The sequence below is a fragment of the Arthrobacter sp. R4 genome, from assembly GCF_051365025.1.
Taxonomy (GTDB): Bacteria; Actinomycetota; Actinomycetes; order Actinomycetales; family Micrococcaceae; genus Arthrobacter.
Genome location: NZ_JBLWIJ010000015.1, coordinates 1 through 55,746, shown reverse-complemented (window position 1 = coordinate 55,746; position 55,746 = coordinate 1). Strand labels below are relative to the sequence as shown.

Below are 55,746 nucleotides of genomic sequence, written 5' to 3'. Positions count from 1 at the left end.
GGCGGAACAGTCCGTTCGACGGTCAACCCGGAATTCGATGGGCATGGGCGAAACTGACATCCTCGCCCTCCGCTTCCTCCTGCGGGCGCAGGCTTCCGGCGAGACCGTGGTGCCAAAGGATCTGAGCCGGATTCTGGGCATCACCAGCGCTTCCACCACCTCGCTCATCGATCGGTTGGTTGCAAGCGGCCATGTCCGCCGCAAGGCGCACCCGTCGGACCGCCGTTCGGTGATCGTCGTCCCCACCACGGAATCGGATCAGGAGGTGAGGCTCACGCTCGGGGCCATGCATCGCCGAATGATGTCTGTTGCCGAAGGCCTGAGCGCAGAGGAGGCCCGCATTGTGGTGCAGTTCCTCAACAGTATGACCTCCGCTGTTCACGAGGACACGGCCCCTGAGATTAGCTAGCCTGACTAGTTATATGTATGCTTACGATCAGTCCTGGGGTTGTGAGTGTGAAGGAGGCGTGTGCGTTGGTAAGTATTGCCGGAGTTTGCGAACCGGAATCCATGCTTTGCGAAGACGAATATCCCGCCGAGGGCCCGGACGCTCCGGTCCATTGCGGAAGCCTGATGGAACTGGGGACGCCGACAACGGGGCTGCTGGCGACCGGCTACAGCTTCGAACCTCCTGCCGAGCCTGTGCGCCTGCCGCCCGTATGGCGCTGCAGTTGCGGCTTCCAGTTGGATGCCTGGGGCGCCGGACCGTTCTTTGAAAGTTCACTGGCCAGCCATCCCGTTTCTGCTTCAAGGCCATGACAGCCCTGGCCATCCCGGTTCAAGCTCCCCGCAATGGGGGACAGGCGGCCGCCGGGGGCCTCCTCCTCGGCCGCTACCAGCTTCGTGAGCGGCTGGGCCGGGGCTCGCTGGCCGAGGTATACCGCGCAGTGGACCTTGCCGGCGGACGCGACGTTGCGGTCAAGATCGCTGCGGATTCCACTACCAAGCAGCAGGCAAGGATCCACAATGAGGCCAGGATATTGGCCGGGTTGGACCACCCCGCCATTATCGGCTTCGTGGCGGAGGGACTTGTGCCTGACGGCTCCCCGCAGGCGGGGAGGCCATTCATTGTCGAGGAACTTGCTTTTGGCACCAGCCTTTCGGAAAGGCTGAGGGTCGCGGACCCCAGCTGGACAGACGTCGCCGCGTGGGCCGTGGACCTCTTCGACGGAGTCAGCCACCTCCATGCGCGGGGCTTGGTCCATCGCGACATCAAACCTGCAAACCTGATGCTGAGCGGGCTACGGCGTACCCTCGTGAAGATAGTAGATTTTGGCATTGCCGCCCGCGCCGGGACCCTGCCCGAGCCGGGCATTTCCTCCGGAACGGCGCATTACATGAGTCCGGAGCAGGCAGCAGGGGAGGCATCCCAGCCGTCCTGGGATGTCTACGCGCTCGGGCTTGTCCTGCTTGAGTTGCTGACCGGTACAAAAGCCTTTCCCGGGACACCCCTGGAATCGCTCGTGGCCCGTACCCTGCGCAGCCCCGAGATCCCCCACAGCCTGGGCCGCGGGTGGCACGAGTTGCTGGCCGCCGCCACTGCCATGGACGCAGCCGACAGGCCGACAGCCGCCGAAGCTTCGGCCCTGGCCTCCCGCCTCATTCCCCGCGGGCGCCCGCGGTATGCGAACCTGGTGTCCTTGTGCGCGGCGCGCCAGGTCCGCTTCGGGAAGCCCGCGTCAGCGGACTGACGCCTAGGCGGTCCCGCCGGTGGGATCCTCGGCGGTGGGATCGGCCAGGCCAAGGCCACCCACCGGGCTCCCGTCCCAATGTATGAGCTTCCAGCCTGCGTCCGGATCACCTTCCAACGCCACGATGCCTGTATTGGACAAGACATGGCGGGCCGCGAACTCATGGTCGGCGTCCGCAGCGCGGAGGCCCGCCCAAGTACGGATGGCGGCGCCGTGGCTGACCACGGCAGCAGCGGCAGAATTCCCGTTGCTGGCGGCGCGCTGGGCAATCCGGGTGATGGCGGCGTCGTACCTTTCGAAGAATTCATGACCGTCCGGACCGGCCGGCATGCGGCGGCCGAGGTCACCGGCTGCCCACGCGAACACCGTGCTCATGTACCGCATGTGTGATTCGTGGTCGGTCAGTTTCTCAAGAGCACCGGCCTCAATCTCGTGGAGCCCGTCCAGCACCTCGACGTCGAGGCCATGCAGGCGTGCCAGGGGTGCCGCCGTGATCTGGGTGCGGAGCAGTGTTGAGGCGTAGAGGGCCGCGATCGGTTCATCGGCGAGTGACCGGGCCATGGCCTCTGCCTGCCGCTTTCCCAGCTCCGTCAGCCCAGGCCCCGGATGGGCCGTGTCCAGCTGGCCGAGTACGTTACCGGGGGTCTGTCCGTGGCGGATGAGCAGCAACTTCATGCTCCCAGTTTCGCATCTTGCGGCAAGACCGGGGCGCCTGCGTGACCGTCCGGCGTCGTTCGTTCCTTCCCGGTTCCTGATGCCACAGGGCGGCAAGACACGGCGTGTCACTGCGACACGCGCGAAGCCGGGACCAGCAACTGGGCGGGAACGAACGAAGGCGCCGGGCCCTCGAGGAGCCCGGCGCCGTCGTACTTCTATTGGCTGTTAGGCCGTCCTACTTGAGGTGGTCCACCAACTGGTCCGCGATGCCGGTGTACTTGCCGGGCGTCAGCGCGAGCAGGCGCGCCTCGGCCTCGGCGGAGAGGCCCAGGCTCTGGACGAATTCCTGCATCCGCGCGGCATCCACACGCTGTCCGCGGGTGAGGTCCTTCAGGCGCTCGTACGGGTTTTCCATCCCTTCGACGCCGGCAATCGCCTCGGCCCGCATGACCATTTGGATGGCCTCGCCCAGGACTTCCCAGTTGGTGTCCAGGTCACCGGCGAGGACGTCTTCGGCTACGTCGAGCCGGTCCAGGCCCTTGGCGACGTTGGAGATGGCCAGCAGGGAGTGGCCGAATGCCACGCCGATGTTGCGCTGGCTGGAGGAGTCCGTGAGGTCGCGCTGCCAGCGGGACGTGACCAGCGTGGAGCCCAGCACGTCCAGGAGGCCCGAGGAAATTTCGAGGTTGGCCTCGGCGTTTTCGAACCGGATCGGGTTGACCTTGTGCGGCATCGTCGAGGATCCGGTGGCGCCGGCCACGGGGATCTGGGCAAAGTAACCGATGGAGATGTAGCTCCAAATGTCCGTGCAGACGTTGTGCAGAATCCGGTTGAAGCGCGCGACGTCGGCGTACAGCTCCGCCTGCCAGTCGTGGCTTTCAATCTGGGTGGTCAGCGGGTTCCAGGTCAGGCCCAGCCCCTCCACGAAGGACTTGGAAACCTGCTGCCAGTCGGCTTCGGGAACTGAAGCCACGTGGGCTGCGTAGGTGCCGGTGGCGCCGTTGATCTTGCCGAGGTATTCGGTCTTGGCGATGCGGTCCAACTGGCGGGTCAACCGGTGCGCGATGACAGCAAGTTCCTTGCCCAGCGTGGTGGGTGTGGCGGGCTGGCCGTGCGTGCGGGACAGCATGGGAACTGCGCGGTTGTCCTCGGCCATCTTGCTGATCTGCGCCACAAGGGCACGGGCGGCAGGCAGCCACACGTCCTCCACAGCACCCTTGACGCCCAGTGCGTAGGAGAGGTTGTTGATGTCTTCTGAGGTGCAGCCGAAGTGGACCATGGCGGTGAGGTGCTCGATGCCGATGGCGGGCAGGCGGCGGCCGATGTAGTACTCCACGGCCTTCACGTCGTGGACGGTGACGGCCTCGATTTCGGCGAGTTCGGAGACCGACGCGGAATCGAATTCAGTGACGATGCCGCGGAGCTTCTCCTGCTGTTCCGCTGTGAGCGGGCCGGCGCCGGGAAGAACGTTGTTGCTGGTCAGGTGAATGAGCCATTCGACTTCGACGGCCACACGGTCGCGGTTGAGGGCCGCCTCGGACAGGTAGTCAACAAGGGGTGCGACGGCGGACTGGTAGCGGCCGTCCAGCGGGCCCAGGGCGATCTGGTCCGGTGACGCGGCAAGGGCCAGGCGTCCGGAGGGCGTGCGGGTATCAGCTGTGGCGGCAGTTTCAGGCATGTGCTGATTCTTTCACGAACTGCCCACCCCCCGCTTAAGCGGCTGCTGGGTGTGACTTGTCCACATAGCCGACGGCGGTGCTTCCGTGGCCGGGCGCCGTTCCGTAGCGTCAGGTCCAGACAGCGGCGGCTAAGGGATCAGGCATCCCGACCTGCAGGAGGATTTGGACATGGGCAGTGATGTGGCGGCAGCCGACATGGCGGCATGCACGTCCCGCAGCTACGAGGTTCAGGTGTTGGCGGCCCGGGTAGACGCGTGCCTTGGGCGGGTGGAAAAGGTCCTCGCGAGTTTCCGCGAGATCCAGCTCCTGGACTGGCAGTCACCGGCGGGCCGGGCATACCGGAATTCAGTCGCACTCCAGGAGGTGTCGCTGGGCAGGGCGCGTGGGAGGCTCGAGGACGCAGTGGCATCCGTGAGGCACCACGCCCAGGCGGTGGGAGCCTTGGCCGGCAGCCCGGCGGGGAACTTCTGATGGCAGAGGTAACCCCGTCCGGCAGCGGCGGACCCATCCAGCTGACCGGACCGGCAGTGGACGGTCCCCTGGAGATCCGCGGGGGCTTGGGCGGCATCAGTTTTCAGCTGGAGGAACTTGCCGGGGGCGCTGAGAAGCTTGACGCAGCCGCGCAGGAGTTGGCTGCCGTGGAAGTGGAGGTTCGCCGCATCTGGGAAGACCTCTGCCTTTACGGGAATGAATCGCGCCCCACCGGCACGGCTGCCCTGATGGACATCGGGGAGGCCCAGTGGAGCATCCAGGCAGTCCGGACGGAGCTGCAGCACATCAGCCAGCAGGTACGCGACTGCAAGAGAGACTACGAAGTGGCCGAGGCAGTGATGTCTTTCAGGCGGGAGCACGCTTTGACGGGGCTGGGGACTTGCCTGAAACAGATCCGGGATGCCGAGTTGACAGGTTCCTTCAATAGGGACGCCGCTGAGCTTGCATTGGGAAATATCCCGGCCTTACTCGGCCTCATGTACGGGCCGCAGGCATATCTGGCTGGAAAGATTGCGGCCGATGCCTCGGCCGCCGCGCACGTAGAGGCCGCCACCCCCATGATCAGGAGCTTGGCCGAACTTCGTCCCCGCATGTTGGAGCCACGCCCTGTTGCTGCCCGCGAGGTGGAGTCCTATCCCGTGGAGCTGGACGCATCACCGGCAGGCCTGCTGGAACGCGCACGGCTCATTGATGAACGGGGAGACGGCTACATCGAGGTCCTCAAAGTGGATAACGGCGGTCAGAAAGCCTTCGTGGTCATTGTTCCCGGCACGCAGCCCGCAGGCGGGGAGATGGGCGGCGACAATCCTTTCGACGAAGCCGGCATCGCGGAGGGGCTGGGTTACGGCTCTGCCGAGGTCAATGCGGCCGTGTTGAAGGCACTGCGGGCCGCCGGTGCGGAACAGGGGGGGTCCGTGGTCACCGTCGGCTACAGCCAAGGCGGGATCCATGCCATGAACATGGCGGCCGATGCGCAGTTCCGTGCCGAGTACGACGTCAAGTACGTGCTGACGGCAGGGTCTCCAGTGGGCAGCATTGAACCGGACCCAGCCATCAGCACCCTGCATCTGGAGCATAGGCAGGACTGGGTGCCCGGATCCGATGGCGCTGCCAGTCCTGACACCCGCAATCGTGTCACCGTGACGCTGACCAACGACGTCCGAACCGCCGATGGTGAGGACCCCGGGTTGGGTCCAGGCCATAAGCTCACTAACTACCAGGAAGGCGCCCGGCTCGTTGCCGTGAGCGATGATCCTTCCCTTGTGGCCTCAACCGCCGTCCTCGGAGGTGTGCTTGGAGTCGGTGGCACGGCAACGGCTACCCGCTTCGCACTGACCCGTTCGAAGCCACCCGAACTGCCGCTCGCGGCTGTACCGAAACCAATGCCCCCTCCGCGTCCGTCTGAAATAGATCGGGCGCGGTGAGCTGTCCTTCAGCGCCGCCGTGCGCCGGGGAGCCGCCCTGCCACCACCGAGATGACACTGATGATGATTGCCGCGAGAACCGCAGTCCAGAAGAAGGAATCGATGGTGAAACGCACCGGCGTGTATCCGCTGATCCAGGACGTCAGATACAGCATGGCTGCATTAATGACGATGGTGAAAAGGCCCAGCGTGAGGATGGTGATGGGCAATGAGAGGAAGCTGACCAGCGGCCGGACGAACGCGTTGACAACGCCGAAAATCAGGCCGACGAAAAGATAGGCCAGGGTGACCCCGATGGCATCCGTGCCCTGGGTGACACCGGTTTCGGCAACGGCGTTCGTGGTGGCGGCAGTGGAAATATCCAGGCCTGGCAGGATCCAACTGGCAATCCAGAGAGCCAAGCCGTTGATCAGGACCCGCATGATGAAAGAGCGCATGTGCCCATGCTGTCACACCGCCCGAACACCAGGGCAGGGGAGAAGTAGGCTAGTTGGCATGACCTCACCAGAGACCCTTGCAGGGGGAATCAAGCCGCGTCCAGTGGTGGGCCGGCTTCCCCGCTACGCAGCCGGCAAGCCACCCGTCGCTGTTGATGGACTGGCCAGCTACAAACTGTCCTCCAACGAGAACCCGCTGCCCCCGCTGCCCGCCGTTGTGGAGGCCATCGCACGCCAGACCGACTTCAACCGCTATCCGGACCCCCTCAGCAGCAAGCTCCGCGCGGCGCTCGCCGAGTTCCTCGACGTCCCGGCGGAGGACATCGTCACCGGGGCGGGAAGCCTCGGCGCCCTCAACCAGTTGCTGACCACCTTCGCCGGCCAGAACGACGACGGCAAGGCGGACGAAGTGATCTATGCCTGGCGCTCTTTCGAGGCGTATCCCATCAGCGTTGGCCTGTCGGGGGCGGAAAGCGTCCGCATTCCCCTGACCGCGGACGGGCGCCACGACCTCGAGGCCATGGCGGCGGCGGTCACCGTCCGGACCAAGGTAATCCTCCTGTGCACCCCCAACAACCCCACCGGTCCCGTTCTGACCACCTCGGAAACAGAGCGCTTCATCCAGGCCATCCCGTCCGACGTCGTGTTGGTCATCGATGAGGCCTACCAGGAGTTCGTGCGGGCCGAGGACGCAGTTGACGGCATCGCCATGTACCGCAAGTACCCCAACGTGGTGGTCCTCCGGACCTTCTCCAAGGCCCACGGCCTCGCAGGGCTGCGGGTGGGTTACAGTGTGTCGAATCCGGGGCTCACGCAGCACCTCCGCGTCGCAGCCACACCCTTTGCGGTGTCCCAAATCGCCGAGCAGGCAGCAATTGTCTCGCTGCAGAACTACCCCCAGGTTGTAGAAAGGGTACAAAGCATCGTGGATGAACGGGACCGGGTTACGGCTGAACTGCGCGAACTGGGCTGGTTCGTCCCCGAGGCGCAGGGCAATTTCGTCTGGCTTGATCTGGGTGCCAACAGTACGGAATTTGCCGAACTGGCGGGGGCCCAGGCCCTCTCGGTCCGGGCTTTCGGTACCGAGGGTGTCCGGGTGAGTATTGGCGAGGTGGAAGCGAACACCCGTTTCCTGCGGTTGTGTGCAGACTATACAAAGCCGCCACGCCGTTCCTAGCGCTTAACATGTAGCCCGCGCGCTACCTACTGAAGATAAAGTTAGGATCAGTAAGCCAATATATATGCCCGCTGCGGAATGCATTCCTCCAGCGGCATATATCCCAGCGACATTGCAACGCATCCGCATGCGGCAAGCAAGGAGACGGTATGGGCGCCACACATTTGCCCTCCACCGAGTTCGACGGAACAGCGGTAGACGACCAGCTTGAGGCTGATGCCGAGGCTGCCATGGGCGAGCCCCCGGCGCCGATGGTCCAGTTGCTGGGACCAGACGGAAAGCTTGGCACTGATCCCGTCTATGGCCAGTACGCCGAGAAGCTCGATCCGGAGAAGCTGCGCGGGCTGTACGCCGACATGGCCGCAATCCGCCGCTTTGACGTGGAGGCCACGGCCCTGCAGCGCCAGGGTCAGCTTGCCCTCTGGGTTCCGTTGACCGGCCAGGAAGCTGCGCAGATTGGCTCCGGCCGTGCCAGCAAGCCCCAGGACTACATCTTCCCCACTTACCGCGAGCACGGCGTTGCCCTCACCCGCGACGTCGACCTCGCCGAACTGCTGCGCCAGTTCCGTGGGGTGTCCAACGGCGGGTGGAACCCCAAGGACACCAACTTCCACCTCTACACTCTGGTCCTTGCCGCCCAGACGCTCCACGCCGTGGGTTACGCCATGGGCATCCAGCGGGACCAGAAGTCCGCTGCGGCTTCGGACCCCGTGGGTACGGAACCGCAGGCAGCGGTCATGGCCTACTTCGGCGACGGCGCCAGCTCCGAAGGCGACGTCCACGAATCCATGGTGTTCGCCGCCTCCTACAACGCTCCGGTGGTCTTCTTCTGCCAGAACAATCACTGGGCCATTTCCGTGCCCAGCACTGTGCAGACCCGCATTCCGCTCTCCCACCGGGCCAAGGGCTACGGGTTCCCCGGCATCCGCGTGGATGGCAACGACGTCATTGCCGTGCACGCGGTCACCGAGTGGGCCCTTGACCATGCGCGCCAAGGCAAGGGGCCGGTGCTGATCGAGGCTTTCACCTACCGCGTCGGTGCCCACACCACTGCTGATGACCCCACCAAGTACCGGCTGTCGGCGGAGGAAGATGCGTGGCGGGCCAAGGATCCCCTGCTCCGGCTGGAAAAGTACCTGCGGGCTGAGGGCATGGCAGACGACGCCTTCTTTGCCAAGGTGAAGGCTGACGGCGACGACCTTGCGGCCTACGTCCGGCGAACTACCCACGACCTTGAGACCCCTGACATCCGTACGGCCTTCGCGAACACCTACGTCGAAGCCCACCCGCTGGTTGCGGAGGAGCTTGCCTGGTTCGAGGAGTACAGCGCAGGGTTTGCCGGCGAGGAACCCGCCGGACAGGCAGAAACAGAGGCAGGCCACTGATGACCACCATGACAATCGCCAAGGCCATCAACGAAGGCCTGCGCTCAGCCCTGACCAACAACCCCAAGTCCCTGCTGATGGGCGAGGACATCGGTCCCCTCGGCGGCGTCTACCGCGTTACCGACGGGCTGATCGCGGAGTTCGGCCCCGACCGCGTGGTGGATACACCGCTGGCGGAATCCGGCATCATCGGCACGGCAATTGGCCTTGCCCTGCGGGGCTACAGCCCCATCTGCGAGATCCAGTTCGACGGGTTTGTGTTCCCAGGCTTTAACCAGATCACCACCCAGCTGGCCAAGATGCATGCCCGCAGCAACGGCAACCTTACGGTGCCCGTAGTCATCCGCATCCCGTACGGCGGCGGTATCGGTTCGGTAGAGCACCACTCCGAGTCCCCCGAGGCCTTGTTCGCGCACACCGCAGGGCTGCGCATCATCACCCCGTCCAACCCGCATGACGCGTACTGGATGATCCAGCAGGCGGTCGAATGCCAAGATCCCGTCATCGTCTTTGAGCCCAAGCGCCGCTACTGGCTCAAGGGCGAGGTGGACACTGAGGCCGCCGGCGAAGCGGAGGATCCCTTCAAGGCACACGTACTCCGGGAGGGGACGGATGCCACCATCGTGGCGTACGGCCCCCTGGTGCCCGTCGCACTGGCCGCCGCGAACGCCGCGGCCGAGGACGGGCGCAGCGTGGAAGTTATCGACCTCCGCTCCATCTCACCGATCGATTTCGACACGGTGGAGGCGTCGGTGAAGAAGACCGGACGCCTGGTGGTTGCCCACGAGGCACCCACCTTCGGCGGCATCGGCGGCGAAATCGCGGCCAGGATCAGCGAACGCGCCTTCCTGTCCCTCGAAGCCCCCGTCATCCGTGTTGGCGGGTTCCACATGCCGTACCCGGTCGCCAAGGTCGAGGAAGACTACCTTCCGGACATCGACAGGATCCTTGAGGCGCTGGACCGGGCCCTGGCCTACTAGCCCGGTCCGCCTATCCCCACTCAGACTTGCCGCCCCGTCTCCTGGCCCGGAGCGCGGACTTGAGCTTTTCGAAACCGAGGACATCATGACTGTGAACAAGTTCAACCTTCCCGACGTGGGCGAAGGCCTCACCGAGGCGGAAATCGTCTCCTGGAAGGTCAAGCCGGGCGACACCGTCGCCATCAATGACGTCCTGTGCGAGATTGAAACGGCTAAGTCCTTGGTGGAGTTGCCGTCACCTTTCGCCGGGACAGTCACCGAGCTGCTGGTCCCTGAGGGGATCACCATCGAAGTCGGAACCGCCATCATCAGTGTCACTGACGCTGTATCCGGCGACCCCACTCCGGCCGATGTCCCGGCTCCCGCCACTCCGGTCCAGCCCCTGTACGGTAAGCTCCCAGCGTCCGACGCCGGCACAACGGACAGTGCCCTGGCCGGCGGTCCGCTGGTGGGATCCGGTCCCAAGGCCGACGCCGTCAAGCGCCGCGCGCGCAAAACCGCGCCTGCCGTGGCTGCCGGGTCAGCCCCGGTCCCGGAGGTTGCGCCTGTTGTTGCCCGGGTCCCGGCGGCCAAGCCTGTCGAGACCCCGGCTGTGGATGACCGGCCCACCCTCGGTGACACGATCACCGGCCTGGTGAACCGGGTCCTGGCCAAGCCTCCCGTGCGCAAGATTGCCCGCGACCTGGGAATCGACCTGGCGGACGTTGTGGCTACGGGCTCCCGCGGCGAGGTCACGCGTGAGGATCTGGTGAGCTACCAGGCCCAGCGCGACGCCGAGTTGGACAAGGCCGACGGATTCTGGGGCAAGGCCAATAAGCCGCAGGACCAGCGGATTGAGCGTGTTCCCGTCAAGGGCGTCCGGAAGGCGACCGCGAAGGCCATGGTGGAGTCCGCCTTTGCCGCACCCCACGTCAGCATCTTCGTGGACGTGGATGCCAGCCGCACCATGGAGTTCGTGAAGCGGCTGAAGGCCTCGCGTGACTTCGAAGGAATCAAGGTCTCACCGCTGCTGATCCTGGCCAAGGCCGTCATCTGGGCGGCCGCCCGGAACCCGAGCGTCAACGCCACGTGGGTGGATAACGCCGATGGCACCGACTCCGCCGAGATCCACGTCAAGCACTACATGAACCTGGGCATTGCAGCTGCCACGCCCCGTGGCCTGATGGTGCCCAACATCAAGGATGCCCAGGATCTCTCACTGAAGGAACTTGCACTGGCGCTGAACAACCTGGCCACGACGGCCCGGGCCGGCAAGACCCAACCCGCCGAAATGCAGGGCGGCACGCTCACCATCACCAATATCGGCGCGCTGGGAATCGATACCGGGACGCCCATCATTAACCCCGGAGAGGTGGCGATCGTCGCCTTCGGAACCATCAAGCAGAAGCCTTGGGTCCTGGACGGGGAAGTGATCCCGCGCTGGATCACCACCCTGGGCGGTTCGTTCGACCACCGCGTGGTGGACGGTGACCTGTCTGCCCGCTTTATGGCTGACGTCGCAGCCATCCTTGAGGAGCCGGCGCTCCTGCTGGACTAGGTTCACCCCACAGACACAGGCCCCGTAGGCGACCAAGCCCGGAAGATCGGAAGACGAGGCACTTTGACTGATTCAGCCCTCCGCGCCCAAAACCGGTCAGCACGATGGCTGACGGAGGTTTTCCAGCCGCCGGTGGTAGTCACGCTTCAGCTGCTGATCAGCCCCCTCACCGAGCCTGGATTCCCGGGAACCATTGGCTACGGGGCCCTTGCTGCGCTGTTCGTCTGCGTCCTGCCAGTGCTGCTGCTGTTGGGCCTCGTGCGGCTGGGCAAGGTCACGGACCACCATGTCAGCAACCGCGAGCAGAGGGCGCCGGTGTTGCTGATGGCCCTGGCCTCGGTGGTGGCAGGGCTGCTGGTGCTCATTGCTGTCGGCGCGCCGCCAAGCGTTGTGGTGATGGTTTTGACCATTGTGGGCGGCATTGTGGTGACTGGGGCGGTGAGTCCCTTCTGGAAGATCAGCGGACACGCCGCGGCCATATCGTCGTCGGCCGTTATCACTGTGATGATGCTGGGTCCGGCCTGGCTGCCGCTGCTGGTACTGATTCCCGCAGTCGGCTGGTCCCGTGTGGTGCTGCGCGCCCATACGGCGGGCCAGGTGGTGGCCGGGGCGCTCGTTGGCGGGCTGGCGATGTCGGGCTTCTGGTGGCTGCTCCAGGGCTGGCTGGCCTAGCCGACGCCGGCTGGCATCCTGTCGGCCGAACCGGCAGCACGCCCCCTAGAAGGATGCGTACGTGGACATGATCTGGGTGGCCTCAGCGCCCATTGCCGGGCCTCCAAGTGTCCAGGCAGCTGCCATCATGAGGCCTCCGACGGCGGTTGCAATCGCTGAGAGTGCTGCGAAGAACTTCCAGTCCTCGCGCAGGACACTTTCAAAGGTTTCCGGCAGCTGCAGTCCGGGGGAGATGAGGTTGGGGGCACTGTCCACGGAACCGTCGTCCAGCAGTGCCACTACCCTGCCGTTGCCGCGGTCCACCCGCATGGAGCAGATGTGGTTGCCGTGCCTGGCGAGGAGGATATCGTGGCCAACGAGCTGACGGCGCTGGAGTGTGATCAAGGGGGCCCCTTTGGTTGTGCGGCTGGTTGTTGTCCGCTCCTTCGGGGGCACTCCAATTTTATCGTTGGTCACGCAACGAAAATGGCGTTCTGGGGTGAGAAGCGACACCACGCACCGCCCGGTACAGGCGGTGCGCAGTGCCGCGATTCAGTGCTGGCGGGTCAGTCGGCGTCGTAGGTGTTGGCGATGTAGACATCGCACGTGGCGTTGTGGGCCACGCTGTTGGCCACGCTGCCCAGAACCCGGCCAATGCCGCGCATCCGCCGGTTGCCCACCACGATCATCCGGGCACTGAGACGTTCGGCTTCCTTGATGAGTGCCTCCGCAGGCTTGCCGCGGGCGGCGGAATACGTCACCTTGACCTCGCCGGTGAGGGAGTCCGCCACCGTCTTGGCCACGTGCTCCGCGCCATCAGCATCAGAGACGATCCATTGATCGCTGCCGCTGCCGAATACCTCGGTGCGGTCACTGTCGAACGCTGAGACGACATGAAGTGACGCACCCACGGCGGCCGCCAGGTCCCTCGCGGCCTCGGCGGCCTTCTTGGCCGTTCCGCTGCCGTCTACCCCAACAACAATAATTCCGCTCATCTTTGCTCCTTCGCTTTGGTAAGTGGCCTGATCCAGTGTGGCAAGGCTACAGCCCGGTGATGGCTTCCCGCAGTACAGGGGCCAAACGCCGGACACCTTCGGTGATGGCCTCGGGAGGCACGGCGCTAAACGCCAGCCGCAGCTTGTTGGACGGTTCGTCCGAGGGCGAGAAGGCAGCGCCGGGGATAAAAACCACACCGGCATCGATGGCCTTCTTCAAGAGGGGATAAGTGTCCACCCCTTCAGGTAGGGTCACCCAGACGAAGAAGCCGCCCTCAGGGCTGGTCCAGCTTGCGCCGACGGGCATGTACTCCTCAAGCGCGGCCAGCATCGCGTGGCACCGCTCAGCGTAGAGTCCGCGGTAGGTCTCGATCTGGCCCTTCCAGTCGTAGTCGCGGAGGTACGCGGACACCAGCATCTGGTTGAGCGTCGGCGGGCACAGGGTGACCGCTTCCGACGCGAGGTAGTAGCGGCGCTGCAAGTGCTCCGGAACAAGGGCCCACCCAATGCGAAGGCCCGGCGCGAAGATTTTGGAGAAGGAGCCCATGTAGATGACGTCGGCCGGGTTGGCCGCGCGCAGCGGGGCCAGGGGTTTCCCATCGAACCGCAGGAGGCCGTATGGATTGTCTTCCAATACCAAAATATTCGCGTTTCGGCATATATCGACGATCTTTTGCCTGCGGTCCTGCGCGAGCGTGATACCGGAGGGGTTGTTGAAGTTCGGGATGGTGTAGAGGAACTTGACGTTCTTCCCCGCGGTCTGGAGTGCTGCAATCCTGGCCTCCAGCAGTTCGGGGACCAGCCCGTCGTCGTCCATCTCCACGGTTTCCACCTGGACCTGGTAGGCCTCGAAGGTGTTCAATGCGCCGACGTACGTGGGATTCTCCACCAGCACCACGTCGCCTGGATTGCAGAACACCTTGGTGGCCACGTCCTGGGCAGACTGCGAGCCCGCCGTGATCACCACGTTCTCGGGCACGGCATCGAGAATGCCTTCGGCCGCCATCACCTCGCAAATCTGCGCACGCAGCTCTTCCGTTCCTTGGCCGCCGCCATATTGCAGGGCGGTGAGGCCGTCGTCGGCGATGATGGTGGCAGCTGTCTGGGCCAGCCGCTCCAGCGGGAGGGACTGCAGGTAGGGACTTCCTCCGGCGAGCGAGACCAGTCCGGGCCTCATGGAGATGTCGAAAACGTCGCGTACGGCGGATTGCCTGATATTGGCGGCGCGCTCCGAGAACAGGTCCTCGTGGCGGTGTGCGGACGTGGCCGCGCGTTCGATAGCGTCAATGGCTTCTGCTGGCAGCAGCCCTGCTGCGGCATCAAGTGTTTCGTGGGTCACACCCTCAGGATACAGCCGACAGTTGCTGATAAGGCAACACTTGTTGATCACTGAAGCACATCGGCGTGCCGGCAGCTTTACGTGAAGGGGCGGACGGGCTGGAATAGACCCATGATGACGCCCCCGCAGTCCACGCAGCTAGCCGCAGCATTCAGGTCCCTCCACCGTTCCGGGGCGCCGCTGCTCCTGGTCAATGTCTGGGACGCGGCCTCCGCCCGGCTCGTGGAAGAAGCCGGTGCCACGGCGATTGCCACCTCCAGCTCCGCCATTTCCTGGAGCATGGGTTTCCCGGACGGCAACAGGCTTCCGGCCGGGTTGGCCATGTCCGCACTGGCGAGGATCGTTGCGGCCACTTCGCTTCCAGTCACGGCTGACATCGAAACGGGCTATGCCGGCAGTGGCGACGGCTTCGACGATAAGAAGCTGCGCAACACCGTCCTGGCAGTGCTGGAGGCAGGGGCCGTAGGCATCAACTTCGAGGACTCCGGAGACGGCCCCCTCACGGGCACCAGCGAGCAGTGCCGCCGTCTGGACCTGGTCCGGGAGACCGCGTCCGCCGCCGGCGTCGACCTCTTCATCAATGCCCGCACTGACACATACCTGTCCGGGGATTATCCGGAGCTGGCCTTCGAAGAGACCTTGACGAGGGCCGAAGCCTATCTTGCGGCCGGCGCAAGCGGGATTTTTGTGCCGGGGGTAACCGACCTGCACGTGCTCCATGAGCTGTCCCGCCGGATCGACGCGCCGCTGAACGCACTAGCAGGCGTCGGTGCGCCCTCCGTAGGTGAACTGCACGACGCCGGTGTGCAGCGGATCAGCATCGGCGGCAATACCGCCAAGGCGGCATATGCAACGGTCTCCCGGGTGGCCGAGGAGGTGCTGGGCGACGGCAACTGGTCCGAGCTTGCCGGGGCACGCAGCCACGCCGCCATGGACGCCCTGTTCGGGGGATAAGCGGGGGCCTACTTAACGCTCAGGGCCTCGGCGAGTCCTGCGCCATTGACGTAGATCTCGGCCCGGATGGCGCCCACCGCCGATACCGCGGTCTGGGTCAGCTGGGCCTCAATCCGCGGAATGTCGCATACTCCGCCCGGACGTATGGTGCCTGCCAGGTAAACCGTGACGGTGGTGCCGTCAAAGCTTCCGGACAGGAAGTCCAGGGTAGAGCCGGAGAGCGAGTTGTAGACATCGGCTATCGGCGGCTCTGATCCGTCCAGCAGGGCGGTGATGGCCGCCGGCAGGGGTTCGGCGGATTCCGTGTGGGAACGCTTGACGCCCACCAGGCTGTCGTTGCAGCCGAAGCGCACACCGCTGCTGCCGCCGTCGTCCAGGAGGACGTAGTACGCCGTGACGGACTGCGCTCCGGCGGCATTGCCGATAGGCGGCTCGTCGGGACTGCGGGTCTGGGCGGGCTGCGGTTCCGCAGCAGGTGCCGTTCCCGCTACCCCGGTCTGGGCCTGCCCCGGGTTACCGGCGCTGCCGGCCCCTGTGCCGGAGCCGGGAGCTGCGGCTGCTGGTGGTGGTTCGCCCGTCTGGATCGCAGTACCATCCGCCGGCGCGCTGTCGGGTGTGTCCCCGGAAGGTACCGGACTCGCCGCCGGGCTGTCAGCCCCCAAGGACCCGGCGGGTGGTGCGGCCTGGGGCTGGGGAACCGGGGTCAGGGGTTCCGCAGGCGGGACAGCCTGTTCGCTGGCAGCCGTGCCGGCGGGTATTTCGGCCACGGCAGCGCAGGACCCCAGCCACAGCGGAAGCACCAGGGCCACTGCCGCTGCCGCCGCCCGTTTCGTGGCACTACGCCTGCTCGCCATCCCGCACCGCAATTCCGTCCGGTACATTTCCGTGCATTTAACGTTACGGCCGCCACGCAGGCCAGGGAATGCCGCTCCGGTACCGGTTGGGACAAGAGTTGGTCACGCCGGAGGCCCCTTTGGCCCGGCGATTCACGGAGCCATAACGAATGCCCCGGATACCTTGCGGTAGCCGGGGCATTTGGTATCTGTGGGGCTTAGGCGGCGGGGCGTGCAGCGGCGAGGGCATCAAAAACACCCTTGATCTGCTCGACAACCTCGGCGTCATCCTTCGGGTGCAGTTCTGCGAAGCGGACCATCGAACCGGGAACTGCCAGCTTGACGTCCTCAAGCACCTGTGCGCCGGCGATGCCGACAGCCTTGCGTGCCTCATCCTGGGCCCATACCCCGCCGAACTGGCCAAAGGCGGTACCGACGACGGCGGTGGGCTTGCCTGCCAGGGCACCGGCACCGAACGGGCGGGACAGCCAGTCGATGGCATTCTTGAGCGATGCCGGCACGGTTCCGTTGTGCTCGGGCGTGACCAGCAGGAGGGTGTCGGCTTCGTTGGCGGCGGCGCGCAGGGCTGCAGCTGCGGCGGGAACCTGGCCTTCGACGTCGATGTCCTCGTTGTAGAACGGAATGTTGCCGAGGCTGTCGTGGATGACCACGTCAACCTGCTCGGGTGCGTTCAGCCGGATGGCCTCGGCGAGCTTCTGGTTGGTGGATTCGGCGCGGAGGCTGCCGACGAGGGTAAGGACGGTGCTCTTTGACATGGGGACTCCTGGGTCGGGGCTGCGGCGGGTCCGCAGGCTGGCTGGAAAACTCAGGCTGTTGGGGCCTTCACGATCTAAACGGACTACGGTCCGGATAATATTCCCGGGGTCTAGAATGTGGGATGTGAGCTTCATCCCATTGCGTCCCGGATCGTTGTCCGGACCGGTCGCCGAGCGCAGCGACGCTGCCCGGAACCGTGAGCGCCTGCTGGGAGCCGCCCGCGAACTCATCGATGAATGCGGTGCGGACGGACTCACCATGGACAGGCTGGCCGAGCGCGCCGGCGTGGGCAAGGGAACCGTGTTCCGCCGGTTCGGCAGCAGGGCCGGCCTGATGATGACGCTTCTCAGTGACGCCGAAGCTGAATTCCAGGCCCGCTTTATGTTCGGGCCGCCGCCCCTGGGTCCCGGCGCCCCCGGCCTGGAGCGGCTCATAGCCTTCGGTTCGGCCCGCATCGCCTATGTGCTGGAATACGGGGAGCTTGCCCGCGCTGCCGATGAATCCGCCTACAACCGCTTCGACGTCCCGGCCGCCGTCCTCTGGCACAGGCACATCGAACTGCTCCTCCGTGAGGAGGGCATGGACGCGGACCCCCGCCTGATGGCCATGGCCCTCAGTGCCACGCTGGACCCGGAGCGGCTGTTGCACGCGGTCCGGGTCCATGGCATTGAGCCCGAGCGGCTCGCCGAGTCCTGGCGTGAGCTCGTCACCCGTGTAGTGCGTGGGGCGTAACCCGCCCGGCCCGATTGATGCGTCTGTCAAATCAGTTCCACTGAATTATTCATAACGATTCGATACGGCGTGGGGCATTCCCGTCCGTTTGGTCGCTTTTTGACAGGATCTGTGTGGTAATTTCCTGTGGAATGTGACCCGCAACATAGTCCACCAGGACCAAGCCGGCAACGGCTGCGGGAAGCCAGCTACCCGCTGGTGAGGAACCCGGAAGTGGCGGCGCATCCCCTGCCTGGCCGGGGACGACGGAAGGATCTAGCTCGTGATAGCAGTTACGGCCAACGCCCCGGAGCCAGCGCGCCGGAGTTCCCTGATGCAACAGGTCGAGCAACCGGTAGCGGCGATACAGAAGTAGCTGGCACATGCTCCGGTACCTCGCCAAGCGCGGAATCACCTATGTTTTTATGATCTTCCTGACCACTTCGGCCGGGTATTTCCTTGCGGTCAGCTCCCTCAAACCCGCGCTGCTGGAGCAGGAAAGAATCCCGCGCCCCACTCCAGAGCAGGTCGCCAACTCCATGCGCCTCAAGGGCCTGGACCCGGACCTTAGCCCCTGGGAGCGTTACGTTGAGTGGCTGACGGGTATCGTGACCCGCTGGGACTGGGGCCGCAGTCCCAACGGCGCGTACATCAACGCCGAGTTCGGCGATCGCGTGTGGATCTCCACACGGCTCTTCCTCGCCTCCATCGTCCTGACGCTCGTGATCGGCGTCGCCCTCGGTGTGTACTCGGCGGCCCGCCAGTACAAGTTCCAAGATCGCGTCATCACCTCGTACAGCTACCTTGCCTACATCGTGCCGGCGCCCATTGCCTACTTCCTCGTTCAGCTCGGTGCGATCAACATCAACGAAACTGTCGGTAAGCGGATCTTCTTCGTCACCGGCATCTCGACGCCAGGCATGGAACAGGGCTGGGCGCAGTTCGTGGACATGGTGGCCCACTACGCGGTGCCCACCGTCGCCATCACGCTCGTGGGGTGGGGCTCGTACCAGATCGCCCAGCGGCAATACCTGCTGGATAACGTCAACGCCGACTTCGTCCGCACGGCCCGCGCCAAGGGCCTGACCCGCAACCAGGCCATCTCACGGCACGCCCTCCGGGTCTCCTTCATCCCAGTCGCGCAGAGCATTGCCTTCACTATCCCGGCCATCTTCGCGGGCGGCTTCTTCGCCGAGAAAATCTTCGCTTGGCCGGGCGTCGGCTCCTGGAGCATCGACGCCATCTCCCTCCAGGACGTAAACGCCGCCACGGCAACGCTTGCCTATGGCTCAGTCATTTTCGCCCTCGGCGCCATCCTGGCGGACTTCGCCACCACGCTTGTTGACCCGAGAGTGAGGGTGCAGTAGCCGTGACCAACCTCAACGCCGTCGACCCGGCAGCAGTCGCGCAGGACGCTCACCTGGAAAGTGCCGACGCGGTCATCGGCAAATCCACCATCATCTTCCGGCGCTTCATGCGGAACCGGACCGCCGTGGCAGGCCTCGTCATTTTCCTTGGCCTCACGCTCTTCTCCTTCGTCGGCGGGTACTTCACACCCTGGGACAAGGAGACCATCGATCCCTTCAACATTGGCATGCCACCCTCCGGGGACCACTTCCTGGGCACGTCCCAGGCCGGAATCGACCTCTACGCCATGACTGTGGAGGGCACCCGCATCTCCATCATGATTGGCTTGATTGTTGGGCTGGTGTCCGTCCTGGTCGCCGCCGTCTACGGCTGCACGATGGCCTACTTTGGCGGAAAAGTGGACAAGGTGATGCTCTTTGTCCTTGAGGCGCTCATCATGATGCCTGCCCTGCTGGTGGTGGCGGTGGCCACGAGCGGCGGAGGGGATGGGTTGAAAAAGAACCTGCCCAGCTGGCTCCTCCTGATCATCGTGCTCCTGGTCTTCAGCTGGATGGGTACCGCCCGGCTTATCCGGTCCCTGTCCATGTCGCTGATGCAGCGGGACTTCGTCAAGGCCGCCCAGTACATGGGCGTCCCGCCCCGCAGGATCGTGTGGCGCCACCTGGTTCCCAACATCGGCTCCTTGCTGGTCCTGGACATCACCCGCGGTGTCACAGGTGCCATCCTGGCCGAAGTTGCGTTTTCCTTCATCGGCATAGGCATCAAGGTCCCCGATGTAAGCCTGGGAGTATTGATCGGCGGCGCTACGTCCCAGGTCCAGACCTTCCCCTGGATGTTCTGGGTCCCGCTGACGGTGATGTTCCTGCTGACAGGCTCCCTTGCCATGATGAACGACGGCCTGCGGGACGCCTTCGACCCCAGCTCCAGTTCCGTCGGCAAGGCCACGAAGAACAGGACCCCCAAGGACAACGCGAAGAACAGCGTCAAGGAGCCGGCGAAATGAGCAGCGAAACGTACCTCGAACCGGCCGATCCCACACAATCCGCCGCCGAACGCCTCCAGGTCGCCGGCCTGTATTCGCCGTCGGACGCTGTCCTGTCGGTTCGGGACCTGAACGTCCGGTTCAACTCCGAGAACGGGGTGGTGCACGCGGTCCGCGGCGTCGACTTCGACCTGATGCCGGGCAAGACCCTGGGGATCGTGGGCGAATCCGGTTCTGGTAAATCCGTCACGTCGCTGGCCATCATGGGCCTCCTGCCTCCCACGGCTCAAATCGCCGGGTCCGTGCGGCTGATGGGCAAGGAACTGCTGGGCCTCAGCGACAAGGCGATGTGCGCCTACCGCGGCAATGACATCGCCATGGTGTTCCAGGATCCGCTCTCCTCCCTGACTCCGGTCTTTACGGTGGGCACCCAGATCATCGAGGCCCTCACCATCCACAGCCCGACGATGAGCAAACAGGCCAAAGAAGCCCGCGCCGTCGAACTTTTGGCCATGGTGGGGATCCCGAGCCCCAAGGACAGGCTCAAAGCCTTCCCGCACGAGTTCTCCGGCGGCATGCGCCAGCGCGTGATGATCGCCATCGCGATCGCCAACAACCCCCGGGTGCTGATCGCGGATGAGCCGACGACGGCGCTGGACGTCACCATCCAGGCCCAGGTGCTGGAGGTGCTTCATACGGCGCAGGAGGAGACGGGTGCCGCCGTCGTGATGATCACCCACGATCTGGGTGTGGTGGCGGGCATCGCCGACGACATCATGGTGATGTATGCCGGCCGGCCCGTCGAGACCGGGCAGGTGGATGATATCTACTACGACCCGAGGATGCCTTACACCATGGGCCTCCTCGGGGCCGTGCCGCGGGTGGACGTGGCCGAGAAGACGTCGCTGGTCCCTATCGAGGGCATCCCGCCCAACCTCATCCACACGCCCACCGGCTGCTCGTTCGCCCCTCGGTGTCCGCTGGTCACAGATGCCTGCAGGGCCGGGGAACCGGAACTGCTCCCTGCTGCGGGCCACGCCGGACACAAAGCTGCCTGCATCAAATCCGATGCCTTGGGTGGGGACACCGACGTCCTGGAAATCTTCTCGGCACCACCGGTGCCCGTGTCCCGCTTCGATGCCATTCCCCGTGCGGAACGGGCAACGGTGCTGGAACTCAAGGACGTGCGCAAGCACTTCCCGCTCACCAAGGGTGCCCTGCTGAAGCGGCGCATCGGCACCGTCAAGGCCGTGGATGGCCTGAGCTTTGATATCCGCGAGGGCGAGTGTTTCTCCATCGTGGGGGAGTCCGGCTCCGGAAAAACCACCACGCTCCTGGAAATCATGGAGTTCCACAAGGATCAGGACGGCGAGGTGGTGATCGGCGGCCTCAGCAATAAGGAAGCCACCACCGGCAAGGCCAAGAGCGCCATGCGCCGCGAACTGCAGATGGTGTTCCAGGATCCTACCGGGGCCCTGGATCCGCGGTTCACGGTCTATGAGGTCCTGGCCGAACCGCTCCAGAACGCGGGCTTGGACAAGCGGGCCATCAAGAAGCGGATCATGGAGCTGATGAAGCTGGTGGGGCTGCAGCCCGACCACGTCAACCGGTTCCCCAACCAGTTTTCCGGCGGCCAGCGGCAGCGTGTGGGCATAGCCCGCGCCCTGGCCGTGAACCCGAAGCTTGTGGTCCTCGACGAGCCCGTATCCGCTCTGGACGTCTCCGTCCAGGCTGGCGTCATCAACCTGCTGGACCAACTGCGCGCCGAGTTGGGCCTCAGCTACCTGATGGTTGCCCACGACCTCTCCGTGGTCCGGCACATCTCCAACCGGGTGGCCGTCATGTACCTGGGCAAGATCGTGGAGATCGGCGAGGTGGACCGCGTCTTTGACAACCCCCGCCATCCGTACACGCGGGCGCTGCTGTCCGCCATTCCGGTCCCGGATCCCCAGCTGGAGCGCACCCGGGAGCGCATCATCCTCCAGGGCGACCTCCCCTCGCCCCTCGATGCGCCCAAGGGCTGCAACTTCGCAACCCGCTGCCCCGTCTTCGCGGCGCTTCCCGCGGCGAAGCAGGAGAAATGCCTCACGCTCGAACCGCCGCTGGAAGCTGTTCCGGCTTCGGCCGCGGCACAGGCGCTGGAGGCTGGCTGGCTGCCTCCGGCGGACCAGCAGTTTGCCTGCTTCTTCCCGGACGGTGAGCTGGACGAGGACATGCTGGTGGTCCACGAAACGGCGGAACCCCATGCACCCTAGATTTTTTCGACCCATCACAAGCACCACCACTCGCACCAATGAAGGGAACACCATGAAGAATCTGACCAGGATTGGGGGAGCGGCGGCTGTAGCTGCCGCTCTGGCGCTCACGGCCTGCGGGGGCGGTGGCACACCCACGGGACCGGAAACGGCAAAGGGGCAGGAGGCTGGCAGCGACCTCTCCAAGCTCATCAGCATCAACGAGAAGCCTGCCGCGGATCTTGAGCCGGGCGGTAAGGTCACCTTGCCGCTGGGCAGCATCGGGCCGGACTTCAACGGGTTCTCCAACAACGGCAACAGCGGGGACAATACGGCTTTGCACCGTCCGATTGACGGTGCGGGTACATTGGGCTGCTGGACCATTGACTTTGTAGGGAAAGTGACGCCCAACAAGGACTTCTGCGAAGAGGTCAAGAACGAAGTCACGGACGGCAAGCAGACCATCACTATCAAGGTCAACGACAAGGCTACCTACAATGACGGCACCCCAATTGACGTCAAAGCTTTCCAGAACACGTGGAACATCCTCAAGAGCCCGGACGCGGGGTACGACATCGTCAGCCAGGGTAACTATGGCTTTGTGGAGTCCGTCGAGGCCGGCAGCAGCGACAAAGAAGTCGTTGTTAAGACGTCCCAGCCGGTCTACCCGCTTGACTCCCTCTTTACCGGTCTCATTCACCCTGCCGTGAATACGCCTCAGATCTTTAACGAGGGTTTCAATGGTGAGATGCACCCCGAGTGGATGGCGGGCCCGTTCAAGCTGGACCAGTATGACGCAGCCGCCAAGACCGTCACCTTGGTTCCCAACGAGAAGTGGTGGGGAAGCAAGCCGGTCCTGGAAAACGTCGTCTTCCGCCAGCTTGAAACCAGTGCCCAGATCGCAGCCTTCAAGAATGGTGAAATCGACGCTATGTCGGCCAATACCATTGCGCTGTACAAGCAGCTCGAAGGAACCAAGGACTCCGAGGTCCGCCGGGGCCAGCGGCTCTTCGCCGGCGGCATGAACATCAACGCCCAGAAAATCACCGACGTCGCCGTCCGCAAGGCCATCTTCGCCGCCGTCGACCGCGAGGCCATCCGCAAGGTGCGCTTCAACGGGCTGAACTGGGAAGAGCCCAGCTCCGGTTCCATGATGCTGCTGCCGTTCTCCGAGTACTACCAGGACAACTACCCCGTGAAGGAAACGGGTCCGGATGCTGCCAAGAAGGTCCTCACCGACGCCGGCTACACTCCCAACGCTGCCGGCATCATGGAGAAAGACGGCGTTCCCATTTCCTTCAAGGTCGCCAACTTCGGTGACGATACAACCACCTTGGCCACCGCCACGACACTGGTGGATCAGCTCAAAAAAGCTGGCATGGATGTGGGGATTGCCCAGCACGGATCAGCTGAATTCGGAAAGATCATTGGAACGCGTGAATTCGATCTCAGCCTCTCGGGCTACACAGTCAGCGCGGACGCAACCGAAGCCGTGAAGCAGTTCTACGATTCTGCGACTAACACGAATGGGCTGGGCGACGCCGAGCTGGATAAGAAGATCGCCGACCTGGCCTCCATCGAGGACAACGCAGAGCGTAACAAGGCAGCCATGGAGGTCGAGAAGGAGCATATGGCCAAGTACTTCTCCATGGGTGTCCTCTTCAACGGTCCGCAGATTTCCTTCGTTCGCACGGGACTGGCCAACTACGGTCCGTCCCTCTTCCAGAGCCTGTCCCAGGTTCCTGACTGGACCACGCTGGGCTGGGAAAAGAAGTAACAACCTCTGCGACGCTCTCTCACTTCTGGCCGGTCCCCGGCTGGAAGTGAGAGAGCGTTCGGTTTTAACGCACAGGAAGTGAGAGAGGGTGTGCGGGGTAGCGTAGGCCTATGACCGGGACTGAAGATGAACGCACTGTCCGTACCGCCGTCGTCGGCTATGGATTATCAGGGAGCGTCTTCCACGCGCCGCTGATCGCGGCGGACCGCCGCTACTCGCTGGATATCGTTGCAACATCCGACGCCGGGCGGCAGGCTGCCGCAGTGGAGCGGTATCCAGGCGTCAAAACAGTGCCCGACGGCGACGCTGTGCTTGCGCTGGCCGGGAACCTTGACCTGGTGGTGCTGGGGACCCCTCCCGCCACGCACTTTCCGCTGGCGAAGGCCGCCCTGGAAGCCGGACTCGACGTGGTGGTGGACAAGCCTTTCGCTGTCCGATCGTCCGAAGGGCAGGAACTGATCGCCTTGGCGGAGCGGCTGGGACGGGTTCTCACGGTCTTCCAGAACCGGCGCTGGGACGGGGATTTCCTCACAGTGCGCGAGTTGGTGGCCGGCGAAGCGCTGGGAAGTGTGACCCGTTTCGAGTCCAGCTTTGAACGCTGGTCCCCGGACATCTCAAAAGCGTGGAAGGCCAACGCCACGGCAGCCGATGGCGGCGGTGTGCTCTTTGACCTCGGCACGCATCTCATCGACCAGGCCCTCCTGCTGTTCGGGCCGGCCACGGTGGCCCACGCGGAGCTGCATGCGCGGCGGCCCCACGAGAAAGTGGACGATGACGTCTTCCTTGTCCTCAATCACGAATCCGGGGTGACCAGCCACCTGAGGATGAACATGCTTTGCGCGCAGCAGGGCCCACGGTTCCGCATCCTCGGATCCACGGGAGCATTCACCAAGCACGGGGTCGACCCGCAGGAACCGTATATCGTGGCCGGCGGCAGCCCGCTGGACGAGGAATTCGGGCTGGAAGCGCCGGAATGGGCCGGCGCCCTGGGCCGCGACGGACATCTGGACGCGCTGCCCACCGAACGCGGCGCCTACCCCGAGTTCTACAGGATCCTCGCCGACAAGATCCTCGACGGCGGCACAGCCTCAGCCCGCCCCCTCCCAGTAGACCCCACCGGCCCAGTAGAGGTCCTAAAAATTATAGAAAAAGCACGCGAACTGGCTTCGCGCAAGGCTGGTTAACGGCCAAAAAGGGAGGCCATCCGGAAGCGTGCGTCAGAGCGACGAAGGAGCAGCACGCGGGGATGGCCTCCCTTTTTGGACAGCACCCGAGGACTTACGCGGAGACCAGTTCGTGCCAGTCCGCCACGAGGGGCAGGTTGTGGGCTTCTGACACGGAGTGGTGCGCCACGTGGCCGGCGGCGATGTTGAGGCCAGCGGCGAGGGCGGGGTCGCGGTCGAAGGCGGCCTTGACGCCCAGGTTGGCCAGTGCCACGGCGTACCGGAGGGTGACGTTGGTCAGGGCATAGGTGGACGTGTTCGGGACGGCGCCGGGCATGTTGGCCACGCAGTAGAAGATCGTGTTGTGGACCTTGTACGTGGGTTCCTGGTGAGTGGTGGGGTGGGTGTCTTCGAAGCATCCGCCCTGGTCCACGGCGATGTCCACCAGTACGGAGCCGGGCTTCATCCGGGCGACGAGTTCGTTGCTGACCAGCTTGGGTGCCTTGGCGCCGGGGATCAGGACGGATCCGATGACGAGGTCGGCGTCGACCACGGACTTTTCGATCTCGTACTTGTTGGACGCCACGGTCTTCAGGCGGCCCTGGTACTGGGCGTCCAGTTCGCGGAGCCGGTTGATGTTGATGTCCAGGATGGTGACGTCAGCGCCCAGGCCCAAGGCCATGGCTGCTGCGTTGGTTCCGGCAACACCAGCGCCGAGCACAACCACCTTGGCAGGGCGGACACCCGGGACACCGCCCAGGAGCACGCCCTTGCCGCCTGCCGGTGCCATCAGGGACGTGGCGCCCACCTGCACGGAGAGCCGGCCGGCGACCTCCGACATCGGGGCCAGCAGCGGCAGGGTCCGGCCTTCCTGGACGGTTTCGTAGGCGATGGCGGTGACGCCGGAGTTGATCAGCTCCCGGGTCAGTTCGGGCTCTGCGGCGAGGTGGAGGTACGTAAAGAGGATCAGGCCCTTGCGGAAGCGGTGGTATTCCGCGGCGATGGGTTCCTTGACCTTCATGACCATGTCGGCGCGGGCCCAGACGTCGTCGGCGGAGGCTACGATTTCGGCCCCGGCGATGGCGTATTCCTCATCGGTGATGCCGGAGCCAACGCCTGCACCGCGCTCCACCAGCACCGTGTGCCCGTGTGTACGGAATTCGTTGACGCCGGCCGCTGTGATGGCCACGCGGAATTCGTTGTTCTTGATCTCTTTGGGGACACCGATGATCATTGTGGGCTCCATTTTCAGGGCCCGAAGGCCCTTGTATTGCGGGGGAAGTTGTTGATTCCAGAATAAATCCGGTTGTGAGGCTGGTGACACGAATCCGGGGAGCAGGACCTGTGGCAGCCGCGTCGTTCCGCGGATTCTTGGAAACACTGCTCGACATTTGTCCAGCCCGCAAGCGTCAGGTGTCGCCTCGTGTCCGTTCGCGGCAACACCCGTCCCGGCAGTACTGTTGGCCCATGCAGCAGCAGGATGTCGAACAGCTCGTGGAGCGCATCGCGCAGAAGCTCGGGCGGGGGCTTTCGTTGGAGGACCTGGACGGGCTGCTGCTCGCGTACAGCTCCAACCAGTCCCACGCCGACCGCGTACGGGTCAACTTCCTGCTGAGCAAACGCGTCCCCGTGGACGTCAGCGCCTGGCAGCTTTCGCACGGTATTTCGACGGCGGTCCGCCCCGTTGTGATCCCCGCCAACCCCGAGCTGGGCATGCTGGGCCGGGTCTGTGTGCCGTTGATGGTGCGCGGTTTCCGGGTGGGCTACTTGTGGGTCCAGCAGGATTCGGAGGATGAAAACCCGACGGCGATCCTCACCCAGCTGCCGGAAGTGAACCACGAGATCGAGATGCTCTCCGGCCTGCTGCTGGATTCGAACACGGCTGAATCCGAGTTCCGCCGCGGCCGCGAACGGGAATTCCTGGCTGCCTGTTCCGGCGAGGCGAACGCTGTGGCGGCTGTTGCGGGATGGAAGGAGATTCAGGGCAAGGGGCCGTGGCAGATGGTCACGGTCCTTGACTCCGACGGCTGGGCCGGAGGGCCGGACCCCATCGCTTCCACCCTGATCCACCGGTCGGCGGCACTTCAGGCCACCATCGGGGTGGACGTGGCCCTGTTCAGCGCGGGCACGGAAACGCATTCCGTGGTGCTGTTCAGGGAGTCCACGGGCCGCGCCAACCATGCCCAGGTGCTGGTCCACTATCAGCTGGAACTGGCCAAGCGCTCCGGCCGCCCGGTGCACCGCATCATCCTGGGTATCAGCGAGGGATTCGCCCGGCCGAGGGATTTCGCAGAGGCGTACCGGCAATCCAAGCTGGCCGCGCAGGCAGCAGCGGTGGATGCGCAGCTGGGTGAGCTGGTGGACTGCCGGGCCACCGGGGTCTACCAGCTGCTGGCATCGGCTGGCGGCGGGGCGGGCGCCTGGACGGATTCCGGGTCGATCTACTTTCGAATGCTGGAGGACCACGACCGAAATGGTGAACTGATCCCTGTCCTGGAGCTGCTGTACGACAACGACGGAGCAGTGCAGGACGTGGCCGATAAACTCCATTTGCACCGCAGCAGCATCTACAACAGGCTGGGCCGTATCCGCGCCCTGCTCGGGGTGGACCCGCTCAAGGGCCTGCCCAGGCTGGAATTGCATGCTGCCCTGAAGATGCGCCGGTGGGCGGCGCGGCCCAGGATTTAGGCTGCGTTTCCTTCGTGTTTGGAGGGTTCGTCAGGTGCCATCGATTGGTCCTGGACGGCGCGCTGCGGAATATCCTGGCGGGTGGCAGGAGCAGCTTCACGGCCGGGTTCCAGGGACGTTGCCTGGTCCAGGGAAGCTGCCTGCTGCAGGGTCAGGGTTTCTTGCATTCCCATTGCTGCGCGGCGGCGCTTGGAGATTGCGCTGTCAGCCCACATGGCCACGGCGACGAAAACTACGCAACTGGACATCACCACAGCAGTGTTGTTCAACCTCATGGCGGATCCCAGCATGGCAGCAACCAGCATGGCGGCAATGCCCGCCACCACGTGCAACCCTCTGAAATTCGCCACAAATCAAGCCTAACCCCGGCAGTCAGCCTCTTTTAAGGCCTCGCCAAGATCGTTGCTTGATCCTTATCACTCCGTCATTCTGGGGCGCTCACTCCGTCATTCTGGGGCGCGCGGGCCGTCATTTTCGGTGGCCTGCCGCTTCGCCTGGTCCGTCTTCTTCTGTTCTTCCAGCCAGGCTACGATGGCCGCCCGCCGGATCCTGCGGTGCGTGCCCCGGTATTCCACGGGTATTTCGCCGCGGTCGGTCATATTGCGCAGATATGTGTGGGAGATGCCGGCCAGTTCCGCCGCCTGGGAGGTGGTAAGCATTTCCTCCACGCTGCTGACGGCCACTGCCTCACCCCGGCTAAAGCGGCTGAGAAGGTCAACGACGGCGTCCCGCGCCTGGGGCGGCAGCCGGTGGACAGTGCCGTCCACAAAGACCGTGATGTCGTGGCTTCCCGCCAGTGCCCGTTGCAATTTCTCAGCGTCCTCGACCGGGAGGCCGGCGGTCATCCGGGGAGCTATCAATGCCATGGGCAACAGCCTAACCCGCTGCTGCGGACCCGGTGGCGGTATGCTCGCCTGATGAAACTAGGTGATGGCCGGGAGGTCACGTCGGGCGGCCTCACCGGCCGGCTGTACGCTTCGGCAACGCGACACGCCAGCGGACCCGCCACCGAAAATGGAAGAGGGAACAGGCCCACCTACGTGCTGCTGCACGGCATCGGTGTTTCCCACCGCTACTTTGCACGTCTACACCGTGAGCTGGCCCTGGTGGCTGATGTTTACACCTTGGACCTCCCCGGCTTCGGTGCCGCGCCCAGGCCCGGCCGCCAGGTGCCCGTAGGGGAATATGCTGCGTTTGTCAGCAGTGTGCTGGCTGGCGCCGGGGTCCGGTCCTGCATGCTGGTAGGGCACTCCATGGGCACGCAATACGCGGTGGAGCTTGCCCTCCAGGACCCCGGACTGGTCGCTGGCCTGGTGCTGATGGGCCCGGTGGTGGACAGCACCAGGAAATCGGTGCCTCTCCAGGCGTTGGCCCTCACACGTGATGCGGTGTTCGGCGAATCCGTTTCCTCGAATGTCATTGTCTTTGGGGACTACTTCCGGACCGGCCTCCGCTGGTACCTCACACAGCTGCCGGTAATGATGGACTATCCGCTCGAATCCAGGATCCAGGGTGTCAGCCAGCCTGTGCTGGTGATGCGCGGAGCGAAAGACCCCGTGGCCCGGCGCGGGTGGTGCGAACGGCTCGCCGCCCAGGCGCCACAAGGCAGCCTGGCGGAGATACCCGGGGTGGGGCACGTCCTTCAGCACACGGCGCCGGGAGCCACGGCCGCCGCGATCAGCAGCTGGGTCCGGGCAGTCGACGGATTCGGTGTTACCGCCTGAGCACTACTCGGCGTCGAGATCCGTTTCCAGGAGCTTGACCAAGGAATCGAGTGCGGCATCCGCCCCGTCACCTTCGGCCCGGAGCACCACGACGTCGCCCTTGGCCGCACCGAGCGTCATCAGCGACAGGATGCTGGAAGCGTCCAGCGCCTCATCCGCCGGCTCACCCTGCATGGCGATGGTGACCTCCACTCCCACGTCGCCGGCGGCCTCGGCAAAGAGAGCGGCCGGACGGGCATGCAGGCCTGAGCGGCTGGCAATGGTGGCGATGCGTTCGGGCATTTTCATTCCTCCTGGTAGTTGAAAGTTCACGCGGGCACCGGCGTTAGAGCCCAAGTTCGTCGAGGACGGGCAGCTTTTCGCGGACCCAGGCCCGGGCTTCGGTGGCACTGGGTGCGGACAGTGCGAGCTTGGCGAGCTCCTGGGCCTCGGCGAGCGTCACGGTCTTCAGGACCGCTGCGACGGCGGCCAGGGAGCGCGCAGTCATGGACAGCGTTGCCACACCCAGGCCGGTAAGAACGACGGCGAGGGCGGGGTCGGCTGCGGCCTCACCGCAGACACCTACAGGTTTGTTATTGCCCTCGGCGCGGGAGCCTTCCACAGTCAGCCCCACCAGGCGGAGGACTGCGGGCTGCCAGGGCGTATTCAGGTTGGCGAGCGGGCCCAGCTGGCGGTCCGCGGCCATGGCGTACTGGGTGAGGTCGTTCGTGCCCAGGCTCGCGAAGCCCACCTCGCGCAGGATCGCTTCGGCAGTGAGGGCGGCGGAAGGAACTTCCACCATGACCCCGGGCGTCCGGATGCCGGCGTCGGCGCACATTGAAGCGAAACGGGCCGCTTCTTCCGCCGTCGAAATCATCGGAGCCATGACCCACACGTCCGCTTCGGACTGCTTCTCAGCCAGGGCAATGGCTTCCAGCTGGCGGTCGAGGACCCCGGGCGTAGTGAAGTCCGTGCGATAGCCGCGGACCCCCAGGGCCGGGTTGGGTTCCGTGGAGTCGGTCAGGAACGGAAGGGGCTTGTCAGCGCCGGCGTCGAGCGTACGAAGCACCACCTTCTTCCCCGGGAAGGCATCAAAGACGCTCTTGTAGGCTGCGGCCTGTTCCTCGACGGTGGGCTCGGAGTCGCGTTCCAGGAAGCAGAACTCGGTGCGGAACAGGCCCACGCCCTGGGCGCCGAGCTTGGCGGCCGCCTCGGCGTCCTTGCCGCCGCCCACGTTGGCGAGCAGCGGCACCAGGTGGCCATCCGCCGTCGTGCCCGTGCCGCTGAACTCAGCCAGCAGGGAAGCCGTGGCCGCCCACGCATCGGCCGCGGCACGCAGCGAGTCGTCAGGATCTACGGTGATGCTGCCTGCGGCGCCGTCAACATAGACTTCAGTGCCATCCGCGAGCTCGTCTACTCCCACAGCAGCCACCACGGCCGGCAGGCCAAGCGAACGGGCAATGATGGCGGTGTGGGACTGCGGTCCGCCGCCTGCTGTCACGAGGGCCAGGACCTTGTTCGGGTCAAGGGTCGCGGTGTCGGCCGGTGCCAGGTCCTCCGCCACGAGCACAAACGGTGTGCTGGAGCTGGGGATGCCGGGCGCAGGAACGCCGCGCAGTTCGGCAACGATCCGGGCGCGGACGTCCAGGACGTCCGTGGCGCGTTCGGCCATGTACCCGCCCAGGTTGTGGAGCATTTCCGAGACCGAGGAACCGGATTCCCAGATGGCGCGTTCGCTCGAGAGGCCGCGGGCAACAAGCTTGGCCGCGCCCTTGATCAGCATGGTGTCCTTGGCCATCAGTGCCGTGGCCTCCAGGACAGCCTTGCCGTCCCCGGTGGCGTGGGCGGCACGGGCCTTGAGTTCGTCGTGGACGGCCTGCGAGGCTGCCTTGAGTGCTGCGGTTGCATCCTCAGGCGTGACACCGGCGGCCAGCTGTTCGCCCGCAGGCGGTTCGCTGATCGGTTTGGGCATCTGCCGGACGGTGCCGATGATGCGGCCTGGGCTGACGCCAACTCCTGGGAAGTTCTGCACTGAAGGTCCTCATTCTCTGCCGGTAGCCAGGCCCGCCAAGGTTCCCGGCGCCATGCCGGGGCGCCGTGACTGCTACGTCAGGTGGCGCGAAACGTGCCTGAAAAAATTGTATGTGATTCAGTTCATATAGCAATGCTATAGGTGATAGGGTAGCGGTTATGAGTTTGGATGGCCAGCTTCCCCCCAAAATGCGGCTGCTGCGTGCGGCGGCCGAATTGCTGGCAAAATCCGCGGGGGCACCCGTCTCCACCCGCCAGATCACGCAGCTGGCAGGGGTTACGGCACCTACTCTGTATCACCACTTCGGTGACAAGGAAGGTCTGTTTGACGCCGTCGTCGCCGCGGGATTTGAGGAATATGTCGCGGGGGAAAGGGATTTCGCCCCGTCCGGACACCCGCTGGAGGACATCCGGCGGATGTGGGATAACCACGTCCAGTTCGGGCTCAACCAGCCGGAACTGTACTTGGTGATGTTCGGCAATATCCGTCCTGAAAGCCGTCCCGCCATCGTTGCCGATGCCGAGGCCCTGATGGAGGAGATGCTGAACAAAGCAGCGGTGGCAGGCCAGCTGAACGTCCAGCCGCGGGAAGCAGCCAGATCCATCCTGGCCGCCAACGTAGGGGTGACCCTCATGCTGATTGCGGAGCCTGCCGCTGAACGGAACCTTGAATTGTCCACCATGACGCGGGACGCCATGATTTTTGCGGTGTCCGCGGACCAGTCTGCCGGTGGCAGCCCGGATGACTCCGGGAAGTCCTCGGTAGTGGTGGCAGCGATTGCCCTGAATGCCGCACTTCAGGCCTCGCACTCAGACCAGCTCTCCAGCTCGGAACTCAAACTCTTCCTCGAGTGGCTTCACCGGATCTCGACCAGCAGCTAGCCGGTCCCAGGCCGCACAACAGCACTTTTGCACAGGCAGTACCGTCGTCGAAATATCGGACCATCCTGCGGAGCAGCAGGAATCACGGTTAGGAAATCACATGGCAACAGAGACAGTTGCAAAACCCCGTACCAGCGTGCGCGTTGGCGTCCAAAAGTTCGGGACGTTCCTGTCCGGAATGATCATGCCCAACATCGGGGCGTTCATCGCCTGGGGACTCATCACCGCCCTCTTTATCGAAAAGGGCTGGATCCCCGTTCCCCAACTGGGCGGCTTTGGTACCAATGCCGAAGGTGTGGCGAATGTTGGCCTGGTCGGTCCCATGATCACCTACCTCCTGCCGCTCCTGATTGCCTACACCGGCGGCCGCATGGTCTACGACGTCCGCGGCGGCGTGGTGGGTGCTATCGGCACCATGGGCGTCATCGTCGGCGCTGGCATCCCGATGTTCATTGGCGCCATGATCATGGGGCCCCTGGGCGGCTGGACCATGAAGAAGATCGACTCGCTCTGGGACGGCAGGATCCGCCCTGGCTTCGAGATGCTGGTGAACAATTTCTCCGCGGGCATCTGGGGCGGCCTGCTGGCCATGCTGGGCTTCTACGGGATCTCCCCACTGGTCACGGCCTTCAGCACGGCCGCCGGCAATGTGGTCCAGTTCCTGGTCAGCAACGGCCTGCTGCCCCTGACCAGCATCTTCATCGAGCCAGCCAAGGTGCTGTTCCTGAACAACGCGATCAACCACGGGGTACTTACCCCTCTGGGCATCCAGCAGTCTCTGGAGCAGGGCAAGTCCATACTGTTCCTGCTTGAGGCCAACCCCGGCCCCGGCTTCGGCATCCTGCTCGCCTACATGTTCTTCGGCCGTGGTGCAGCGAAGGCGTCCGCCCCGGGCGCTGCCATCATCCACTTCCTCGGCGGCATCCACGAAATCTACTTCCCGTACGTCCTGATGCGCCCGTTGCTGATCCTGGCTGCGATCGCTGGCGGCATGACGGGTATTGCCACGCTGTCCATCACCAACTCGGGCCTCGTGGCGCCGTCCGCTCCCGGCTCCATCATCGCGGTGCTGGCCCAGACCGCCCGGGACAGCTACCTGGGCGTGATCCTTGCAGTCCTGCTCGCCACGGCAGTTTCCTTCGTCGTCGCCTCGGTGATCCTGAAGACCACCAAGCACAGCGATGAAACGGACCTGACCGAGGCCACCAGCCGCATGGAAGCCATGAAGGGCAAGAAGAGTTCCGTCGCTTCCACGCTGACCGGCGCGGGTGCCGGCGGAGGGGTAGGGACGGCTGTCCTGGCCGGACCGGTCAGGAACATCGTCTTCGCGTGCGACGCCGGCATGGGCTCCAGTGCCATGGGCGCGTCGGTGCTGCGGAACAAGATCAAGGCCGCCGGCTTCCCGGAGGTCAAGGTCACCAACGCGGCCATCGCCAACCTGAGCGACACCTACGATGTGGTGATCACCCACCAGGACCTGACGGAACGGGCCAAGCCTGCAACCTCCAGCGCCGTCCATTACTCCGTGGACAACTTCATGAGCAGCCCGCGCTACGACGAAATTGTTGAGCTGGTCAAGAACAGCAACGCTCCGGAAACGCCTGACGCCGGTGCTGCCGCCGGCCATGGCGCCCACGCTGCGGATACTCCGGTGGACTCAGTCCCGGGTGCCACCGCTCCCGGTGACGCGGGGACAACCGCACCAGCCGCCGTCGTACCTTCCGGGATTTTAGTAGCGGACAGCGTCATCCTTAACGGCACCGCCACTACCCGCGATGCCGCGATCGATGAAGCCGGCCGGCTCCTGCTGGCCCGCGGTGCCGTGGACGAGGGCTACATCGCTGCGATGCACGAACGTGAAGAGTCGGTGTCCACGTACATGGGCAGCTACCTGGCCATCCCGCACGGCACCAACGCGGCGAAGGACCACATCAGGAAGTCCGCTGTGTCCGTGATCCGGTATCCGGAGGGCATCGACTGGAACGGCAAGGAGGTCAAGTTCGTCGTGGGCGTGGCCGGCATCAATAACGAACACCTCCACATCCTGTCCTCCATCGCGAAGGTCTTCACCAACAAGGCCCAGGTTGCCCAGCTGGAGGCCGCCACATCGGTGGACGAAGTGCTGGAGCTGTTCGGAAAGGTCAACGCATAGTGAAGGCAGTACATTTCGGGGCGGGAAACATCGGCCGTGGCTTTGTCGGGCTGCTGCTGCACCAGGCCGGGTATGAGGTGGTGTTCGCGGACGTCGCCGAGGACCTCATCAACCAGTTGGCGGCAGCTGACAGCTACAACGTCCACGAGGTAGGGGAGAACCCTACCGTCCGGACGGTCGACAACTTCCGGGCGCTGAACTCCGGCACGCACGATGCGGAGCTGGTCCGGGAAATCGCGACGGCGGACATCGTCACCACCGCCGTCGGTCCGCACATCCTGAAGTTCGTGGCGCCCGCCATCACCCGGGGCATCGCGGCGCGGGAGGCCGGACTGGCGCCCCTGCAGGTCATGGCCTGCGAGAACGCCATCAACGCCACGGACATCCTGCGCGGCGAAGTCGCCGGGCTCTGGGACGAAGCCGCCGGTTCACTTGACTCCGCGGCAGTGTTCGCAAACACAGCAGTGGACCGGATCGTGCCCAACCAGGAGCCCGGACAGGGGCTGGATGTCACGGTGGAGACGTTCTACGAATGGGTCATCGACCGGACGCCGTTTGGCGGCGTACCGCCGGTGATTCCTGGAGCCACTTTCGTGGACGAGCTCGCACCGTACATCGAACGGAAGCTCTTCACCGTGAACACGGGGCACGCTTCCGCGGCGTACTTCGGTTTTGAGGCCGGGCTGGAGAAGATTTCCGAAGCCATGGCCGACCAGGACGTTGCCGAGGATGTCCGCGCGGTCCTGGAGGAAACCAAGCAGCTCCTGGTTGCCAAGCATGGGTTCAGCAACGACGAGCAGGAAGCCTACGTTCAGAAGATCCTGGTCAGGTTCTCCAACCCGCACCTGCCGGACACCGTGAACCGGGTGGGCCGCGCCCCGCTGCGGAAACTCAGCCGGCACGAGCGGTTCATCGGCCCGGCCGCGGAGCTGGCGGAACGCGGGATCGTGCCCGAAGCGCTCCTGGGTGCGATCGCCGCAGCCCTGCGCTTCAACGACCCCGCCGACGCCGAGGCCACCGAGCTCGCGGAGATCCTGGCTTCCTCATCACCGGCCGACGCCACTGCCCGGATCACCGGGCTGGCGCCGGAGCATCCATTGTTCGAGGCCGTGTCCACCCTGGTGGAGGAACGCCAGGCGGAAGGTGCAAAGGCCCCGGCCTAGACCCTCTCTCACCACACGACGCCGGCACTCACCTCGAGTGCCGGCGTCGTGCCTTGTTGTCTCCCGGCCCTGACGCTCTGATCAGGCATGTGCAAAATCCTTCGAGTGGTCCGCCGAATGGGTGATGGCGGTTACAAAATCGGCTTTTCCACCGTACACGCGCGCCCGCAGGGCTGTGGAATGCTGGTGGGGTGACCCGGAACCCAGCTGCCCTGCCCGCTTTGTTGACTGCCGACGTCGACGGCGGGACCTTCCGCCTCCGCCACGCCTTGCCCGCCGACCTGCCCGCCATTGTGGCGCTGCTTGCCGATGATTCCCTCGGTGCCGGCCGCGAACGGGCCGAGGACATGGCCCCTTACGAGCAGGCCTTTGAAGCGATCGAGGCCGACCGGTCCCACCTTCTGGCTGTTGGTGACCTGGTGCCGCCCGGGTCCGAGGAGGGGCCCGTGGTTGCCACCTTCCAGCTGAGCTTCCTGCCTGGTATTTCGCGGCAGGGGTCCTGGCGCTCGCAGATCGAGGGTGTGCGCGTTGCGGGCAGCCTCAGGGGGCAGGGCATCGGCAACCTCATGGTGCAGTGGGCGATCGAGGAGTCCCGGCGCCGTGGTTGTTCGATGATGCAGCTAACTACTCACAAGTCCCGTACGGCCGCCCACCGGTTCTACGAGCGGCTGGGGTTCGACGCCAGCCATGAGGGCATGAAGCTGACCCTCTGAATTCCCCAACTAAGTGGCAGCAGATGCTCTTTTGAGGGCTCAAAACGACATGTGCTGCTACTTAGTTGGGCCACGCGAGGGGGGTTAGGCGGCTGCGCCCTTGCGTACAAACAGTGTCTCGGCCTGTTCCAGGGACATGCCGTTGGTCTCCGGCACTTTGAGCATCACAAAGAAGAACGACGCCGCGGCGAAGAGCGCGTACATGGCATACGTCAGCGGCAGCGAGCCGGCGGCCATGACGGGAAAGCTGAGCGTGATGGCGAAGTTGGCCACCCACTGTGCGGCGGCGGCGAGGCCCAGGGCACGGGCGCGGATCCGGGATGGGAAGATCTCGCCGAGGAGCACCCAGACCAGCGGGCCCCAGGACGCGCCAAAGCTGACCACAAAGATGTTGGCGGCCACCAGGGCTACCGGGCCCCAGGCGCCCGGCAGGGAGATGTCCGAACCTGAGCCCACGGCGGTGGAGAATGCCACGGCCATCGTGCCCAGCGACACCGCCATGCCGATGGAGCCGGCCAGCAGGATGGGGCGGCGGCCGATCCGGTCCACCAGGGCGATGGCGACGAGGGTCACCAGGATATTGGTGACCGAGGTGGCAACGGAGATGGTGAGCGAGTCCTTCTCCTGGAATCCGACAGCCTTCCACAGGGTGGTGGAGTAGTAGAAGATCACGTTGATGCCCACGAACTGCTGCAGGACGGAGAGGATGATGCCAATCCAGACGACGGCCTGCAGCCCGAAGGTTTTGCCTCGGAGGGAGCCTTTCTGGCCGGCCAGTTTGTCCTCTTCGATCGCGTCCTGGATCTCGCGGATGTGCCGGTCGGTGTCCTCGGCCGGGGCGATGGAGTCGAACACCTTGCGGGCTTCGTCTTCCTTGCCCTGGAACACCAGGAACCGTGGGGATTCCGGCAGGGTGTAAGCGATCCAGCCGTAGACTACGGCCGGAACGGCTGCGGCAAGGAACATCCAGCGCCAAGCCTCGATGCCCAGCCAGTAGGCCTGGTCCGCACCTCCGGCGTTGGTGGCGAAGAGGGCATCTGACAGGAGCGCGGCGAAGATACCGGTGGTAATGGCCAGTTGCTGCAGCGATGCCAGCCGCCCCCGGACCTGCCGTGGCGAAATCTCCGAAATGTAGGCCGGCGCGATGACCGAGGCCAGGCCGATTCCCAGGCCGCCCACGAGGCGCCAGAAGATCAGGTCCCAGACACCGAACGCAAAGCCGGTGCCCACGGCACTGACCAGGAACAGCAGGGCACCGAGCTTCATGGCCGGAATGCGGCCGTAGCGGTCGGCCACCTTGCCGGCGAGGAAAGCGCCGGCGGCGCAGCCCAGCAGGGCGATGGCCACGGCGAAGCCGGTGACGGCCTCCGAGAGCGCGAACTCGTCCTTGATGGCATCGACTGCGCCGTTCACCACGGAGGAGTCGAAACCAAACAGGAAGCCACCTACCGCGCCCGCGAGTGCCAGCCAGATCACCCGCTGGGGGATTTTGGCGGTTGTCTGCTCCTTGGCGGTGGGCATGGTGCTCCCTGGGTTTGGGGGTTGGGTGGATGCGGTGCGGACGTCGTCGGCTGCGGTACCGGCCCAGACGGCCGGCGCACACGCGCTAAACAGTGTGGCACGTCACCGCCCGCGGTTCCACTTGGGACTATCACCCTCCCAGACAGACAGACGACGACGGCGGGCCCGCGGCGCCGTCGTCGTCATCCGTCTTGCGGCTCTGGGCCTTAGTGAGCCGCCACCGCAACTGCGTCTTCCCGCGGGGCGGCCTTCGGGTCGGTCAGCTTCTTGTTCGGCAGTGCGAAGCTGATGAGGAATGCGATGCCCGTGAGCACCGCGGCGGTGAGCATCACGGTGTCGATCGCATAGGCGAAGCCCTCCGTGATGGGCCGGGTGAGCACACTGTTGGCGGAATGCAGCCAGCTGGTGTCGTTGAGGGACTCGTTGGACGCGCCGTTCTGGAAGAACTCGTAGAGCTTTGCGTTAGCCGGATCCGCCGCAACGGCCGGGTCCTTGAGGACGGCCTGGAAGTCGGCGCTTTCCATCGCGGATTTCATGCCGTCCGCGATCCGGCCCGCCGCGACGCTGAACAGCATGGAGATGAACACAGCCGTGCCCACCGCGCCGCCCATGGACCGGAAGAAGGCGGCGGAGGACGTGCCCACACCCATGTCCTTCGGCGGGACGGACACCTGCATGGCCAAGGTGAGCGGCTGCATGCAAAAGCCCAGCCCCATGCCGAAGAACACGGCAATCACGCCGGGAACCCAGAGGCCTGTGTCCACACCGAGGGACAGTCCCATGACCAGTGCAGCGGCGGTAAGGATGGCGGTGCCCGTGATGGGGAAGATCCGGTACGTGCCAGAGGCCGAAATGGTGCGGCCGGCGCTGATGGAACCGATCAGGATGCCCAGGGTGAAGGTGATCATCATCAGGCCGGCTTCAGTGGGGGTGAGGCCCTTCACGAGTTGCAGGTACATCGGCAGCATGGCGATGGCACCGAACATGCCAATGCCGATGATGAAGTTCAGCAGCGAGGACAAGCCGAACGTGGCGTTCCGGAAGAGCCGCAACGGGATCAGTGCGTAGTCGCCGGCCCGTTTTTCAGCGAGCAGGAACCAAGCGATGCCTACAACACCCAGCCCGTAGCAGAGGAAGGAGTTCATGGACGCCCAGCCCCAGCTGCGGCCCTGTTCCGCTACCAGCAGCAGCGGGACGATTGCCAGGGTGATGGCGGCAGCGCCGAAGTAGTCGATCTTCTGTTTCACGTGCTTGGCCGGCAGGTGCAGGAACAGGAACACTACGGTCAGCGCGGCCAGGCCGATGGGCAGGTTGATGAAGAACACCCAGCGCCAGCCGTCAAAGCCCAGGATGTTGGTTGATCCGGCGAACGCGCCGCCCACCACGGGGCCCAGGACCGAGGAGATGCCGAACACCGACATGAAGTAGCCCTGGTATTTGGCCCGGTCCTTCAGGGAAACGATGTCGCCGATGATGGTCAGCGCGAGGGCCAGCAGGCCGCCGGCACCTAGACCTTGGACACCGCGGGCGATGGCCAATTCCGTCATGGAGTGCACTGAGCCGGCGTAGAGCGAGCCGGCCAGGAAGATCACGATGGCGATCAGGTACAGCGGGCGACGGCCAAAGATGTCGCTCAGCTTTCCGTAGAGCGGCGTGCTCACGGTGGAGGTGATGAGGTACGCGGTGGTGGCCCACGCCTGCAGGGAGAGCCCGTCCAGGTCGTTGGCGATGGTGTAGATGGAGGTGGACACAATGGTCTGGTCCAGGGATGCCAGGAACATGCCCAGCATGAGTCCCACCATCACGGTGACGATCTGACGCTGCGTCAGGGTTTCGCCGGCGGCGCGCACAGCGGTTGTATTGGACATGACTGCTCCAGGGAAGAAAAGGGATCACGCTTGATAGTTGCTTTCGGTAACTATGTTACGTCCCGTTTCATTCCCTGAGCCATGGATTTCTCTTGCGGCCCCTTGCCGGGCGGGGTCAGCGCTCCACGAGGATGCCGTCCGGATCGCACCAGATCATGGCCCCGGTCCGGATGCTCACGCCATCGATCACAATGTCCACATCAACCTCGCCGGCTCCGTCCTTGGCACTCTTGCGCGGGTTGCTGCCCAGCGCCTTGACGCCCAGGTCCAGCCGGGCGATCGCCTCCCGGTCGCGGATGGCACCGTTAATCACGACGCCGGCCCAACCGTTCGCCACGGCGCTTTCGGCGATCATGTCCCCCATCAGGGCAGTGGCCAGGGAGCCGCCGCCGTCTACCACCAATACATGGCCGTGTCCGGGGGTGGCCAGTGTGGCCTTCACCAGGGCGTTGTCCTGGAAGCAGCGGATGGTCCGCGCCTGGCCGCTGAAATGTGACCGGCCCCCAAGGGACTGGAACTGGAGAGACACCGAGGCAAGCTCCTCCCCTCGTTCATCGTAGAGATCGGCCGTGTTGATGGCCTGGGTGGAGGGGTTTCCTGCAGCTGATGTCATGCGTTCTCCTGGGGTTTCCGGCAGTCCCTGAAAGGCAGTTGTGCCGTATGACAAGCGGGACGATGATGCCCACGATAGTCTGATTTTCAGAATCACCAACCGTTCCAGGGGGAACCAGCCATGAGCCTGTCCAACACACCCGCACCGCCGGATCCCGGCGCTGCAGCGGACGGCACGACGGCGGCCCTTGCCGAGCCGACTACGAAAGTCACCGCCCGCTGGGTCACCGGGTTGGTGCTGGTCAACGTTGGTATTAACGCCGCCTTCTTTGGGCCGATCAACGTCTTTATCGGACAGCAGGCCATCGGCATCGATGAGGCCAACAAAGAAGCGATTTTGTCGCTCGTGACCGGTTGTGGTGCTGCCGTATCCCTGGTGGCCAATCCTTTGTTTGGGGCGTTGTCTGACCGCACCACCTCGCGCTTCGGTCGCCGGTCGCCGTGGGTCCTGGCGGGTGCGATTCTGGCCACCGCGGCGCTCCTTGCCCTGTCGGGCGCCGTTACAGTGGCCCTGATGGTGCTGTTCTGGTGCCTGGTGCAGTTGGGAGCCAATGCGGCTTACGCTGCCATCACCGCTGCTGTCCCGGACCGGGTTCCCGTGCTTCAGCGCGGTGGCGTGGGCGGGCTGGCTGCCATGGGCCAGACGGTGGGAATCCTGATCGGCGCGGTTTTTGGCGCCGTCGTCAGCGGCAACTACATGGTGGGGTACGCCCTATGCGCCGCAGCGCTGATCGTGTCCATCCTGCCGTACCTGTTCCACCGCAACGACCCGCCCTTGCCAAAAGCGGAGCGCGTTCCGTTCCGGCTCGGTGAGTTTGTCCGAAGCTTCTGGATCAGCCCTGTCCGCTACCCGGACTTCGCCTGGGCCTGGCTCACGCGCTTCCTGGTCAACGTCTGCAACCAGATGACCATTGTGTACCTGCTCTTTTTCCTCCGGGACGTCCTCAAGCATGAGGACCCGGCCCTGGGGGTCCTGACCCTGACTGGCATTTACGCGGTAATGGTGATGATCACTGCGGTGGTGGCAGGCCCGTGGAGCGACCGGCTTGGCCGGCGGAAGCCGTTCGTGATCGGGTCCTCCGCCATCATTGCCGCCGCGGGACTAACAATGGCATTCTTCCCGGTCTGGAACGGCGCCCTCGTTGGGGCCGGCATCCTGGGTGTCGGGTTCGGCGCATACCTTGCCGTCGACTTTGCCCTGCTGACGCAGGTCCTTCCCCTTGCCGCGGACAGGGGAAAGGACATGGGCATCATCAATGTCGCGAACTCACTTCCGCAGGTGTTCGCGCCTGCCCTCGCATTCCTCGCCGTGACCTATTTTGGCGGGTACCTTACGTTGTTCATCACGGCCGCCGTGATCGGCCTGCTCGGTGCGGTTTTCGTGGTCAAAATTAAGAGCGTGGACTGATAGGGCCATAAACACGTGCCGTATAGTTGAACCGGACTGCAGGCGGCACGGAATGGGGACGCTCCCTGCTGCTGCACCATAAGAACACAACCCCGGAATCCTGATGCCCCAGACCATTTCAGACCATCCGCCCATGGCCGCGAGGCCTACTGCCCCACGCCAGAAACTGCGTTACGCCAGGATCCTGGAAGCAGCCGGAGGGTTCGCCCGCAAAGGGCTGGACTCGGTGGAACTGTCCGAGGTTGCGGCAAAGGCAGACGTTCCCCTCGGCACGCTCTACCGGTATTTTCCGTCACCCACCCACCTGATGCTTGCCCTCTACCGACATCAGCTGGATGAACTGCAAACAGGGACCCGCGGCGCTTCGGCCCGCTTCCGCGGGCGTGCCCTGTCCGGAGTGGTGATGGAGATCTTCCACATGCGGGTGATGCAGCCGGCCGTAGAACAGTGCCTCGCCCGTGGCGTTTACCTCAAGGATCGGGACACCACGGTGTTGCTGCGGGAAATCGACACCCTGAGCCAGGACACCGTCGCCGCCGCCAGCAACGAGGTCACAGCCAGGGTTGTGTTGCTAACGGTCACTGGTCTGGTCCAGTCTGTCCGGAACCGGCGTTTGTCCCTCTTTGAGGCGGAGGAAGACCTCAAAAAGGCGTGCTCACTGCTGGTTCCGGCCTCCTCGGAGGAATACCCAGTGCATAAATCGGCGTAACCGGTCTAGACCATTAGGCCCTTAAATCAGCCTTATTTGCGTGATCCGGCTCACAAAGCGCTCTGCATAATCGATTTTTCACCCCAAACAGCGCAACCGGCGGCCTTTTTCACCCATTGAGCCTGTTTACCATTGCAGAACCGGAGTGGCTGGAAACCCGCACCTGCAAGGACTTCACCCCGGGCCCGCCACCCCTGGGCCCGCGAAGCGCCGAATCCACCATCTTGAGCCTCCATGTGCTTGAGCCTTTCTGCGCCGTGCGCCCACGGCTAGCCCCAGGAGACAAAGACGTGTCCATTGACGCAATCGCACCCACCGACAATTCCGCAGCAACGGCCCTGACCGAAGCGGAGATCTTCGACGCCCACCAGGGCGGCAAGCTCTCGATCACCAGCACGGTTCCGCTGTCCAATAAGCGCGACCTCTCGATCGCCTATACGCCCGGCGTGGCGGAAGTAAGCCGCGCTATCCACAACAATCCGGAACTCGCCAAGACCCTGACCTGGGCCCAACGCCTGGTGGTTGTGGTCAGCGACGGCACCGCGGTGCTGGGCCTTGGCAACATCGGCGCCAGCGCTTCCCTGCCGGTCATGGAGGGCAAGTCCGCGCTGTTCAAGACGTTCGGCGACCTCGATTCCATCCCCCTGGTCCTGAACACCACCGACGTGGACGAGATCGTGGAGACCCTGGTCCGGCTGCGCCCCAGCTTCGGCGCCGTCAACCTCGAGGACATCTCCGCACCCCGCTGCTTCGAGCTGGAGGAAAAGCTCATCGAGGCGCTGGACTGCCCGGTGATGCACGATGACCAGCACGGCACCGCTGTGGTGGCCCTCGCCGCGTTGACCAACGCAGCCAAGGTGACCGGCCGCAAACTCGAAAGCCTCCGCGTGGTGGTCTCCGGCGCTGGTGCGGCCGGCATCGCTGTCGCAGAAATCTTCCTCACCGCCGGCATCCAGGACGTGGTCCTGCTCGACTCCAAGGGTGTCCTCAACAAGGACCGCGCAGACATCGCCGCCGATCCTGCCAGCAAGAAGGCCCAGATGGCCCAGCGCAGCAACCCGCGCGCCATCACCGGCGGCCCGGGCGACGCGCTGCTCAACGCCGACGTGTTCGTTGGTGTCTCCTCCTCGAAGCTGGACGAAGAACACCTGAAGCTGATGAACACCAACTCCATCGTGTTCGCCCTTTCCAACCCGGACCCCGAAGTCCTGCCCGAGGTAGCTGCCAAGTATGCCGCAGTGGTGGCCACCGGTCGCAGCGATTTCCCCAACCAGATCAACAACGTGCTCGCATTCCCGGGGATCTTCCGCGGCGCGCTCGACGCCGGCGCCCGCCGGATCACGCCCGCCATGAAGCTCGCCGCCGCGCGCGCCATCGCGGAACTGGCGGAAGCCGAGCTGTCCGCTGACTACATCGTGCCCAGCCCGCTGGACCCGCGCGTAGCACCGGCAGTGACGGCCGCCGTCGCTGCGGCCGTGGAAGCGGAGTAGTCTCCGCAGCCGGAAGCTGCATCAACGCCCGACGGCGGTACCTCCCATACCTGGGAAGTACCGCCGTTTCGCATTTATTCACGTGCAATACAAGTAATTGACTTACCTCGACTCAAAACAGCACAAGTACTGAGGTACTCACAAGTCGAGTACTAATTACTCGGGCGTGCGAGGTGTGATTTTGTCTAGCCTTGGACCAGCAAACAGGCTTTCGCCCACCGCTTTTGGGGGTGCGGTTTGTTGCTGCTGGGCAGTGGACGAAATGGAGTAGAAATTCACAACCCATGATCCGGATCCCTCGGATCGCGACTGTGAAGAGCCCGTAGCCCGGCTTAACCGGACCCTGACTATAGCGCTGGGGCAAGGTACGGGGCCGTTCTCATAGATAACGCGAGAAGGAGAATGGACATGAAGAAACTACTAGCTGCGGGTTCGGTGGCAGCATTGGTGTTGCTCGGCGGGGCCATGCCCGCCCAGGCCGTCCCAAATCTGTGTCCTGCAGGGGACTCCGGCAAGATCGATGTCAATTCGGAGGGCGCGAGCATCACGCTTGAGGCTCCCGAGGGCCAACTGATCACCCAGGTTTGCCTCAAGTCGGGCACCACAGTGGAGTACTTCACGTTTGACCCGGGCCGGGAAACAGTGACGGTGACCACCACATCGGGCAAGGGTGTCTCGCACTACTCTGTCTGGTACGACGTCGACGTCCCTGAAAGCTAGCCTGCAATAAGCGAGGAGGGGCACACGCCGGCGGCGTGTGCCCCTTTTGCCGCCCTAAACTGGGGAACATGAACTCCGAAACCGTGGTGACCATCCTGTGCGGCCTGGCGATCCTGGTGGGCGTGGCCGGCACCATCATCCCGGTCCTCCCTGGCAGCATCCTGATCGGACTCAGCCTCCTGGCGTGGGCAATCTGGGGCGGCGCCGGAGCCGCGGGCTGGGTGGTTTTCGGCGTGGGGGTGGTCTTTGTGCTGGCCGGGATGGCGGCAAGCGCCGTGCTGACCGGCCGGAAGCTCAGGGAACACCGGATCCCCAGCAGGAGTGTGGTCATCGGGCTCGTGGCCGGCGTCGCGGGCATGTTTGTCATTCCTGTGGTGGGTTTGTTTGTGGGCTTCGCCGCCGGCCTGTTGCTCAGCGAACTGCTCCGCACGCGGGATCTTGGCACGGCAACAACCACCAGCTGGGCGGCGTTGAAGGCTACCGGGCTGGGGATGCTGGTGGAGTTTGGGCTGGCCTGCCTGGCGGCGAGCACCTGGGTGATTGGGCTTTGGGTGTCCGCGGCCACCTCCTAAGCACTTCCGGCTGCCTCCCTGTTTCCCGGCGCGCGGTGCCGCGCGGCTAGCATGGAGAAATGACCGCGGGGGATGCTCTAACACCGATCTACCGGGACACCCGGGACCTCACGCCGTTTGGTCCGGTTCAGTTGCGGACGGCTGTCCGTGAACTGGCCGATGGAGTGGGCGGAATTTTGCACAGCGTCCTCGGCGGCCGGAACCAGGCGTTCCTCTCCGTGGATGGCAATATTCCGAGGCTCAAGATGCTGTCCGGAAAAACGGTCAAGGCCGTCCACGAGGCAATTTTCAGTGCACGGCAACCTGACCGGCTCATCGCTTTGGCCCGCGCCTATCCTGGCTGGGCCGGGCTCTGCTACATCATGGCCGGACTGCTGGCGTATAAGCACGGCGGGTATTTGCGGGCGGCAGAACTCCTGCAGCGGGGGCTCGCCATCAGGAACCACGACGACGCCAACCAGTATGCCTCCGTCTACCTCACGCGCGTGGTCACCCGGGTAGAGGTGGCCGAACGCGTCGAGGTCCCCGTGTTGTTCAGCGAAGAGGCAGTGTTCCTGGCACTCGCGCACTGCCTGCGGGAAATGGGTCAGCTGGAAGCCGCACTTCACACGGCTGCGCAGCTGCCGCCCTCGCTGCCTGCGGCCCTGGCGCGCTGTTCGGCGGCGTTTGCCTTGGGCCGGGACAAGCAGGTGGTGATCTGGACTGAGGGACTGCTGAACTCTGATGATCTGTCCGCTGCGTTGTTGCTGCTACGCGCCCGCTCGCTGCGGCGGCTGGGCGCCCGGGCAAAGTCCGAGGAAACCCTTCGGGAGGTTCTTCGCCGCCGGAAGACTGACATGATGCTGCGTAACGACGCCCTGACGGACCGTGCCTTCCTGCTGCTGGACAACGGCCGGAAGTCGCTCAACCCTCGGGATTGGCTGCGCGGCAGGCCTGCGGAGCTCGAAACCTTCGAAGTCATACGCAAGGACGTCGAGGAGCGGCGGCTGTGGGAACAGGAGTGGGAGAAGCTCGACGGCGAGTAAGCCGTTCGCTGTGGCAGCCTTGTGGGGCGGTCCGCTCGGGAGTACAACGGAGAAATGAGTGACGTAGTCCGGTCCTGGATGGAAAAGTACATCAGCGCGTGGACCACTAACGAGCCAGAGGACATCCGTGCGCTGTTCACTGAAGAGGCGGTGTACGCCACCCGCCCGCACGACAAGGATCCTTGGCGCGGGCGTGAGCAGATCGTGGACCGGTGGCTGGCTGCCCGCGATGAACCGGAGGAGTGGACGTTCGAGTGGTCATTATTGGGCACAGACGGCGATCTCGCTTTTGTGCAGGCCTTTACCCACTACCTGGGTGACCGGCCCAGCTACGACAACCTGTGGGTCATCCGGCTGGCTCCCGACGGGCGGGCTTCAGAATTTACGGAGTGGTTCATGGAGCGGCGGCCGTAGCCGTCAGGAGATGAACAGTGGAACCAACTGCTCGGACAGGAGCACTACGCCCAGGGCCACCATGATCACACCGCTGGCAAGGGTCACCTTCCGTGCTGCACCAGGGCGGGACTGCAGGAGTTTCCGGGCCAGGAGCGCCACGCAGGTGTAGACAATGCCGGCGAGCACCACAAACGTCAGGCCCAGCAGCCCGGACTGCACTGGCACCGGCAAGGACGCTTCTGGGCTGACGAACTGCGGCACCAGGGCCACGTAAAAGAGCAGGCCTTTGGGGTTGATGCCGCTGGTACCCATGCCCTGGAGGAACGTTCGCAGCTGGTTGGCAGTGGGAAGTCCGACGGCGTCTGCCGCGCCAAAGGATGCCCCGCGCCAGGACCGGAGCGTGCTGATGCCGAGCCACAGAAGGTAGCCCGCGCCGGCTACCGTGATCCAGGCGAGAACACCTGGCATTCCGGACAGCAGGGCCGCCAGGCCAGCCACCATCAGGATGGTGTGCAGGACGTAGCCGCCGCAGAGCCCTGCCACGGCCGGCACAAAGCTCCGCTGCCGCAGGCCCGCGGTGATGGAGTACGCCCAGTCCACCCCAGGGGTACAGGCGAGGGCGGCGGCCACCACAATAAAGGCGAAAAACAGCTGGGCGTTCACGGGTTGCTCCTGTCAGATGGCTACAGGACAAACCCTATGAACTTTGATGCCATAAGTGCTCCCTGTTTTCTCACAAGGAACCGCTGTTTCGGTAAGATTGTTGCGTGATAGACCATATTGACAGGAATATTTTGCGCCACCTCAAAGAGGACGGCCGCATGACTGCCACAGCCCTGGCCGCAAAGGTGGGACTGACTGTTGCGCCCTGCCACCGGCGGCTGCGCGATCTGGAGTCCTCCGGAGTCATTCGTGGCTACAAAGCGGACATTGATCCGGCCGCCGTGGGGCTGGGGTTCGAAGCGATTGTGTTTGTGACGCTGCGCCAGGTGGACCGTCCCACCATGGAGATCTTCGAGAACCGGGTGGCGGATAACCCCAATATTGTGGAAGCGCAACGGCTCTTCGGTTCCCCCGACTACCTGCTGAAAGTCATCGCCGAGGACCTGCCGGCGTACCAGCGCTTTTACGACGCCGAGCTCACATCGTTGCCGGGTGTTGAGCGGCTGACGTCCACGCTGGTGATGAAGAACCTGAAATCCAACGCCGGCCCGCCCGTTTAGGCTGCCGGCCTGACGTGGACGATGATCACCTGCGTGTCCTTCGTTCCGTCATACCGGAGGTCATAGTTGACGTCCAGGCCCGTGGAGGTGCCGGATGTGATGGAAAAATCGCTTTTCCGTTCCGGTTCCCGCTGGGCGCCGGCTATCCAGCGTTCTGCGGAGTCGGCGTCGATGCCGTACCGTTCCACTCCGTCCCGGATGAGCTCAAAGTACTCGTCGGGGGAGTCCGCGGTCAGGAAGTAGGTGAGTTCGCTGAAGTCCGGCCGCTTCTCGGTGGTGTTCAAGCGGATCCGGTCTGTTTCCCCGCTGATCTCGCCGCTTGGGGCAACGATGGTGAGCTTGATTTTTCCCGAGTCCCGGGTGTTGATCTCAGGCCCATAGCTGTCTTCGGTGACCCGTACGGCAGCCTTTTCCAGCCGTCCCGAGCTCATGTCCAGCCTCGCTGTCCTGGATTCGCGGATGGCGGCCACTCCGGCCGCATCGAGGGTGGAGAATTCGGAGGTGCTCATGGTGCTCCCTTGAGAGGTCGGTTCGGTGGGGGTGCCGGTCATCTGGCAGCCGGCCAGACCGAGGCAAGCGGAAAGTGCAAGAAGTACGACGGCGGCCTGCCGCCTCAGGGGCGGGCGTCCGGATATGCGCGGGAGACTCACTGGTGCACCTCGGCGTCGAAACCATCCACAAAGCGGTCCATGATGCCGGGGATGTTGTTGATTGGCCTGTACTGGTCCACACGGTCGTTGAAGTCGGAGGCGATGATCTGCCCGGCACGTGCGGGGTCACTCGCCAGGAGGTCCTGGTATGCCGGAAGGGTGTCTTGCCGGATGAGTTCCCAGCGCTGGTCGGCGTTGGAAATGTTCCCGTCGGGGAAGCCGGTGGTGAAGTCAGTGCGGAACTGCGTGGGGTTGTCCCAGTTGGTGAAGGGCACGTTTTCCGGGCCGGGGCTCTCCACGCTGAAGGTGTAAGGGAAGACCTCCGGGTAGCTCTTCGCGCCGGGAATGGAGGGCTCACCGGCCAGGGTCACCAGGTAAGTCACGGCCTCTCCGCCGGGGTGGTTGCGCATGTTGTCGTAGTCGTCCGCAATGATCTCGTTCTGTTCGCGGTAAAGGAGGGCGGTGTTGCCCTCTTGGACAAGGTCCGGATCGCCGGAATCGATCTTGGCCCACTCCTCGGCGGTACCGGCGTCAATGGCACCCGAGTCCCGTAGCCTGTTGATTTCCTCGATGCCGCCGTCCATGTAGGCCTGGTGCTGCCGCGCCTGGTCAAGGAAGATCTCCTTGTTCATGTCCAGCATGCTGGTCTCGTAGTAACGGATCTCCTCATCGGTCATCCCGGCGAGCTGTTCGATCTGGTCCAGGATGGGGAGCGGAACGTCCGAGGCCGGATTGTCCGCGATCTGCTGGGCGAGGTCGCGCAGCATCGCCATGTCCTTGAAGCCGCCCGCGAAGGACGGGCCGATCATGTTGGCCATCCCGGCCCACTGCAGGTCCGGGTTGGATAAATAGGCCTGGCCGTAGAAGTCGTAGACCTTCTTGATGGTCTCCCAGTTATGGTCCGTGCCCTTGGACGTGTCCCAGCTGGAGGGGTCTATGCCCATGTCCAGCATGGCCTGGTTGTTCCAGTAGGAGCTGAGGAAATCCGCGTATTCCTCGGAGTTCTTCTCGATCAGGCCCGAGTCGGCGGCGGCGTCCATGGCGGCTTTGGCGCCCTCAGGGTTGTTCAGGGCCCACTGCCTGAATTCGTCACTGCCGAGATATTCGGCGCGTTCCTCGGGGGTCATGCCGGTTAGGCGGTCCGTGAGATCCTGGGCGGCGCCTTCCGCTGAACCGCTTCCCCCTGGGCCGTTGCCGCCGGAACCAGTACCCCCGCTGTTACTGGCCTTCTCCTGCTCGTCGGCGTTGGCGAGCAGGATCTTTGATGCCTGCTCCAGGCCCGCCGTTGCGGACTTCAGCAGCTTCATGTGCGACGACGTCCAGTCGCTCCGGAAGCGTTCGCCGTCGTGCCCTTTCCAGGCGCCGGTGCTGATGACGCTGCTGAGCTGCGAACCGAGCAGGCTTAACCTGTTCGCGCCGCCTGCCAGGTCCTTGGCGAGCTGCCGCAACTGGGCCACGTCACCGCCGTAAAAGTTCCCCGCCATGTTTCCCCCTGAATGGATTCCCGTGCCAGCCTAGCTGCGATGGGGCTGGCAGGGCGATGGGGAGAGGTCCCCGTTGGGCTGCGCGCGGACCCCGCGGAATCGGAACTCAGTCCTTCAGCAATCCGGTGGTCCGGTAAGGGATGACCTCACGCAGGAACATGCTCGTGGATGTGCGCACAATTCCGGGGCACAGCCGGATTTCCTCTGAGACCCGGTAGAGATCGTCCGGGCTGGTGGCCACCACACGGATCAGCAGGTCGGTGTCGCCGGCCGGTGCGTGGCACTCCAGGACTTCGGGGATTTCCCGGAGCGCCGCGATCGCTTCATTGAGGTGGCTCTGATCCAGTTCCGCGCTGACTGCTGCAGCCACTCCCCGGCCCAGTGCGGAGGGTAGTACGCGGCTGCTGTTGGGACGGAGCGCGCCCGACGCCGACATCCGCTCCAGGCGCGACTGCACCGTACCGCGCGCCAGCCGAAGCCGTTGGGCCAGCACCATGATGGGAACGCGGGGGTCCTCGTCAAGGGCGCTGAGAATGCGCTTGTCGGTGGCGTCCAGTTCCTGCAATCTGATCACTTCCTGTCGATCGTGGCGGCACGTGTTAGTCAGACTGATCAATAAACACAGTGCCGGTTGTGCCAACTGTATGGCTTCTGTTCAAATTGTGGCAACAAGGACAGAGGCTACCGCCCAACCCCGCAGGCTACAGGCTCCCCGGCACACCACCCGGACCCTGGACACGCTTCCCGCAAGGAGGCCGCCGCTGATTGACACTTGTTCACACCACGGTCATTGAAGCAAACACGGCAAGAGCCCCTGAGCTCCCGACGTCGGATCTCCGAAGTCATCGGTAGCTGAGGGGCTCTTGTGTGTGCCGGACTAGGGTTGAACCATGACCCCTGCCGGCCGCTTTGCCCCCAGTCCTTCCGGTGAATTGCACGTGGGCAACCTCCGAACCGCCATGCTCGCATGGCTTTTTGCCCGATCCACGGGGCGGGATTTCCTGCTCCGGGTGGAGGACCTTGACCGCGCCCGGGCCGGAGCGGAGGCGGAGCAACTCAGGGACCTTGCGGCGATCGGCGTTACCTGGGACGGCGCGGTGGTACACCAGACGGACCGTGGTGAGGTCTACAACGACGCCATACGCCGGCTGACGGAGCTCGGCCGGACCTATGAGTGTTTCTGCACGCGCCGGGAGATCCAAGAGGCGCCGTCCGCTCCCCACGCACCGCAGGGCGCCTATCCGGGAACGTGCCGCAACCTCGATCCCGCAGAACTGGAGTTCAAGAGGTCCATGCGGCCGGCTGCACTCCGCCTGCGTTCCGCCGTGACGGAGTACACCGTCAACGATGTCCTGCATGGAGAATTCACGGGCGTGGTGGACGATTTTGTCCTGCGCCGCAACGACGGCGTGACGGCATACAACCTGGCTGTCGTGGTGGATGACGCATCGCAGGGCGTCGACCAGGTGGTCCGGGGCGATGATCTGCTGCCGTCCGCGCCTCGCCAGGCATACCTTGGGTCCCTCTTGCATATTCCGATTCCGGAATATGCCCATGTTCCGTTGGTGATGAATTCTGACGGCGCGCGGCTGGCCAAGCGCGATGGCGCAGTCACCTTGGGCGACCTCGCACGCGCGGGCGAGTCCGTTGAAGACGTCCGGGACAACCTGCTGCAGTCGCTCGGCCTGCCAGCCGGAACGTTGGACCGGGCGCTGGCAGCTTTCCGGCCGGACAGCCTCCCGCGGGATGCTTGGGTCTGGCCGGGCTCGCCGTCGGGAAGGTCGTCCTGAGGGGAACCTTCATTTGCAGGCCACGCGTAGGCTTGGGGGATGTCAGACCAGCACTCCACGGAGCACAGCCCCGCGCCCAGATTCACTGTTGAGACCGCCAAAGTCCTGGCCGAGGTGGCCCACAACCGCCAAAAGGACAAGCTGAAGCGGCCGTACCGCGACCACGTGATCGCGGTGGGGGATGCGCTGGAAGACTTCGACGATGACATCCGGATCGCCGGGTACCTGCACGACATTGCAGAGGACACGCCCATCACCAGGCAGGCCCTGCTGGACATGGGCGTCTCCGAACGTGCCGTGGGAATCATTGAACGGGTCACCAACCGGCTCCATGAGAATCCGGACGACTACGCCTCCGGAATCCGGGAAATCGCCGAAGACCACGACGCCGCCTTGGTCAAGATCGCTGACAACGCCCACAACTCACTGCCTGAGCGCGTCAAGGCGCTTGCGGAGAAGTGGCCGGACAAGCCGCCTGTCACTAAGTACAGGGATGCCCGTCCGGTACTTTATGCCGCCGTCGAGGTGGAGGAAGTCCGGAAGATCCTTGCGAGGGTAAATCCCTGGCTGCTCGAGGAGCTGGACGACAGGCTGGACGACGAAGACGACACCGACTACGAGAACCTGCCCTACGACGACGCCCCGGGGGCCGAGTCTGCGCAGACGGCTGAGCCTGTCCACGCCCCTGAAACGGCGGACAGCCGGACGGACGGGGCCTCTTAGGCTCCTGCTTTCATCCGCTCCAGCGCTGCGTTCATTCGTTCGGTGCCGTGCTTCTCGTCAATGACAATCGACACGCCCAAAGCCAGCACAATCACCAGCAGGCAAACGGGCACCGAGACCCCTGCGGCGGCGAGTCCCACGCTGCCTGCCAGCGCGACCACCACGCCAACCGCCACGGCAATGACGGTGCGGTCTGCGCAGATCATGACGCTGAAGAGCCAAGTCAAGGAGAGTTTGAACAGCGCCACAGGTATGGCGATGCTGGCTACGGCCACTGCCGCGCTGATGTGGGCCTCGTGGTCAACGTAGTACGCCGCCACATGCAGCCCGGCGCCAGTTGCGGCGATGGCCGCGAAAAGGGGCATGTGCCCGTAGCCGAAGAAGAATGAGCGGTGCCGCTGGTGGTGCAGGGCCGGGCCAGCGGGCAGGATGAAATAGATCCACCACATGCTGAAAGCCAGGGCCGTGCCGCCGAAGCCCACAAGGGCCGCATCGACGCTCCAGCCGTGGTTGGCAACGATGGCGCGCAGGGTTTCGATCGCCCCGATCAGGCATTCGCCAAGGGCAATGATGGCGAGGAGCCCGTAGCGCTCGGCGATGTGGTGTGCGTGCCACGGGGTCCGCATGCTGCGCTCCGCTGCGTAGGGAGCGAGCATTTCCAAGACAAACAGCGGCGCAGCCACGAGGAACGTCGTCAGGATGTCCGCTTCAATGATGAGTACCGCGATCCAACCCAGCTGCACCACGCCAAGATACGTGGCGTAGCGCTGACAGGTCTGCCGGCGTGCGGGATCCTGCCGTGCTGCACGTAGCCACTGGAAGACCAGGGCCAGGCGCATGATCACGTAGCCGCCCACCATCACTGCGTTGTCCACATGCTTGCCCTCGACGAGCGAATGGAACATGGGCTCGATTCCCATGGCCAGAATCAGCACGCCGAGAAGCTGGACCATGGTGACCACCCGGAACACCCAGTCGTCGGTGTCGTAGGCGCTCGCGAACCACGTGAAGTTGATCCACGCCCAGATCACCGCGAACATCGCAAAAGAGAATCCCAGCAGCCCGGCGCCGAAATGCGCTTCCGCGATCTCATGCGCGAACTGGCTGCCGGCCACTCCGAAGGCAATGACGAACGTCAGGTCGAAGAAGAGTTCCAGCGGGGTGGCCGAACGATGCTTTTCATGGGGATCCCGGCCGCCCATGCGGGAGAAGGCGTGCCGAAGCGGGTTCGAGGAGGACATGGGTCAAAGATTACCGCCAGCGCAGTAGCTGGCTCCACTGGCGGTGCAGCCACGGGCCTTGCGCGGGGCTACACCCGGCCCAGGGCGTCGATGTCCTCCAGGAAGTCCTGGTGGACCTCCGCGCTGACGGTGGTCCTCGTCTCGCCGATGGCGTCCAGGTAGTCCTGCGTGGAGGGGCCCTTCCGGACCGCCTCGCGAACGGAACCACTGCCGCCGGAAGCCGCGCCGCCGTCGGTTTCGTCGCCGTAAACAGACTTTTCCAGCGCCCGCTGGGAGGCGCTGCGGGCGGCATACTCAATGTCCGCAGGAGAGAAACCCTCGGTCCGCTCCACCAGGAGCTCCACGTCCACGTCGTCAACAACGGTCGCGGGAATGAAACGCTGCCACATCGCTTCGCGGGCCTGGCGGTCCGGCAGGCCGATCGGGATGACGTAGTCGAACCGGCCATGGCGCAGGAATGCCGTGTCCAACGCCCGGATGAAGTTCGTGGCGCACACCAGCAGTCGGCCGGGCTGTTCGCGGAACGCGGGAATGATTTTCAGGAGCTCGTTCGTGACACCCTGAAGCGGCGACGGGGGTTCACCGGACCGCTGGGAAGCGATCTCTTCCACCTCGTCGATGAACACCACGCAGTGCTCCAGCTCGGCGATCTCAAGGAAGGTCTCGCGAAGGGCGCCGGCGAGTCCTTTGGGATCGGAGGCCAGCCGGGAGGGGAATACCTCCACGAACGGCCATTCCAGCCGCGACGCGATCGCCTTCGCAAAAGTGGTCTTGCCGGTTCCGGGAGGACCAAAGAGCACCACGGCGCGCGGCGGCACCACGCCGTATTCGTCGGCGAGGTCGGCCTCAGCCAGGGGAAGGACAAGGCGCCGTTCGAGGAGTTCCTTCTCGTTCCGCATGCCGGCAACGTTCTCCCAGAGGTCCCGGGCGAGGATGCGGCCGCCCAGCTGGCCCAGCGCTCCCAGTTCCTGGCGCTGGACGGGGATGGTCCGCTCGAAGTAGCGGAGGTTCTTCTTCAAGGCGAAGCCGCGGCTGAGGAACGCCTCCACCCGGGTTTCGGACTCTGGCATCAGCGCGGACAGTTTGTTGAGGCCGTGTGGGGCCATCCGGTTTTCGACGGCGGCGAGCAGCGAAGTGCCGATCCCGCGGCCCCGATATTCCGGCAGGGTGGCCAGGAAAACGATCCAGCCTTGGTCGTGTGCGGCACGTCCGACGGCGGCGCCCACCACCATGTCTCCTTGGACAGCCACTACTGCGTGGTCCTTTTCGCACGAGGCCAATACCTCAGAAAGCGCGTAGACCGGTTCCACGTTGTTGGCCTTGAGGGTTTCCCAAAGGTGCAGGATCCCGTCCAGGTCCGCCGAGTGGAAATCCCTGATCCGCCAGTTGGTCATGCCGTGTCTCCCGGGTGGTTCGTCGTTGAACTGCTCGTTGAAGCCTTACAGAGCCGCGTTATGGGGCGCTCTGCTGAGCATAGGCGATCAGCCCCGGACGAGGGGTTGCGGGAGCGTTGCATGACAGGAGTACGACGGCGGCACCCGGGTTCCGTAGAAGCAGAACCCGGGTGCCGCAGTCGAACGTTACTGCCAGCTGGCTGGCGGAGCGCTACCTTTTGAAGGTGGCCGCCGGAGGGTTGGCGATGACGGGGGCTGTGCCGGTGAAGCCGTCGCGGGTTTCGGCGATTTCGCGGATGCGGTTGCGGCAGGCGTACCAGCCGGCGACCATGAGGGCGGAGGCGA

The 55,746-nt window shown here is 64.5% G+C and carries 54 protein-coding genes (1 of these 54 only partly in view); 32 read left to right on the top strand and 22 right to left on the bottom strand.

The features are described from left to right. Both ACLKOZ_RS10295 and ACLKOZ_RS10290 read left to right on the top strand, forming a co-directional pair. Positions 1-409, top strand: partial view of a MarR family winged helix-turn-helix transcriptional regulator gene (locus ACLKOZ_RS10295; RefSeq protein WP_436474865.1) — the 3' portion only. 98 nt of this gene lie to the left of the window's left edge; the window shows 409 of its 507 coding nt (coding positions 99-507); its start codon lies off the left edge, out of view; its stop codon occupies positions 407-409. A gap of 346 nt (positions 410-755) precedes the next feature. Next, positions 756-1,691 carry a serine/threonine-protein kinase gene (locus tag ACLKOZ_RS10290; RefSeq protein WP_436474863.1) on the top strand — a complete coding sequence of 312 codons (936 nt, stop codon included), beginning with the start codon at positions 756-758 and terminating at the stop codon, positions 1,689-1,691. A 3-nt stretch (positions 1,692-1,694) separates the two neighbouring features. Here ACLKOZ_RS10290 and ACLKOZ_RS10285 read toward each other — a convergent pair whose 3' ends face one another. Further along, positions 1,695-2,366 carry a histidine phosphatase family protein gene (locus ACLKOZ_RS10285; RefSeq protein ID WP_436474861.1) on the bottom strand — a complete coding sequence of 224 codons (672 nt, stop codon included), beginning with the start codon at positions 2,364-2,366 and terminating at the stop codon, positions 1,695-1,697. Between the two features lie 217 nt (positions 2,367-2,583). Then, positions 2,584-4,026, bottom strand: coding sequence for an adenylosuccinate lyase (gene purB, locus ACLKOZ_RS10280; protein WP_436474859.1), 1,443 nt, complete (start codon positions 4,024-4,026; stop codon positions 2,584-2,586). Between the two features lie 169 nt (positions 4,027-4,195). On the opposite strand from purB, the gene ACLKOZ_RS10275 reads away from it, so the two are divergent. Continuing rightward, the gene (locus tag ACLKOZ_RS10275) at positions 4,196-4,498 is read left to right on the top strand and encodes a hypothetical protein (protein ID WP_436474857.1); all 303 of its coding nucleotides are present in this window, start codon (positions 4,196-4,198) and stop codon (positions 4,496-4,498) included. Continuing rightward, a complete protein-coding gene (locus ACLKOZ_RS10270) occupies positions 4,498-5,943 on the top strand; it encodes a hypothetical protein (protein ID WP_436474855.1) in 1,446 nt (481 codons plus the stop codon). Before ACLKOZ_RS10275 ends, ACLKOZ_RS10270 begins: the two co-directional genes overlap by 1 nt. An 8-nt stretch (positions 5,944-5,951) precedes the next feature. Here ACLKOZ_RS10270 and ACLKOZ_RS10265 read toward each other — a convergent pair whose 3' ends face one another. Continuing rightward, positions 5,952-6,380 (bottom strand): phage holin family protein, encoded by a 429-nt coding sequence (locus ACLKOZ_RS10265; RefSeq protein ID WP_337348676.1) that lies wholly within the window; start codon positions 6,378-6,380, stop codon positions 5,952-5,954. 58 nt (positions 6,381-6,438) lie between these two features. On the opposite strand from ACLKOZ_RS10265, the gene ACLKOZ_RS10260 reads away from it, so the two are divergent. The 5 genes from ACLKOZ_RS10260 to ACLKOZ_RS10240 all read left to right on the top strand — a co-directional run bounded on the left by ACLKOZ_RS10260 (position 6,439) and on the right by ACLKOZ_RS10240 (position 12,131). Further along, positions 6,439-7,557, top strand: coding sequence for a histidinol-phosphate transaminase (locus ACLKOZ_RS10260; protein ID WP_436474853.1), 1,119 nt, complete (start codon positions 6,439-6,441; stop codon positions 7,555-7,557). A gap of 149 nt (positions 7,558-7,706) precedes the next feature. Further along, positions 7,707-8,942 carry a pyruvate dehydrogenase (acetyl-transferring) E1 component subunit alpha gene (gene pdhA, locus ACLKOZ_RS10255; RefSeq protein ID WP_436474851.1) on the top strand — a complete coding sequence of 412 codons (1,236 nt, stop codon included), beginning with the start codon at positions 7,707-7,709 and terminating at the stop codon, positions 8,940-8,942. Continuing rightward, complete coding sequence (locus ACLKOZ_RS10250) at positions 8,942-9,922, top strand: alpha-ketoacid dehydrogenase subunit beta (RefSeq protein ID WP_337348679.1); 981 nt, start codon at positions 8,942-8,944, stop codon at positions 9,920-9,922. The genes pdhA and ACLKOZ_RS10250 overlap by 1 nt, the downstream gene beginning before the upstream one ends. An 85-nt stretch (positions 9,923-10,007) precedes the next feature. Then, positions 10,008-11,459 (top strand): dihydrolipoamide acetyltransferase family protein, encoded by a 1,452-nt coding sequence (locus ACLKOZ_RS10245; protein ID WP_436474849.1) that lies wholly within the window; start codon positions 10,008-10,010, stop codon positions 11,457-11,459. 63 nt (positions 11,460-11,522) lie between these two features. Then, a complete protein-coding gene (locus ACLKOZ_RS10240) occupies positions 11,523-12,131 on the top strand; it encodes a phosphatase PAP2 family protein (RefSeq protein ID WP_436474847.1) in 609 nt (202 codons plus the stop codon). Between the two features lie 45 nt (positions 12,132-12,176). On the opposite strand, the gene ACLKOZ_RS10235 is transcribed toward ACLKOZ_RS10240, so the two are convergent. The 3 genes from ACLKOZ_RS10235 to ACLKOZ_RS10225 form a co-directional block, all read right to left on the bottom strand. Beyond that, entirely contained in the window at positions 12,177-12,515 is a 339-nt protein-coding gene (locus ACLKOZ_RS10235) for a hypothetical protein (RefSeq protein WP_436474845.1), read from the bottom strand. Positions 12,516-12,676: 161 nt separating this feature from the next. Then, the gene (locus ACLKOZ_RS10230; protein ID WP_337348683.1) at positions 12,677-13,105 is read right to left on the bottom strand and encodes a universal stress protein; all 429 of its coding nucleotides are present in this window, start codon (positions 13,103-13,105) and stop codon (positions 12,677-12,679) included. A gap of 46 nt (positions 13,106-13,151) precedes the next feature. Then, positions 13,152-14,444, bottom strand: coding sequence for a PLP-dependent aminotransferase family protein (locus ACLKOZ_RS10225; protein ID WP_436474843.1), 1,293 nt, complete (start codon positions 14,442-14,444; stop codon positions 13,152-13,154). Between the two features lie 111 nt (positions 14,445-14,555). On the opposite strand from ACLKOZ_RS10225, the gene ACLKOZ_RS10220 reads away from it, so the two are divergent. Further along, a complete protein-coding gene (locus tag ACLKOZ_RS10220) occupies positions 14,556-15,398 on the top strand; it encodes an isocitrate lyase/PEP mutase family protein (RefSeq protein ID WP_436474841.1) in 843 nt (280 codons plus the stop codon). Positions 15,399-15,406: 8 nt separating this feature from the next. Here the strand turns inward: ACLKOZ_RS10220 and ACLKOZ_RS10215 are convergent, their stop codons facing one another. After that, a complete protein-coding gene (locus ACLKOZ_RS10215) occupies positions 15,407-16,252 on the bottom strand; it encodes a GerMN domain-containing protein (protein ID WP_436474839.1) in 846 nt (281 codons plus the stop codon). A 197-nt stretch (positions 16,253-16,449) separates the two neighbouring features. Next, positions 16,450-17,007, bottom strand: coding sequence for an NAD(P)H-dependent oxidoreductase (locus tag ACLKOZ_RS10210; RefSeq protein WP_337348687.1), 558 nt, complete (start codon positions 17,005-17,007; stop codon positions 16,450-16,452). 124 nt (positions 17,008-17,131) lie between these two features. Here ACLKOZ_RS10210 and ACLKOZ_RS10205 point away from each other — a divergent pair, with 124 nt between their 5' ends. From ACLKOZ_RS10205 to ACLKOZ_RS10180, 6 genes are all read left to right on the top strand, one after another. Next, entirely contained in the window at positions 17,132-17,740 is a 609-nt protein-coding gene (locus tag ACLKOZ_RS10205) for a TetR/AcrR family transcriptional regulator (RefSeq protein WP_436474836.1), read from the top strand. A gap of 362 nt (positions 17,741-18,102) precedes the next feature. Further along, positions 18,103-19,086 (top strand): ABC transporter permease, encoded by a 984-nt coding sequence (locus ACLKOZ_RS10200; protein ID WP_436474834.1) that lies wholly within the window; start codon positions 18,103-18,105, stop codon positions 19,084-19,086. A gap of 2 nt (positions 19,087-19,088) precedes the next feature. Beyond that, positions 19,089-20,090, top strand: coding sequence for an ABC transporter permease (locus tag ACLKOZ_RS10195; protein ID WP_436474832.1), 1,002 nt, complete (start codon positions 19,089-19,091; stop codon positions 20,088-20,090). After that, on the top strand, positions 20,087-22,324 hold the full coding sequence (locus tag ACLKOZ_RS10190; RefSeq protein ID WP_436474830.1) for a dipeptide ABC transporter ATP-binding protein: 2,238 nt from the start codon (positions 20,087-20,089) through the stop codon (positions 22,322-22,324). The genes ACLKOZ_RS10195 and ACLKOZ_RS10190 overlap by 4 nt, the downstream gene beginning before the upstream one ends. Positions 22,325-22,376: 52 nt before the next feature. Further along, on the top strand, positions 22,377-24,080 hold the full coding sequence (locus ACLKOZ_RS10185) for an ABC transporter family substrate-binding protein (protein WP_436474828.1): 1,704 nt from the start codon (positions 22,377-22,379) through the stop codon (positions 24,078-24,080). Between the two features lie 110 nt (positions 24,081-24,190). Continuing rightward, positions 24,191-25,264, top strand: coding sequence for a Gfo/Idh/MocA family protein (locus tag ACLKOZ_RS10180; RefSeq protein ID WP_436474826.1), 1,074 nt, complete (start codon positions 24,191-24,193; stop codon positions 25,262-25,264). A gap of 94 nt (positions 25,265-25,358) precedes the next feature. Here the strand turns inward: ACLKOZ_RS10180 and ald are convergent, their stop codons facing one another. Then, positions 25,359-26,477 carry an alanine dehydrogenase gene (gene ald / locus ACLKOZ_RS10175; RefSeq protein ID WP_337348694.1) on the bottom strand — a complete coding sequence of 373 codons (1,119 nt, stop codon included), beginning with the start codon at positions 26,475-26,477 and terminating at the stop codon, positions 25,359-25,361. Between the two features lie 233 nt (positions 26,478-26,710). On the opposite strand from ald, the gene ACLKOZ_RS10170 reads away from it, so the two are divergent. Continuing rightward, complete coding sequence (locus ACLKOZ_RS10170; protein ID WP_436474824.1) at positions 26,711-27,931, top strand: PucR family transcriptional regulator; 1,221 nt, start codon at positions 26,711-26,713, stop codon at positions 27,929-27,931. On the opposite strand, the gene ACLKOZ_RS10165 is transcribed toward ACLKOZ_RS10170, so the two are convergent. Beyond that, positions 27,928-28,281: a hypothetical protein gene (locus tag ACLKOZ_RS10165; protein WP_436474822.1), complete on the bottom strand. Its 354-nt coding sequence runs from the start codon at positions 28,279-28,281 to the stop codon at positions 27,928-27,930. The two genes, ACLKOZ_RS10170 and ACLKOZ_RS10165, sit on opposite strands and share 4 nt — an antisense overlap. A gap of 96 nt (positions 28,282-28,377) precedes the next feature. Next, positions 28,378-28,797, bottom strand: a complete 420-nt coding sequence (locus ACLKOZ_RS10160; RefSeq protein WP_436474820.1) for a helix-turn-helix domain-containing protein — start codon at positions 28,795-28,797, stop codon at positions 28,378-28,380. A 51-nt stretch (positions 28,798-28,848) separates the two neighbouring features. On the opposite strand from ACLKOZ_RS10160, the gene ACLKOZ_RS10155 reads away from it, so the two are divergent. Then, the gene (locus tag ACLKOZ_RS10155; RefSeq protein ID WP_436474818.1) at positions 28,849-29,655 is read left to right on the top strand and encodes an alpha/beta fold hydrolase; all 807 of its coding nucleotides are present in this window, start codon (positions 28,849-28,851) and stop codon (positions 29,653-29,655) included. A gap of 3 nt (positions 29,656-29,658) precedes the next feature. On the opposite strand, the gene ACLKOZ_RS10150 is transcribed toward ACLKOZ_RS10155, so the two are convergent. Next, on the bottom strand, positions 29,659-29,937 hold the full coding sequence (locus ACLKOZ_RS10150; RefSeq protein WP_131135386.1) for an HPr family phosphocarrier protein: 279 nt from the start codon (positions 29,935-29,937) through the stop codon (positions 29,659-29,661). Positions 29,938-29,980: 43 nt separating this feature from the next. Beyond that, on the bottom strand, positions 29,981-31,666 hold the full coding sequence (ptsP, locus tag ACLKOZ_RS10145) for a phosphoenolpyruvate--protein phosphotransferase (RefSeq protein ID WP_337348698.1): 1,686 nt from the start codon (positions 31,664-31,666) through the stop codon (positions 29,981-29,983). Between the two features lie 158 nt (positions 31,667-31,824). Here ptsP and ACLKOZ_RS10140 point away from each other — a divergent pair, with 158 nt between their 5' ends. From ACLKOZ_RS10140 to ACLKOZ_RS10125, 4 genes are all read left to right on the top strand, one after another. After that, on the top strand, positions 31,825-32,547 hold the full coding sequence (locus ACLKOZ_RS10140; protein WP_337348699.1) for a TetR/AcrR family transcriptional regulator: 723 nt from the start codon (positions 31,825-31,827) through the stop codon (positions 32,545-32,547). Between the two features lie 100 nt (positions 32,548-32,647). After that, positions 32,648-34,699 (top strand): PTS mannitol transporter subunit IICBA, encoded by a 2,052-nt coding sequence (locus ACLKOZ_RS10135; RefSeq protein WP_436474815.1) that lies wholly within the window; start codon positions 32,648-32,650, stop codon positions 34,697-34,699. Continuing rightward, positions 34,699-35,862, top strand: coding sequence for a mannitol-1-phosphate 5-dehydrogenase (locus ACLKOZ_RS10130; RefSeq protein WP_337352641.1), 1,164 nt, complete (start codon positions 34,699-34,701; stop codon positions 35,860-35,862). The genes ACLKOZ_RS10135 and ACLKOZ_RS10130 overlap by 1 nt, the downstream gene beginning before the upstream one ends. 191 nt (positions 35,863-36,053) lie before the next feature. Next, positions 36,054-36,575 carry an N-acetyltransferase family protein gene (locus ACLKOZ_RS10125; protein WP_436474811.1) on the top strand — a complete coding sequence of 174 codons (522 nt, stop codon included), beginning with the start codon at positions 36,054-36,056 and terminating at the stop codon, positions 36,573-36,575. 84 nt (positions 36,576-36,659) lie between these two features. Here the strand turns inward: ACLKOZ_RS10125 and ACLKOZ_RS10120 are convergent, their stop codons facing one another. The 3 genes from ACLKOZ_RS10120 to rraA form a co-directional block, all read right to left on the bottom strand. Beyond that, complete coding sequence (locus ACLKOZ_RS10120; protein WP_436474809.1) at positions 36,660-38,096, bottom strand: sugar porter family MFS transporter; 1,437 nt, start codon at positions 38,094-38,096, stop codon at positions 36,660-36,662. Positions 38,097-38,302: 206 nt separating this feature from the next. Beyond that, complete coding sequence (locus tag ACLKOZ_RS10115) at positions 38,303-39,964, bottom strand: MDR family MFS transporter (protein ID WP_436474807.1); 1,662 nt, start codon at positions 39,962-39,964, stop codon at positions 38,303-38,305. Positions 39,965-40,079: 115 nt separating this feature from the next. Next, entirely contained in the window at positions 40,080-40,577 is a 498-nt protein-coding gene (gene rraA, locus ACLKOZ_RS10110) for a ribonuclease E activity regulator RraA (RefSeq protein WP_436474805.1), read from the bottom strand. Between the two features lie 120 nt (positions 40,578-40,697). Between rraA and ACLKOZ_RS10105 the strand changes: the two genes are divergently transcribed. The 7 genes from ACLKOZ_RS10105 (at position 40,698) to ACLKOZ_RS10075 (ending at position 46,914) form a co-directional block, all read left to right on the top strand. Then, positions 40,698-41,984 (top strand): MFS transporter, encoded by a 1,287-nt coding sequence (locus ACLKOZ_RS10105; RefSeq protein WP_436474803.1) that lies wholly within the window; start codon positions 40,698-40,700, stop codon positions 41,982-41,984. Between the two features lie 103 nt (positions 41,985-42,087). Further along, on the top strand, positions 42,088-42,693 hold the full coding sequence (locus ACLKOZ_RS10100; protein WP_436474801.1) for a TetR/AcrR family transcriptional regulator: 606 nt from the start codon (positions 42,088-42,090) through the stop codon (positions 42,691-42,693). Between the two features lie 290 nt (positions 42,694-42,983). Beyond that, the gene (locus ACLKOZ_RS10095; RefSeq protein ID WP_436474799.1) at positions 42,984-44,183 is read left to right on the top strand and encodes an NAD(P)-dependent malic enzyme; all 1,200 of its coding nucleotides are present in this window, start codon (positions 42,984-42,986) and stop codon (positions 44,181-44,183) included. Between the two features lie 408 nt (positions 44,184-44,591). Then, complete coding sequence (locus ACLKOZ_RS10090) at positions 44,592-44,903, top strand: hypothetical protein (RefSeq protein ID WP_436474797.1); 312 nt, start codon at positions 44,592-44,594, stop codon at positions 44,901-44,903. 68 nt (positions 44,904-44,971) lie between these two features. After that, positions 44,972-45,475, top strand: a complete 504-nt coding sequence (locus tag ACLKOZ_RS10085) for a DUF456 domain-containing protein (RefSeq protein ID WP_337352647.1) — start codon at positions 44,972-44,974, stop codon at positions 45,473-45,475. Between the two features lie 59 nt (positions 45,476-45,534). Beyond that, positions 45,535-46,500: a hypothetical protein gene (locus tag ACLKOZ_RS10080; protein ID WP_337348711.1), complete on the top strand. Its 966-nt coding sequence runs from the start codon at positions 45,535-45,537 to the stop codon at positions 46,498-46,500. A gap of 54 nt (positions 46,501-46,554) precedes the next feature. Continuing rightward, positions 46,555-46,914, top strand: coding sequence for a nuclear transport factor 2 family protein (locus ACLKOZ_RS10075; RefSeq protein ID WP_436474795.1), 360 nt, complete (start codon positions 46,555-46,557; stop codon positions 46,912-46,914). A 3-nt stretch (positions 46,915-46,917) separates the two neighbouring features. Here ACLKOZ_RS10075 and ACLKOZ_RS10070 read toward each other — a convergent pair whose 3' ends face one another. After that, positions 46,918-47,559 (bottom strand): LysE family translocator, encoded by a 642-nt coding sequence (locus ACLKOZ_RS10070; RefSeq protein WP_436474793.1) that lies wholly within the window; start codon positions 47,557-47,559, stop codon positions 46,918-46,920. 104 nt (positions 47,560-47,663) lie between these two features. On the opposite strand from ACLKOZ_RS10070, the gene ACLKOZ_RS10065 reads away from it, so the two are divergent. Then, positions 47,664-48,119, top strand: a complete 456-nt coding sequence (locus tag ACLKOZ_RS10065; protein ID WP_082979127.1) for an Lrp/AsnC family transcriptional regulator — start codon at positions 47,664-47,666, stop codon at positions 48,117-48,119. Here the strand turns inward: ACLKOZ_RS10065 and ACLKOZ_RS10060 are convergent. From ACLKOZ_RS10060 to ACLKOZ_RS10050, 3 genes are all read right to left on the bottom strand, one after another. After that, positions 48,116-48,628 carry a hypothetical protein gene (locus ACLKOZ_RS10060; protein ID WP_337352650.1) on the bottom strand — a complete coding sequence of 171 codons (513 nt, stop codon included), beginning with the start codon at positions 48,626-48,628 and terminating at the stop codon, positions 48,116-48,118. The genes ACLKOZ_RS10065 and ACLKOZ_RS10060 overlap by 4 nt on opposite strands. 137 nt (positions 48,629-48,765) lie before the next feature. Beyond that, positions 48,766-50,253 carry a WXG100 family type VII secretion target gene (locus tag ACLKOZ_RS10055; protein WP_436474790.1) on the bottom strand — a complete coding sequence of 496 codons (1,488 nt, stop codon included), beginning with the start codon at positions 50,251-50,253 and terminating at the stop codon, positions 48,766-48,768. Positions 50,254-50,359: 106 nt separating this feature from the next. Continuing rightward, positions 50,360-50,818, bottom strand: a complete 459-nt coding sequence (locus ACLKOZ_RS10050; RefSeq protein ID WP_337348721.1) for an Lrp/AsnC family transcriptional regulator — start codon at positions 50,816-50,818, stop codon at positions 50,360-50,362. A gap of 325 nt (positions 50,819-51,143) precedes the next feature. On the opposite strand from ACLKOZ_RS10050, the gene gluQRS reads away from it, so the two are divergent. Together gluQRS and ACLKOZ_RS10040 are read left to right on the top strand one after the other, a co-directional pair. Further along, positions 51,144-52,043: a tRNA glutamyl-Q(34) synthetase GluQRS gene (gluQRS, locus tag ACLKOZ_RS10045; RefSeq protein ID WP_436474788.1), complete on the top strand. Its 900-nt coding sequence runs from the start codon at positions 51,144-51,146 to the stop codon at positions 52,041-52,043. 39 nt (positions 52,044-52,082) lie between these two features. After that, on the top strand, positions 52,083-52,766 hold the full coding sequence (locus tag ACLKOZ_RS10040; RefSeq protein WP_436474786.1) for an HD domain-containing protein: 684 nt from the start codon (positions 52,083-52,085) through the stop codon (positions 52,764-52,766). Here ACLKOZ_RS10040 and ACLKOZ_RS10035 read toward each other — a convergent pair. Both ACLKOZ_RS10035 and ACLKOZ_RS10030 read right to left on the bottom strand, forming a co-directional pair. Further along, positions 52,763-54,007, bottom strand: a complete 1,245-nt coding sequence (locus ACLKOZ_RS10035; protein ID WP_337348718.1) for a low temperature requirement protein A — start codon at positions 54,005-54,007, stop codon at positions 52,763-52,765. The two genes, ACLKOZ_RS10040 and ACLKOZ_RS10035, sit on opposite strands and share 4 nt — an antisense overlap. 68 nt (positions 54,008-54,075) lie before the next feature. Continuing rightward, positions 54,076-55,401, bottom strand: coding sequence for an ATP-binding protein (locus ACLKOZ_RS10030; RefSeq protein ID WP_436474784.1), 1,326 nt, complete (start codon positions 55,399-55,401; stop codon positions 54,076-54,078). Positions 55,402-55,746: the final 345 nt, after the last annotated feature.

Coding starts and splice junctions, on each gene's coding strand:
- ACLKOZ_RS10275 (WP_436474857.1), top strand. CDS start 4,196: ATGGGCAGTGATGTGGCGGCAGCCGACATGGCGGCATGCACGTCCCGC.
- ACLKOZ_RS10060 (WP_337352650.1), bottom strand. CDS start 48,628: ATGAGCACCTCCGAATTCTCCACCCTCGATGCGGCCGGAGTGGCCGCC.
- ald (WP_337348694.1), bottom strand. CDS start 26,477: ATGATCATCGGTGTCCCCAAAGAGATCAAGAACAACGAATTCCGCGTG.
- ACLKOZ_RS10190 (WP_436474830.1), top strand. CDS start 20,087: ATGAGCAGCGAAACGTACCTCGAACCGGCCGATCCCACACAATCCGCC.
- ACLKOZ_RS10170 (WP_436474824.1), top strand. CDS start 26,711: ATGCAGCAGCAGGATGTCGAACAGCTCGTGGAGCGCATCGCGCAGAAG.
- ACLKOZ_RS10160 (WP_436474820.1), bottom strand. CDS start 28,797: ATGGCATTGATAGCTCCCCGGATGACCGCCGGCCTCCCGGTCGAGGAC.
- ACLKOZ_RS10215 (WP_436474839.1), bottom strand. CDS start 16,252: ATGGCGAGCAGGCGTAGTGCCACGAAACGGGCGGCGGCAGCGGCAGTG.
- ACLKOZ_RS10100 (WP_436474801.1), top strand. CDS start 42,088: ATGCCCCAGACCATTTCAGACCATCCGCCCATGGCCGCGAGGCCTACT.
- ACLKOZ_RS10120 (WP_436474809.1), bottom strand. CDS start 38,096: ATGCCCACCGCCAAGGAGCAGACAACCGCCAAAATCCCCCAGCGGGTG.
- ACLKOZ_RS10090 (WP_436474797.1), top strand. CDS start 44,592: ATGAAGAAACTACTAGCTGCGGGTTCGGTGGCAGCATTGGTGTTGCTC.
- rraA (WP_436474805.1), bottom strand. CDS start 40,577: ATGACATCAGCTGCAGGAAACCCCTCCACCCAGGCCATCAACACGGCC.
- ACLKOZ_RS10220 (WP_436474841.1), top strand. CDS start 14,556: ATGATGACGCCCCCGCAGTCCACGCAGCTAGCCGCAGCATTCAGGTCC.
- ACLKOZ_RS10030 (WP_436474784.1), bottom strand. CDS start 55,401: ATGACCAACTGGCGGATCAGGGATTTCCACTCGGCGGACCTGGACGGG.
- ACLKOZ_RS10085 (WP_337352647.1), top strand. CDS start 44,972: ATGAACTCCGAAACCGTGGTGACCATCCTGTGCGGCCTGGCGATCCTG.
- ACLKOZ_RS10180 (WP_436474826.1), top strand. CDS start 24,191: ATGACCGGGACTGAAGATGAACGCACTGTCCGTACCGCCGTCGTCGGC.
- ACLKOZ_RS10200 (WP_436474834.1), top strand. CDS start 18,103: ATGCTCCGGTACCTCGCCAAGCGCGGAATCACCTATGTTTTTATGATC.
- ACLKOZ_RS10185 (WP_436474828.1), top strand. CDS start 22,377: ATGAAGAATCTGACCAGGATTGGGGGAGCGGCGGCTGTAGCTGCCGCT.
- ACLKOZ_RS10260 (WP_436474853.1), top strand. CDS start 6,439: ATGACCTCACCAGAGACCCTTGCAGGGGGAATCAAGCCGCGTCCAGTG.
- ACLKOZ_RS10035 (WP_337348718.1), bottom strand. CDS start 54,007: ATGTCCTCCTCGAACCCGCTTCGGCACGCCTTCTCCCGCATGGGCGGC.
- ACLKOZ_RS10105 (WP_436474803.1), top strand. CDS start 40,698: ATGAGCCTGTCCAACACACCCGCACCGCCGGATCCCGGCGCTGCAGCG.
- ACLKOZ_RS10265 (WP_337348676.1), bottom strand. CDS start 6,380: ATGCGCTCTTTCATCATGCGGGTCCTGATCAACGGCTTGGCTCTCTGG.
- ACLKOZ_RS10285 (WP_436474861.1), bottom strand. CDS start 2,366: ATGAAGTTGCTGCTCATCCGCCACGGACAGACCCCCGGTAACGTACTC.
- ACLKOZ_RS10210 (WP_337348687.1), bottom strand. CDS start 17,007: ATGTCAAAGAGCACCGTCCTTACCCTCGTCGGCAGCCTCCGCGCCGAA.
- ACLKOZ_RS10080 (WP_337348711.1), top strand. CDS start 45,535: ATGACCGCGGGGGATGCTCTAACACCGATCTACCGGGACACCCGGGAC.
- ACLKOZ_RS10290 (WP_436474863.1), top strand. CDS start 756: ATGACAGCCCTGGCCATCCCGGTTCAAGCTCCCCGCAATGGGGGACAG.
- ACLKOZ_RS10155 (WP_436474818.1), top strand. CDS start 28,849: ATGAAACTAGGTGATGGCCGGGAGGTCACGTCGGGCGGCCTCACCGGC.
- ACLKOZ_RS10150 (WP_131135386.1), bottom strand. CDS start 29,937: ATGCCCGAACGCATCGCCACCATTGCCAGCCGCTCAGGCCTGCATGCC.
- ACLKOZ_RS10055 (WP_436474790.1), bottom strand. CDS start 50,253: ATGGCGGGGAACTTTTACGGCGGTGACGTGGCCCAGTTGCGGCAGCTC.
- pdhA (WP_436474851.1), top strand. CDS start 7,707: ATGGGCGCCACACATTTGCCCTCCACCGAGTTCGACGGAACAGCGGTA.
- ACLKOZ_RS10245 (WP_436474849.1), top strand. CDS start 10,008: ATGACTGTGAACAAGTTCAACCTTCCCGACGTGGGCGAAGGCCTCACC.
- ACLKOZ_RS10230 (WP_337348683.1), bottom strand. CDS start 13,105: ATGAGCGGAATTATTGTTGTTGGGGTAGACGGCAGCGGAACGGCCAAG.
- ACLKOZ_RS10040 (WP_436474786.1), top strand. CDS start 52,083: ATGTCAGACCAGCACTCCACGGAGCACAGCCCCGCGCCCAGATTCACT.
- ACLKOZ_RS10270 (WP_436474855.1), top strand. CDS start 4,498: ATGGCAGAGGTAACCCCGTCCGGCAGCGGCGGACCCATCCAGCTGACC.
- ACLKOZ_RS10250 (WP_337348679.1), top strand. CDS start 8,942: ATGACCACCATGACAATCGCCAAGGCCATCAACGAAGGCCTGCGCTCA.
- purB (WP_436474859.1), bottom strand. CDS start 4,026: ATGCCTGAAACTGCCGCCACAGCTGATACCCGCACGCCCTCCGGACGC.
- ACLKOZ_RS10075 (WP_436474795.1), top strand. CDS start 46,555: ATGAGTGACGTAGTCCGGTCCTGGATGGAAAAGTACATCAGCGCGTGG.
- ACLKOZ_RS10115 (WP_436474807.1), bottom strand. CDS start 39,964: ATGTCCAATACAACCGCTGTGCGCGCCGCCGGCGAAACCCTGACGCAG.
- gluQRS (WP_436474788.1), top strand. CDS start 51,144: ATGACCCCTGCCGGCCGCTTTGCCCCCAGTCCTTCCGGTGAATTGCAC.
- ACLKOZ_RS10135 (WP_436474815.1), top strand. CDS start 32,648: ATGGCAACAGAGACAGTTGCAAAACCCCGTACCAGCGTGCGCGTTGGC.
- ACLKOZ_RS10140 (WP_337348699.1), top strand. CDS start 31,825: ATGAGTTTGGATGGCCAGCTTCCCCCCAAAATGCGGCTGCTGCGTGCG.